We start from the raw sequence: 57,090 nt of genomic DNA on the forward strand, positions 1-57,090 counted from the left end.
CCGCCCGGGGACGACCAAATTGCTGAAAGCGGCCGGGATCACCTCAGCCCAGCTCGATGCCGCCTCGGCGCCCTTGGCGCTCAATGTCAGCGTCCGGATCGTCGCGGAAACGGTTCACGAAGATTTTGCCTCCCCCAATGTCGTGGGAATGATCGAGGGAAGTGACCCCGAGCTGAAGGATGAATATGTGGTGCTCACCGCCCATCTGGATCATATCGGGGAGCTCCGCACGATTGCCGGGGCGGTGCAGGATGGCATCAACAATGGGGCGATGGATAATGCGTCGGGCATAGCGACCCTCCTCGAAGAGGCGCGGAAATTCTCCGCCGATAAGGAGCGGCCGCGTCGGTCCATTCTTTTCCTCGCATTGACCGCTGAAGAGAAAGGACTTTTGGGGTCGGAATATTTTGCCAACGCCCCGACCATTCCGCGGGAAGCCATGGTGGCGAATGTCAATCTCGACATGCCGATCCTGCTGCATGACTTCACTGACGTGATCGCTTTTGGGGCTGCCCATTCAAGCCTCAAACAGGTGGCCGAGGAAGCCGGCGCCTCGATGTCGATTACATTGACCCCCGATCCGGTGCCCGAGATGGTGCTTTTTGTCCGCTCGGATCATTATAATTTCGTGCGGATCGGTGTGCCGTCGATCTTCCTCTTCCTTGGCTTTGAAAATGGCGGCAAGGAGAGCTTCGAAAAATTTATGGCATATCATTACCATCAGCCATCGGACGAGTCTGACCTGCCGATTCTGTATAATGTCGCTGCCCGTTTTGCGGAGCTGAATTACCGAATCGCTAAGCAAATCGCCAATGCGGACGAGGCGCCGACCTGGAACGAAGGCGACTTTTTCGGTGACCATTTCAGCGGCGACGAGTAAGATCATTAGATAGATCAACGGATTATGCCGCTCCCTCGCGCGAGGCGAGGGAACGGCTTGACCCCGATGACCCATCGCTCAACATCTACGCCATGCTCGTCAATCTTCATGTCCAGGATATCGTTCTGATCGCGCAGCTTCGACTGTCCATCGGGGCGGGGCTAACGGCGCTGACGGGGGAGACGGGGGCGGGCAAGTCAATCCTGCTCGATAGTCTGGGCCTTGCCACCGGCGGCAAAGCGGATCGCTCCCTGGTCCGTCATGGCGCCGAGCGAGGCATCGTCGCGGCGACCTTCGATGTCGATCGCCGCCATGAGGTCTGGGCGGCGCTTGAGGAGGGGGGATTGTCGACAGAGGACGACACGATCACTCTGCGCCGTATTCAGTATGCCGACGGCAAGTCTCGCGCTTTCATTAACGATCAGCCCTGCTCGGTGGGACTCCTTCGGGCCGTGGGGGGGCGATTGATCGAAATCCACGGGCAACATCAGGCGCTTGGGTTTTTGGACGAGCGCGCCCATCGGCAATTGCTCGATCATTTCGGCGGCCATGAAGAGGCGCTGCGGGCGGTTCAATCGGCGGATGCGGCCCACCGGGCCGCGATAGCCAGCCTCGATGCGGCGATGTCGGCGGATCGACGACTGCATGAGGAAGCGGATTACCTTCGCCATATGGCCGAGGAATTGTCCGCTCTCGCGCCTCAAGCGGGAGAGGAGGCCCAATTGGCTGAACGCCGGGCAGTGCTGATGGCCGCCGAAAAGATCGGGGCCGACCTCGATGAGGCCGCGCATTTGCTCGAAGAAGATGGTCCAACGCGGCGATTGTCGACGGCGGCGGCCCAGCTTGAACGCGCTGCCGCCAGGCTCACCGAAGAGGGGGGAGCTCTCCTGCAAGCGGCGGTTGGCCGTATCGACGCCGCCCTTGCCGAGTTCGAGGCGGCAAGGGACGCCGTCAATCTGGCGGCCGGTCATTTTGCCGGCGACCCCGAGGAACTGAACGCCATCGAGGAGCGTCTTTTTGCCTTGCGTGCCGCGGCGCGGAAATATCAGCGACCCACGGACGCGCTCGTTCCCCTGCTGAACGAAGTGAGGGCTGCGTTGCGCGACCACCAGGAAAGTGAGGGGCGGCGAGACGACCTCGAAGTCGAGGTCAGAAAGACCAAAGCGCAATATGATGTGGCGACCGCTGCCTTGACGGCGGCCCGGCGACGGGCGGCCCGACGGCTTGAAAGTGACATGGCGAAAGAGCTCCGCCCCCTGAAGCTCGACCGTACCCGGTTCGTCGTTGAGCTCTCCGCCACAGAGGCAGGCCCCACCGGGACAGATCGGGTGCGCTTTATGGTGTCGACCAATCCCGGCCAACCGCCGGGGCCGCTTGGGTCGATCGCCTCAGGAGGGGAATTATCCCGCTTTGTCCTGGCGCTCAAAGCGGTGCTTGTGGCGCGGGAGGGGCGAACCGTGATCATATTCGATGAAGTCGATGCCGGCGTGGGTGGTGCCGTTGCCGACGCTGTCGGCGAACGCCTGGCCGGGATTGCGTCGGCCTCCCAGGTGCTTGTCGTCACCCACAGTCCCCAGGTCGCGGCGCGGGGCGCCGCCCATTTCCAGGTGTCAAAGACCGGCAAGCACGTTGTGGAGACCACTGTCCGTCATCTGACCGCCGAGGAACGGGTGGAGGAGATCGCGCGGATGCTGTCAGGCGCGAAGATCACCGACGCCGCTCGTGAGGCCGCCAAAGCGCTTCTCAGCGCGTCGGGGAAAAAGCCCAAAAAGAAGCGCGCGGCGTGACCGATCCAACGCTGCCCGAAGAATTGTCCGAGGCTGAGGCTGCGGATGAACTCGCCCGACTGGCGCATGAAATGGCGGCTGCCGACATCGCCTATGAGAACGCCGATCCGGTGATGACCGACGCCGCCTATGACGCCCTTCGCCGCCGCAATGAGGCGATCGAGGCACGGTTTCCGCATTTGCGTCGGGCGGACAGCCCCTCGCTCAGGGTCGGGACCGCCCCCAGCGGCAGATTTGCCAAGGTGCGCCATGCGCTCCCAATGTTGAGTCTGGATAATGCGTTTGCGGATGAAGATGTCGATGAATTTGTTACGCGAGTTCGACGATTTTTGCGGCTTGGCGAGGAAGAACCCTTAAGGCTGACGGCTGAGCCCAAAATTGACGGTCTGTCCGCTAATCTTCGGTATGAGGAGGGAAAGTTCGTTCTTGGGACGACGCGCGGGGACGGAACGGTCGGGGAGGATATTACCCGCAATCTTGCGACGATTGAGAATATTCCCGCCCGTCTTGAGGGGGCTCCATCGATTCTCGAGGTCAGAGGCGAGGTATATTTGGGTAAAGAGGCCTTCGCAGCGATGAATGACGCCTTTGCGGCCAGGGGCGAAAAGGTGTTTGCCAATCCCCGCAATGCGGCTGCCGGGTCCTTGCGTCAAAAGGATCCGTCGATCACCGCCGATCGCCCTTTACGATTTTTCGCCTATGCATGGGGGGAGGTGTCCTCTCCCCTCGGCGAGACCCAGACCGAGGCGGTGAAGCGTCTTTCCGACCTTGGTTTTTGCACCAATGAATTGATGGGCACCTTTGCGACGGCCAAGGAGGCCATCGCGCATTATCGTCATATCGAAACGCTGCGCGCCGCGCTCGATTACGATGTCGATGGGGTCGTCTACAAGGTTGATCGCCTCGATTGGCAAGAACGGCTTGGCGCCGTCAGCCGCTCACCGCGATGGGCAATCGCCCACAAATTCAGTGCGGAGAAGGCTGAAACGGTTCTCGAGCGAATCGATATTCAGGTTGGTCGGACAGGCGCCCTGACCCCTACGGCACGTCTACGTCCGGTGACCGTCGGCGGCGTTGTCGTCTCGAATGCGACCTTGCACAATGAAGACGAGATTGCCCGGCTCGATGTCCGGGAGGGGGATTCGGTTTGTGTCCAGCGGGCAGGGGATGTCATCCCCCAAATTCTCTCGGTTCTGACGGAAAAGCGACCGAAGGAGGCACAGCCCTATCGGTTTCCCACCCATTGTCCCGTCTGTGGCTCTGAAGCCGTGCGTGAACTGAACGAAAAAACGGGTGAACGGGATGTCGTGCGCCGCTGTACGGGCGGCCTTATCTGTCCGGCGCAGGGGATCGAGCGACTCAAGCATTTCGTAAGTCGGAAAGCGATGGATATCGACGGGCTTGGCGCCCGACAGATTGAGGATTTTTATGGGCGGCATATGATTGCCGAGCCCGCGGACATCTTCACGCTGCCGGCGCGTTATCATCAGGGCACGTTCGATGTGATCGGCACCTCGGATTTGAACAGCTATAAACGCCTGGCCCCCACCGCGACAAAGCCGGCAAGGTGGACCAAGGAGATCACGAACCGAAAATCTCTCGACAATCTGTTCGCCGCCATCGAGGCCGCGCGATCACGGCCCCTTGGCCGGGTCATCTTCGCCCTCGGGATTCGGCATATCGGAGAGATGAACGGGCGCCTGATCGCGCAAGGGGTGGAGACCCTCTCTGGCTTTTGCCGGCTTGGCGACCGTCTGGCGAAGGGGGACGAGGCCGCCCGTCAGGAGATGCTCGCGATCGATGGGATTGGCGACACGGTCACGGATGCCCTGGCGGCCTTTTTCCATGAGCCCCGCAACCGCGAAGCCCTGGACCGGCTGGCTGCGGAGATCAGCCCCGCCGCGCCGCCCAAACCCGCGCAAGACAGCCGTTTCAGCGGCAAGACGGTGGTGTTTACCGGCAAGCTTGAGCGCATGAGCCGGGACGAGGCGAAGGCGCGGGCGACGAGCCTTGGGGCAAAAGTGTCAGGGTCGATCTCCGCCAAGACCGATTATCTCGTGGCCGGGCCGGGGGCGGGGTCGAAACTGACCAAAGCGAAGGACCTTGGCGTCGACATCCTTACCGAAGATGAGTGGCTTGAGTTCATTTCGGACGAAGCCGTTTCAGTTCAATTGGAGTGATGAGCCGTCTTCTGTACTTCTGATCGCACCTCTTTACGTGGATCGGTGCCCATTTCGCTTGTGAATGCGCCGGCGACAGCGGGGTAGCATGCGGCGCGAGGTCTCTGTAAGAGCAGAAAAACGTCAAGTGTAAGAGCGGCGGTGCCGCAATTAGGGGAGGCACCTCATGGCCAAATACGATCTGAACAACAAAGTGGTCCTGATTACCGGCGCAACGGGGGGCATCGGCGCCGCCACAGCGCGGGAGCTTGCCAATAAGGGGGCTAATCTCGTTCTGGTCGATCTGGATGAGGAAAAGCTCAAGGCGCTCGCCGCCGAGTTTCAGCAGGGCCAGGCCCTCGTCGCGCCCGGGGACGTGACCGACGCGGCCCGGATGAAGGAAATCGTCGACGAAGCCGTTGCTACCTATGGTAAACTTGATGTCGCTCTCGCCAATGCGGGCATCGCCGGCAATCCGCCCTCAACGTCGCTGACCGCCTCGCGAGAAGAGGTCGAGAAGGTGATGGAGGTGAACATAATGGGTGTGTGGCGCACCGTTCATCCGTGCCTTGAGGAAATTGTCAAGAATAACGGCTATGTGATGATCACCGCCTCTGTTTATTCCTTCTTCAACGGTGTCGCCAATCTTCCCTATGCGACGTCAAAGGCGGCGGTGGAGATGATGTCCCGCTCCTTACGTGCGGAGCTCGCCGGGTCCGGCGCAAAGGCCGGGGCGCTCTATCCGGGCTGGGTCAAGACACCGATTATCGAGCAGGCGTTCGGCGGCAACGAGATTGCAACGAACATGATCAAAGGCGCCTTGCCGGCCTTTATGCGGACCCCCATTCCCGCCGAACGCCTGGCGAAGGCGGCGGTCAAGGGGATGGAGAAACGGGCGACACGGACGATCGAGCCGAAGTTCTGGGCGATGTTCTCCGCCTTCCGCGGTCTCTTCCAAAACGGCACCGATCTCCTTCTCGATGTGCATAAAAAGAATCACGGGCAATTGCGCAAACTCGATGATTGGAATCGGGAGCGCCTGGCCAAGCAAAACTCATGATCTCGAGCGCCACATGATGGGGGCGGTGGGGTCTGTGCGACCCCATTGACTTTAGGGCGGGCGCGCCCACCCTCCCAAATAGGAGGAATGCGCCAATGAGAAGAAGACAGGACCGCCCCCACCCCCAGGACCGCGACACTTTTTGGCTCGAAACGGCGTCGGTGCTCGACTGGATCACGATGCCGACGAAAGCGAGCGATGTGTCGTGGAAGGCAGAAGACTTCCGCATCAAATGGTTCGAGGATGGTGTTCTCAATGCTTGTGCTGAATGTCTTGACCGGCATTTAGCGACGCGCGGTAAGAAGACCGCATTCATTTGGGAAGGGGACGATCCCGAAATCTCTGAGACGATCACCTATGAGGAGGTCTTCGACCACGTTTGCCGGATGGCGAATGTCCTCAAGGCGCGGGGTGTCGACAAGGGAGACCGTGTCGTCCTTTATATGCCGATGGTGCCGGAGGCCGCCTATGCGATGTTGGCCTGCGCCCGGATCGGGGCGATCCATTCGGTGGTGTTCGGCGGGTTCAGTCCCGAGGCCCTTGCCAGCCGGATCAATGATTGCGGCGCCACAGCTGTTATCACTGCCGATGAGGGGCGCCGGGGGGGCAAGACGATCCCCCTCAAGGCCAATGTCGACCGAGCCTTGGAAAAGGCCGAAGGTGTCCGGCTTGTCCTCACCGTGAAAGTGACCGGGGGCGAGACTTCCATGGTGTCCGGTCGGGATCTGTGGTGGCATGAAATGCGCGATGAGGTCACCGCCGATTGTCCCGCTGAGCCCATGGCCGCCGAAGACCCGCTATTCATTCTCTATACGTCGGGGTCGACCGGCAAGCCGAAGGGCGTCATCCACAGTACAGGGGGCTATCTTGTCTATGTCGCCTATACATTCGGTCTCGTCTTCGATATCGATCCGGATAAGGATATCTATTGGTGTACGGCGGATGTCGGCTGGATCACGGGCCACAGTTATATGGTCTATGGTCCGCTCGCTCGCGGTGCGACATCGCTCTTGTTCGAGGGCGTTCCCACCTATCCCGATCCCGGCCGATTGTGGTCGGTGACGGAGAAACATAACGTCACCATTCTTTATACCGCGCCGACAGCGATCAGGGCATTGATGAAAGAGGGGGATGGCTTCGTCAAAGCCCATGATCGGTCGAGTTTAAGATTGCTGGGATCCGTGGGCGAACCTATCAATCCAGAGGCCTGGCGCTGGTATCATGATGTCGTGGGGGAGGGGCGGTGCCCGATCGTCGATACCTGGTGGCAGACCGAGACGGGCGGGATCATGATTACCCCGCTCCCCGATGAGCCGATGGATAAGCCCGGCTGGGCGACCGCCCCTCTGCCGGGTATCGAATTGAGCCTCGTCGACCAGGAAGGCCATCGCCTTGAGGGGGACGCGGAGGGACTGCTCCTCATCACCGCGGGCTGGCCGGGCCAGGCGCGGGGCGTCTACGGCGATCCGCAACGGTTCATCGATACCTATTTCTCTGCTTATCCCGGCACTTACTTTACCGGCGATGGGGCCCATCGGGACGCCGAAGGCGACTATCGCATCACAGGGCGGGTCGATGATGTGCTGAATGTCTCTGGCCACCGGATGGGCACGGCAGAGATTGAAAGCGCTCTTGTGGCGCATCCTGCCGTGGCTGAGGCGGCTGTCGTTGGCTATCCCCACGATGTTAAAGGCCAGGGGATTCACTGTTACGTGATCCTTCAGAGTGACGTTCAGGAGACCGACGATTTGCCCCAGACCCTACGGCAGCATGTGCGGCAGGATATCGGCCCGGTGGCAACGCCTGATCGTGTACAGATCGCTCCTGGCCTGCCAAAGACCCGCTCAGGGAAAATCATGCGGCGTATCTTGCGGAAGATTGCGGAGGGGCACCCCGACCAACTTGGCGACACCTCGACCCTGGCCGAGCCGGAGATCGTCGACACGCTTGTCGCTGACGCCCAACGCTTCACCAAAGGGGCGTAGCGTTCTCAATAATGAAAGGTGAGCTGGCCGTACCCAAATAGGGTGCGGTCGCCCTCAGGGCCACCTTCGACGGTGTCCAGGAACTCGCCGAAGAGGAAGGCTGAGGTCCCGACCTCCAGCCTGACATTTCCGGGGACGAGCCAGTACCGAACCCGCGTATCAAGCGTATGCCCCATAAAGGCGCCTGCGCTGCCGCTCTGATCGCGATAGCCCGCGATAACGAAGCTATCTGTATCCGATGCCAAAAACGCCGCTGAATAGTGGAGCCGCATATCGGTGCGGGGGCTGGGTTTTGCCGAAAAGCGGACCCCCGGGGCGGACAGATTGGCGGGGGTCAGGGGGCCGTGCAGCGATGTGTTGTTCAAATCGCCACGCCTCCCATTGAACAGACGCTCATATTGTCCGTAGTCATCGTCGCCGGGGGTCTCGTCGCCGGAAGCGTAATAATATTGCACGGCGAGGTGCGGCGACCAGGGCGCATCGAAGGTATAGCCGAGACGAGCCAAGCCAAAACTTGCGCGCGTATCTAGATCTTCCGTGTCGGTCGGGTCCGTCGTGGCCCGCCTTTTGCCCAGCCGAACGGCGCCTTCAAGGTCGAGGTCCCACTGCCCCCGGACCGGCGCTTTCAGCAACCGTGCCCCCGGCGTGACATAATGGCGGTTGGCCGTTGGCGTCCCGTCCGTATCGGTTTCGTCGAACCCATAAAGATAGACTTCCCCCCATAGGTCATCGACGATTGTCGGGGCGATATCCGCGCGCCGGTAATGGAGCGCCCAGAAGCGGCGGTTCCACTGCTCCTGATCGGCGACAATGGTATTATCCCTAAGGCCTTCGCGGTCTGTTGGGCGACGGTCGACCAGGGCGGCGAGGACAGCGTGAAATTCGTCCCCCGACGGAGTGGTCGATACCCAATGCACGCCGGTATAGGGCCGAATGACATTGGCGAAGTCGAAGCGGGCGATCTGCCGCCGCGATCCAATGGCGATGGTCTGTCGGCCGAGCGTCACTTCGGTTTCGGATTGGGGGCCAAGGATCCTTGGTCCTTCTACTTTGGCATAGAGCTGGAGCAGATCGAGGGCATTCACAAACCCTACGGAGAGGGGGGTGCCGCGATCGTCCAGATAGGTTCGACTGTCCTGAAGCTCGCCCCCAAAGCGCACCAGCCCTAAATCGATCGAGCCTTTCAGCAGGGTGCGGATGGCCAGAAGCTGATCGCTCCCCGTGCGTCCCTGCCGGAATTGGCCGTCGAGACTTTCATAGCGAAAGCGGGTCTCGCCCTCGATCTGAACCGCCTCGCCACCCCCCAGGGCGTCCGCCAAGCGCACTGGCTCGGCCTGGGCGGCACCAAGAAGCCCCCCGCCCGCACAGAGTCCCCCCGACAAGAGCGCCGACCATTGCGATCGCTTTGTCATATTGTTGCCCTCAAGGTGTTAGGATAGAAAACCATGATGGAAATTTCTCATGCCGTCGCAGCGCTTGGCGCCCTCGCTCAGCAAACCCGCCTGCGGGTATTCCGCCTGTTGATTACCGAGGGGGCCAAGGGGCTGCCTGCGACCGAAATTGCCGCGCGCCTGGGGGTTCGCCGCAACCTGATGTCGGCTCATCTCAGGGCGCTTCACCAGGCGGGCCTGTCGATCTCCCGCCGGGAAGGGCGGCAGATTTACCACGCCGTCGACGTGGCGGCCGTCCGGCATCTGTTGACGTTCCTCGTCCAAGATTGTTGTCAGGGGAATGCCGACCAATGTGCCTCGCTCCTCAATGACATCTTGCCGCTGACCGGCTGTAAGGGCGAAGCGTCAATGGGTCAAGAATTGTTGAACTAAAAGGGCGTGGCCCTCCCTTGATGGGGCGTCGGGTAAAACGGCCCTTCGGACGGGATCTGGCGGGATTGTGAGGGGGATGGGCACACCGTCCAGAAACCCTTGACGCTTACAGCCTTGACGCGGGCGCGCGGTCGGGGTCCATCTATTGCAAGGGCGAATGCAGCCACCTTAGCGAAGAGGAGATACGTGTGCGGGTAGCGATGATCGGGACCGGCTATGTTGGGCTTGTGTCGGGGGCCTGTTTCTCCGACTTCGGGCATACCGTGGTGTGCGTTGATAAAAACGCCTCCAAGATCGAGCGGCTCGAGCGCGGGGAAATCCCGATCTATGAGCCTGGCCTCGAAAAGCTCGTCGCCAAAAATGTGGATGCGGGACGGCTGAGCTTTACGCAAAGCCTGGCCGATGCCGTGCCGGAAGCGGACGCCGTGTTCATTGCGGTCGGCACCCCCTCCCGCCGCGGCGATGGCCATGCGGATTTGTCCTATGTCTATGCGGCGACAGAGGAAATTGCGGCAGCCATCAACGGCTATACGGTTGTCGTCACTAAATCCACGGTCCCCGTCGGGACGGGCAGCGAGGTCGAGGCGATCATCAAAAAGGTGCGCCCTGACTTTTTGCCGGGTACCCATTTTTCCGTCGCATCGAACCCTGAATTCCTGCGGGAAGGGGCGGCGATCGACGACTTCAAACGGCCCGATCGGGTCGTGGTCGGCGCTGAGGATGATAAAGCGCGAGAAGTGATGTCCGAGCTCTATCGGCCCTTGTTCATCAATGAGACACCCATCGTGTTCACCAATAGGACGACCTCTGAGCTCATCAAATACGCCGCCAACGCGTTTCTGGCGACCAAGATCACCTTTATCAACGAAATTGCCGATCTCTGCGAAAAAGTCGGGGCGAATGTCCAGCAGGTCGCCAAAGGCATCGGTCTTGATGGACGGATCGGGAAAAAATTCCTCCATGCGGGGCCGGGCTATGGCGGCTCGTGCTTTCCGAAGGATACGCTTGCGCTGGTCCGAACGGCCCAGGACCACGACAGCCCGGTGCGGATCGTCGAAGCGGTGGTCGATATCAATAAAAAACGCAAAGAGGGGATGGTCGACCGTGTGGCCGCTGCTCTCGGCGGCTCGCTTTCGGGCAAGACCGTCGCGGTCCTCGGCCTTACCTTCAAGCCGAATACGGACGATATGCGTGACAGCCCAAGCCTTGACCTTGTGCCCGGCCTGATCGCTGCCGGCGCGACTGTCAGGGCCCATGACCCCGAGGGAATGGGGGAGGCCAAGCATCTTCTTCCTGAAGCCGTCAATTATTGTGACGGCCCCTATCACGCCAGCGAAGGAGCTGACGCAGTGGTCATTCTGACCGAGTGGGAGAGCTATCGCGCCCTCGATCTCGACCGCGTCAAAGGCTTGCTCAACCAGCCTGTCTTTGTCGATCTGAGGAATGTGTACGATTCCGCGACAATGACGGCGAAGGGGTTTGTCTACAGTTCGATCGGCCGTCCCTGATCCCCCGGGCCTGATCCCCCGGGACGCCCTTGATCTGTGCACCACCGGTCAAGGGCGATGGCGCCCGCTGTCGCCGATTTGCCGGGGGCGCATAGCCCTCGACGGGCTTTGCTGCCGGGGGGGGCGGCCCGTTATGCCTTTTGTCCCCACCCCCCAATAGGAAAAGGGCGGCTGGCCGCTCTTTTTCGATCTTCATGGCATGTTGAGCGATGGGGCGCGCCGCTGAAGCGGCTACGACCAAAGTCGCTCTAGCGCAAAGCGCGTATCTGACGGAGTCTCTCCCCTGTCAAAATGCGTCCATAAGGGGCGCATACGGATGGGAGGATCGATCATGAGTGACGTCCAAAAAAAACCAAGACTGACGTCTGACGAAGCCAAGGCCTATTGGTCATCGGCGCTCCGTTTGACGGTCGGTCTCCTCGCGGTGTGGTTCGCCGTCTCCTACGGGGCCGGCGTTATTTTCCGGGAGTTCTTAGATCAATTTTCAATCGGCGGCGCACCGCTGGGGTTTTGGTTTGCCCAGCAAGGCGCGATCTATGTCTTCGTCGCCCTCATCTTTATCTACTGCTTTGCCATGAACCGGCTTGAGCGGCGCTATGGGCTGGGAGGCTAAGTCATGGATCAAACAGTCTGGACCTGGTTCTTCGTCCTTCTTTCCTTTTCTGCCTATTTAGGGATCGCAATCTGGTCCCGTGCGGGCAGTACGAATGATTTTTACGTCGCGGGGCATGACGTTCATCCGACAGTCAACGGCATGGCCACGGCTGCGGATTGGATGTCCGCCGCTTCGTTTTTGTCGATGGCCGGCCTCATCGCCTTTATGGGCTATGGGGGGTCGGTTTATCTCATGGGGTGGACCGGCGGCTATGTGCTGTTGGCGCTTCTCTTGGCCCCGTATTTGAGGGAATTCGGCAAATTTACCGTCCCCGACTTTGTCGGTGATCGGTACTATTCCACCTTCGCCCGCGTGGTGGCGGTGATTTGCGCCTTGTTCGTCTCTTTCACCTATATTGCAGGACAGATGAAAGGAGTCGGCGTTGCTTTCTCCGGCTTCCTCGGTGTGCCCTTTGAATGGGGGATTATCATCGGGATGGTGATCGTCTTTTTCTATGCGACCTTAGGCGGGATGAAGGGGGTGACCTATACCCAGGTGGTCCAGTATTGCGTGATGATCTTCGCCTATACCGTGCCGGCGATCTTCATCTCTCTGATCATTACGGGACATGTCCTTCCACAGGTGGGTTTCGTATCGAATGTTCGGGGAGAGGACGTCTCGATGCTGGCCAAGCTCAACACGACCCTTACCGATCTTGGCTTTAGGGAATATACAAGCACGGACAAATCAATGCTTGATGTGATCGCCATTACCGGTGCCTTGATGTTCGGGACGGCGGGCTTACCTCATGTCATCATCCGCTTTTTCACCGTGAAGAATGCCAAGGCGGCGCGGTATTCGGCGGGCTGGGCCCTTGTCTTCATTGCCCTGCTTTACACCACGGCGCCAGCGGTTGCCTCCTTTGCCAGGCTGAACTTTATCGACCAAGTCAATGGCGCCACCTATATTACCGACGATGTCGATTACGCCACCGAAGCGGCAGCGATCACGGCGGCTGGGGGCAAGCCCGTTCCGGCCTGGTACAAGGATTGGGAAAAGAGCGGTTACTTGCCCTTTGAGGACAAGAATGGCGACGGGGTGATGCAATATCGTGGGCCGAACAGCCCCGATGGGATCGAGAATGAGGTCAATCCCAATCGCGATATCTTCGTCCTCGCCAATCCGCAGATCGCGGCCCTGCCGGGCTGGGTGATCGGGCTGGTGGTGGCCGGTGGCCTCGCAGCGGCGCTCTCGACGGCCGCGGGGCTTCTGATGGTCATCTCCTCGGCGATCAGCCATGATCTTTGCCGGCGAACCTTGTTCCCAATGATGACCGACAAGACGGAGCTGCGCGTCGCGCGGGCTTCGGCGGCGGCGGCTGTCGTCGCGGCGGGATTGCTGGGGCTGTTTGCGACCTCTCTCCCCTTTGTGGCGCAGGTGGTGGCCTTTGCCTTCGGTCTGGCGGCGGCGTCCTTGTTCCCGATCATCTTTCTCGGGATCTTCTGGTCACGGATGAATAAGGAGGGGGCTGTGTTCGCGATGCTCTCCGGGCTGATCAGTACCTTCTGGTACATCGTCTACTTTAAGTTCGGCGGTGGCACCCCTGATCAGTATCTGTTCGGCGTGTCGCCCGAGGGGATCGGCTTTGTGTTCATGTTCATGAGCCTGGCGATCGGGATTGGGGTCTCGTTGATCACGGCCGCCCCGCCGCAGGATATCGTCGACCTTGTCGAGGATATCCGTATCCCCGGCACCCGCGAGCCGCATGGCATTGCCGATAAGGGGATGCAGCCTGACCGCGACTATGGGGAGGAGGGGCTCGCCCCCATCCCCGCCGAATAAGGCGCATCGACGTTTGGCGGACAAGGCCTCCACGACCTCCGCCAGACGTTCGCTGACCCCCGGCGCGCCCACGCCGGGGGTTTTCGTGTTCGGTCCCGACCTTTGGCGAACTTGTCTTGGGCAGGGAATATCCGTCACTGTGGCGGGAAAGGAGGCGGCGATATGCCGGTTTGGCTGATCCTTGGGGTCACTTTACTCTATGCCAGCGGGCTTTTGGCGGTGGCGTGGCGTCGGGATCGCCAGAGTGACGCGGGATCGCCGGCACAGCGGTCGACCGTCTATGCCCTGGCCCTTGGGGTCTATTGTACGTCTTGGACGTATTTCGGCGCCGTCGGCACCGCGACCTCCAGCGGCTGGGAATATCTGCCGATCTATCTAGGCCCGATCCTGGTCTTCTTGTTCCTGCCCGTCATCTTGCGGCGCATTTCCGAGGTCGCGCAAAAAGAGAGCATCACGTCGCTCTCTGACTTTCTTGCGGCGCGCTATGGCAAGAGCCGCGGTGTCGGGGTGCTCGTGACGCTGGCGGCGACGGCTGGCAGTCTTCCCTATATCGCCCTCCAATTGAAATCGGTGGGGATGAGTTTCGAAGCGCTGGCGCAAGGGTCGCAAGCGTCGGAGGCCTCCGGCGAGACCATCCTGATCGCCGCCGTCGCCCTTGCTCTGTTCGCCATTCTGCTTGGCACGCGCCAGTCCGATACGACACGGTATAATCCCGGCTTGATGTGGCTTCTGGCGGTCGAAAGTATGATCAAGCTGATTGCTCTGGTTGCCGTTGCCATTCTCTCTCTTTGGGCCCTTCCGCAGATCGCCCCCGCTCAAGCCGCTGCGGCCGCCGCCCCCTTTACCGCCACCGATGTCTCGGCACGGTTGATCACGATCACCCTTCTCTCCATGGCGGCAATCATCTGCCTGCCGCGTCAATTCCATGTCGCCATTATCGAACGTCAATCTGAGACCGATCTGGGCCGGGCGCGCTGGCTTTTCCCGCTATATCTGGCCCTGACCTCCGTCGTGGTGGTCCCCATCTCGATCGCCGGGACCGGGCTACTGCCGGCAGGCGTTCCCGCCGATCTCTACGTTCTAAGCCTACCGCTCTTTCTGGATGCGCCGGCCCTCGCCCTTTTTGTGTTCCTTGGGGGGCTGTCGGCGGCCGCAGGCATGGTCATCGTCTCTGTCATTGCCCTCTCGACGATGGTCACCAACGATGTGCTGGTCCCCGGATTGATGCGGGTCGGGCGGTTATCGAGCGTCTCTGGGAATTCGGGCACCCGGCTTGTGACCCTCAGGCGGTGGGTGATCGGGATCATCCTGGCCCTGGCCTATGGCTATACCCGGGTATCCGGCAGCGAAGCCCTGGCCCAGATCGGGCTTCTCTCCTTTGCCGCCGCCGCCCAATTCGCCCCAGCGCTGATCGGGGCGGTCTTTTGGCCCGCCGGGAAGGCAGCAGGTGCCCTGGCGAGCATTGGGCTCGGTATGGCCATTTGGGTCTATTGCCTCTTCCTGCCCTCGATCATCGGTGTCGAAACCATCCAGGCGGTCATGCCCGCCATGCTCGACCCCTACGGATTATTCGGCAGTCAGATCGATGATCCCCTGACCCATGGCGTGCTTTGGAGCCTTCTGGCGAATCTTCTGTGTTATATAGGGGTGTCCTTACGCCGGCCCGAACGGTTGCGAGACCGTATCCAATCGACCGCGTTTACCGGCGACCGAACGGTACGCTTGCCAGAGCAGGTGCCTGTGGCCCGGCAGGCGGAGGGGATCAGCCCAAATGGCCTTAAAACTCTGGCTGCGCGGTTCCTTTCGGGGGAAGCGGTCGATCACGCCTTTGCCCGCTTCGGGCAGGAGACAGGCGTCCTTACCGACGGCAATGGTCCCGCCGATTGGCGCTTGGTCCAACGGACAGAGCGGCTACTTGCCAGTGCGCTTGGCGCCTCCTCGGCCCGCGTGGTCATGGCCTCGGCCATCGGAGGGGGGGATGTGGCGTTCCGCGACCTTCTCGACATCCTCGATCATCGGACCCAGGCGGAACGATTCGATCGTCACATGCTGCAGGCCATGTTGGAGAATGTCAGCCAGGGGATCAGCGTGGTCGATGGCAGGCAGCGGTTGGTCGCCTGGAACTCCGCCTATGTCGAGCTTTTTCGTTATCCGCAGGATCTCCTCAGGATTGGGATCCCGATCGGGAAATTGATCGAGCACAATATCGCCAGGGGCTGGGTGGAGGATGGAAATCCCGCCCAGGAGATCCAACGGCGCCTTCAGCATATGCAACAAGGTCGGCCGCACTATTTCGAGCGATCCATGGAGGGGGGGCGGTATCTCCGCATTGTCGGCAACCCCATGCCCGGGGGCGGCTATGTCACGACCTTCACGGACATCACCGAGGATAAGCGCCGCGAGCAGGCTCTTATCGAAGCGAATGAAACCCTCGAAGAACGCGTCCAAGAGAGGACCTTCGAGCTGGAACGCATGGCCGAAGACCGCGACGCGGCCATGAAGGATGCGGAGGCCGCCAATGCGTCGAAAACCCGCTTTCTTGCGGCGGCAAGCCACGATCTTCTCCAACCGCTTAACGCCGCCCGACTGTTCCTCGGCGCGATCACCGCCCCGGATCCGCGCAACCATGAGCTTGTTGTGAAGACGGACCGAGCTATTCAATCGGCAGACGGATTGCTGAAGGGCCTCCTCGATATTTCCCGCCTCGACCAGGGGAATATCGTTGCCCAGCCCGTCAGCCTCCCCCTTAACCTCCTGTTTGAAGACCTTGTCGAAGAGGCGATTCCGATGGCGACTCAGGCAGGATTGCGGATCAGGATGGTGCCAACCCGCCATGCCGTATACGCCGACCCCCATTTCCTGGAGAGCATACTGCGCAATTTCATTTCGAATGCCCGTCGCTATACGGTGAAGGGCGGGGTCCTGATCGGCGCACGGGCGCGGGGAGACAGGGTCCGAATTGAGGTATGGGATACAGGGCCCGGTATCCCCGCCGACAAATTGCCGGCCCTGTTCGACGAATTTCGGTGTTTTGCGGATACGGATAATGCCGGGATCAGAGGGGCTGGCCTTGGCCTATCCGTCGCCAAACGCATGGGGGATTTGATGGGGGCCGAGATGACCGTTCGATCGACGGTCGGCAAAGGCAGCCTGTTCGCTGTCACCCTGCCCATGGCGGCGCCGCAGCCAAATCGCCTTAGGAACGCCACATCGCCCGCCCCCGTCGATCCGGGTGAGGCCATTCGCGGGCTGAACGTTTTGTGCGTCGATGACGAAAAATCGATCCGTGAAGGCATGGCGGCCTTGTTGGAAAGTTTTGGCTGCACCGTCTATCTTGCCGAAAATCCCGATCAGGCCATGGACCTCGTGACGGCAAAGCGGCCGGTGGTTGTCATCGCCGATCAGCGCCTCGGCACTCAACTGGAGGGGGCTGACCTACTCGCTGCTCTGAAGGAACAAGAGGGGGGCATGGTCTGTGCACTGCTGACGGCGAGTTCGGCGCCGGAGGTGTCGGAGAAAGCGGCGAGTATGGGCATCCCGATTTTTCGCAAACCGGTCGACCCGGCAGCCCTGAGGTCGTTTCTTGAGCGCGCCGTGATGGCGCGGCCAGAAGCAGCCGAATAGGGCGCTAGAGCCGTTTCAGGTCAATCGACGTCGTGAAACGTCTCAAGGCCCTTGTTTTATCGAGATATCTTCCCGCGAACCGGTGCCCATTTCGTTTGCAAAGACCCTAGAGCGCGACGGCCTCGCGATAGAGTAATAGCGCCTGGGTCCGGTTCGTGGCGCCGAGCTTTCGCATGATCGCGGTCATGTGCGCCTTCACCGTGGCGTCGGAGATCCCCATCTCGTAAGCGATTTGCTTGTTGAGAAGGCCAGCGGCGAGACCATTCAGCACCCGCCGCTGGGCCGGCGTCAGCTGGGCCAGGTTGCGGGCCGCCGCGGAGACATCATCCGCTGCCTGCGTCGCGGTGGGATACCATTCCTGTCCCTCCAGAAGGAGGGTGAGGGCCTCTGTCAATTGAGGAAGCGGCAGGCTCTTGGGCAGATAGGCGGAAGCCCCCAGGGTTTTGGCGGTGGCGAACGCTTCCGCCGTCTCTGTGGCTGACACGACCGCCACGCGCGCCGTTCTTGCGGCACTGAGGAGCCGGGTCAGACCGTCGAACCCTTCTGTATCGCTCATATTGAGATCAAGCAGGATCAGGTCCGTTTGCTCGCTCTCGCTGGTTGGGCCGATGATCGAGAAGGCTTCGGCCAACGATCCTGCCTGGATGGCGGTCACATTGTCGTGCCCGGTTCGTTCGAGGGCGAACTGCAGGGCATCGCGAAAGAGCGGATGGTCGTCGACGATCAGCACGCGTCGAGGCTGCGTCATGATTACCTCCCATCAGGTGACGTCTTACGCGTCACTCTTTTTCGATTTTTCTAATGCGCCCGGCGTCAGAGTCGAGGGCACTAAGACTTTGGTCGTACGCCCATTCGCCAATTTCGTCAGGCGGCCTCCCAGCGGATACTTCCTAAAAAATATGAGAAAAACAGGGACAAAGGGAACACAGGTGAAAAGCATTCTCACAGCACTGCTTGCTTCTGCCGCCATTACGCCATCATTGGCGTTTGCGCAGCAGGATACCGAAGATCTCAAGGCGCGGATCACCGCACTCGAAGCGATGGTTGAGGATATGAAGGCCGCCCTTGCGGCCCAGACCCCTGCGCCGACCCGTCCCGCCGTCGAAACGCTCGCCTCCGCCCCTCGCGGCGCGACCCCCCCGCCCGCGCCGGGCCCGCAGGTCCGGGTTGGCGGTTTCGTCGATCTCGATGCCCATGTGTCGATGCTGAGCGACGGGGCGTTTGCGTCCTCATCGATCGCCCGTGACTTCTATATCCCCGGTGCCACGCCGATTGGAGGGGACGATCAGACGGTCACGGATCTCACGGCGGAGGCCTCTCGCCTCTTCGTTGAGGGCCAACAGACCGTCGGAGAGCGGGAGGTCAAAGGCTATGTCGAAATGGACTTCCTTGGGTCTTTCCAGGGCAATGAGCGGGTGTCCAATTCCTATAGTCCGCGCCTGCGCCGCGCGTTTGTCAGTTCAGGTCCCTGGCTTGTCGGCCAAGAATGGACCACCTTCCAAAACACAAGCGCGATCCCGGAAAGCGCCAGCTTTCTGGTTCTGTCCGACGGGATGGCGTTCGTCCGCCAACCTCAAATTCGCTATACCGCCGGCAAGCTTCAGATTGCCCTTGAAAATGGTGATACGACGATCACGGATATCGGGGGGGGACGGATCGAAGCGGACAGCAATGCGCTGCCGGACATTATCGTGCGCTATAACGAAAAGGGCGCCTTTGGGAATATCTCGATCGCGGCGATCGGCCGCCAGTTGAGGGCTGATCTGCCGGGGTTTGAGGAGGACGATATCGGGTATGGCTTAAGCGTCTCGGGGCGTCTCAACGCCGGGGCGAAGGACGATATCCGCTTCAACCTCTTCGGGGGCGAGGGGCTTGGCCGATATGTCGGCCTCAACGCCGTCAACGGTGCGGCCATCGATCCGGTGACCGGCGAGATCGAGGCGATCTCATCCTATGGCGGCTTGTTCGCCTGGCGACACCCCTTTGCGGGATCGGGCCGGATCAATCTTGGTGTTTCCGGTCTGTGGGCGGATCATCCCCCTTATATCGCGGGGAGCGCGACAAAGTCGGTCCAGTCGGCCTACGGCGCGCTGTTATGGGACGTCGCCGACAAGACGACGGTGGGCACGGAGTTGCTCTTCGGTATGCGCGAAAACGAAGCCGGTGACGATGGCACGATTACGCGTCTTACCTTTTCCACAAAATACGCATTCTGATCGCTGAAAGGACAGACCCGCATGGCTCATCTTGCTGAACAGACCGTTGCACCGGCTGAACGGGTCCATCCCGTTCCCGCCGATTTCGCCCAGAAGACCAATCTCGATCCTGCCGGCTATTTGGCGATGCGGCAGGAGGCGGAGACCGACCCGGTCGCGTTCTGGGCGCGGGAGGGGCAGCGACTTGACTGGATAGAGCCCTACACAAAGGTCAAAGACACATCCTTCGACCTACAGGATTTTCGGATCAAATGGTACGAAGACGGCGTTTTGAACGTCGCGGCCAATTGCCTTGACCGGCATTTGAAAACCAGAGGTGACAAACCCGCTATTATCTGGGAGGCGGACGACCCATCGAAAAGCCGTACCCTGACCTATCGCGACTTGTTCGAAGAGGTGTGCCGGTTTGCCAATGTGTTGAAAGACCTTGGGGTCGAACGGGGGGACCGGGTTACCCTCTACCTTCCCATGATCCCCGAAGCGGCGGTGGCAATGTTGGCCTGTGCGCGCATCGGGGCGATCCATTCGGTCGTCTTCGCCGGCTTCTCGCCGGAGGCGCTGGCGGGGCGTTTGATCGATTGTGGCAGCCAGGTGATCGTTACCGCCGACGGGGGCGTGCGCGGCGGCAAGTCCGTTCCGCTAAAAGCCAATGTTGATCGGGCGTGTGAGCAAGAGGGGGTGGATGTCCATTCCGTGTTGGTTATCCGCCGCACCGACGATCCAGTGAAAATGGTGGAGGGGCGAGACCATTGGCTGGAGGATTGTGCCGCCCTTGTCTCCGCCGAATGTCCCGCTGTGCCTATGGGAGCGGAGGATCCGCTCTTCATTCTTTATACGTCCGGGTCGACTGGGAAACCGAAAGGCGTCCTACATACGTCGGGAGGATATCTCGTTTGGGCCGCCATGACCCATGAATACGCCTTCGACCTCAAGGAAGATGACGTCTATTGGTGTTCGGCCGATATAGGATGGGTTACGGGCCATAGTTACATCGTTTACGGACCCTTGGCCAATGGCGCGACGACGGTCATGTTCGAAGGGGTGCCGACCTGGCCGGATGCCAGCCGATTTTGGCAAGTGGTCGATAAGCATCAGGTTTCGACCTTCTACACCGCCCCCACGGCGATCCGTGCCTTGATGCGCGAAGGTGACGCGCCCGTGCAGGCGACCTCTCGCAAGAGCTTGCGGCTTTTGGGAACCGTGGGGGAGCCGATCAACCCCGAAGCGTGGGAGTGGTATTATCGCACGGTCGGGGAAGCGCGATGCCCCATTGTCGATACGTGGTGGCAGACGGAAACCGGCGGGACGATGATGATGCCCATTCCTGGGACCACGGATCAAAAACCCGGTGCGGCGAGCCATCCCTTTTTCGGGGTCACCCCAGCATTGCTCGATGCGGAGGGCAGGGAACTGACCGGCGCTGCCGAAGGAAATCTCGTCATTCGCGACAGCTGGCCCGGCCAAATGCGGACGGTCTACGGCGACCATCAACGGTTCATCGATACCTATTTCTCCGCCTACCCTGGGAATTACTTTACCGGCGATGGCTGTCGTCGGGATGCCGATGGTTTTTATTGGATCACGGGCCGGGTGGATGACGTCTTGAACGTGTCCGGCCATCGGATGGGGACGGCGGAAATCGAGAGTGCCCTGGTGGCCCATCCCGCCGTCGCCGAAGCGGCCGTGGTGGGGTATCCCCACGACCTCAAGGGGCAGGGGATCTATGCCTATGTGACGCTGAAGGCGGGGCAGGAGGGCGATGACGATCTCCGTCGTGGTTTGATCCGCCATGTGAGGGCGGAGATCGGCCCCATCGCCATCCTCGATAAGGTCCAGTTCGCCCCCGGATTACCTAAAACCCGGTCGGGAAAAATCATGCGCCGGATCCTTCGGAAGATCGCGGAAAACAGCATCGATAGTTTGGGCGATACCTCAACCCTGGCGGACCCTGGTGTTGTCGATGAATTGATCGCTCATCGCTGTTCTGACATTGTCGCCTAAAAGGGCCCCTCGTCCTCTCTCCCATTCCCTTCGCTTGGCGCGGGGGGGAGGGGAGAGACCTCGGCATCGCCGCTGCACGGCACCGGCGGGTGTTGGGGCGCGTCTCACATCATCGGGAAGAGGAGGGAGGCCAAATTCTCCTGGAGGAGGCCATCATCGTCGGCAGACAGAAATTCTTTTAACAGCGTATCTGTCAGCGCATTGGCGATCCCGATGGTGGCGCCGAAGGCAAATAATTTGAGCTGATCGTCGGGGATGGTGGCAAACTGACCGGCAGCTTTTATCCGCCACAAAGGTTTTGCGGCGACATCGACAAAGGCGGCGAGGGCGAGACGCAGATCCTCATCCGCGAATCGGCTGACATCGGGGTTCATCATCACTGACCAGCGGGCAGGGTGGTCGGCCGCCCATTGCCACGCCGCCTTGACCTCTCGCCGTGCCGCTTCCTTTGGGTCGAGATCGCCGGCGGCGGCCTTCACCACCGTTGCCGTCAGGTCAAGGTATGCGTCCTTCACGATGGTCGAGAGCAGGGCGGCCTTTGTCGGAAAATGCCGGGCCGGTGCGGCGTGAGAGACGCCAAGATCCCGCGCTAACCTGCGCAACGACATGCCTTCGACCCCTTCGGCATCGATGACTTCGATCGCGCGGTTGAGCAAGGCGGTGCGCAAATTGCCGTGATGGTACCGGCCTCCTGCTTCCTTGGGATCGGGAGACATCTCACGATCGCTGTCTCCGGGGGGCTGCTCCGTCATCGGGGACCCCCGCACATTTTCGATGTTGACACTGTCATCATTTCGTGAACTTTATACCAATCAGGATTGTGTGCTGGATCGCATAGGGTTGTCCAGCTGCACCCTCAAAACTGAATGAAGCAAAAGACTTCAGCGATCGGGAGATGACGTATGCAATTTGTAGGCGTGAAAGACAATGGCGAGGCGGTCACCTATATTGATCGCAAGCGCTTGGGCTGGCTGAATGTATTTATTGTCCCCGCGGTGGGGCTTGTCCCCCTCACAATCTTTGGGTTCATCGATCACAATCCGTTGTGGCTATTGCTACCGACGCTCATCGTTTTCGGTCTTCTCCCTCTCCTCGATGCCCTCGTGGGGAACGACAGCCACAATCCGCCCGAAGAGGTCGTTCCCGCCATGGCGAAGGACCGCTATTACGATTATGTCCTTTACGCGACGGTCCCGGCCTATTTTGCTGCCTTGGTGATGGAAATGTGGGTCCTTGCGACCTTCGATATCCCCTGGTGGGCTGTCATTGCCCTGTTGTGGGGTATGGGAATCGTTTTGGGGAATACGACGACCATTGGCCATGAACTCGGTCACCGTACAGACAAGCTCAATCGATTTTGGGCCAAGATGGCGCTCTCTGTGTCCGGATACGGACACTTTACCGGAGAACATAATCGGCATCACCATACCTGGGTGTCGACGCCTGAGGATCCGGCGTCCGCCAAGCTGGGGGAGTCGGTCTATCGATTTGCATGTCGCGAATTGCCCGGCGCTTTAATCGGGGGGTTAAAACAGGAAAAGCGTCGTCTCGCCGCGAAGGGCCTGCCCTTTTTCCATTGGCGGAATGATGTGTTGCAGGTCTACGCTGTGACGATCCTGGTCGGTGCCCTTTTGATCGCGTGGCTTGGGTGGATTGTTCTGCCTTTTCTCATTATCCAACATTTCTTGAGCTGGTATGCGCTGACCCAGGTGAACTATCTGGAGCATTACGGCCTCCTGCGGGAGAAGCGGGAAAATGGGCGGTATGAGCCGTGCCAGCCGTGGCATTCCTGGAACTCAAATCACCTGGTGTCGAACGTCATCCTGAACCATCTCCAGCGCCATTCCGATCACCACGCCCATCCGGCGAGGCCATATCAAGCCTTGCGGGATTTCGATAATGTCCCGAGTTTGCCGACCGGCTATCCTGGTGCGCTCTTTCTCGTGGCCTTTCCGCCGCTGTGGTTTCGTATCATGGATCCCAAAGTCATGGCTTGGGCGGGGAATGATCCGCGGAAAGTCCATCTGAGCGAGGCGCGCGCGCGGGCCTATGGGGTGGAGGCGCCGCAACGCGTCCTGACCTGACGGGGCGTGCGCTCTATGGGGGCCTTGATCACCGACGCGTGTTGGGCGGTCAGGCCCCATAATCGGAGGCGCCGCGCGCCCGTGAGATCCAAAATGGCGTGAGCTGGGGAGAGGGGGTGAGCTCTGATCCCCAAAGCCGCGACGGCGGCTCGGGCGGTCAGCCCGCCCCATCGGAGGCGCCGCGCGCCCGTGAGATCAACAATGGCGGGAGCTGGGGAGAGGGGGTGAGCTCTGATCCCCAAAGCCGCGACGGCGGCTCGGGCGGTCAGCCCGCCCCATCGGAGGCGCCGCGCGCCGTGAGATCAACAATGGCGGAGAGTGAGTGACGAAGTTCGAACTCGGAGCCATGCGCTCAAGTAGGCGAAGCCGGTAGCGCAAGATGGAAACTGGCGGACGGAGAGGGAGTAAGTTCGAACTCCAGTACCCAAGGACGCGACCGCGTCCCGGCCGGTCAGGCCGCCCCCGCGGAGCGCCTTCGGCGCGTGAGCGAAAAAGTGCTGGCGGGGAAGGAGGGATTCGAACCCCCGGGACCGTGAAGCCCAACGGTTTTCAAGACCGCCGCATTCGACCACTCTGCCACTTCCCCAATATAGTCTCCCTCTATGGAGTCGCTCGCTCTTCGGAACAAGGGGGCGGCGCTCTCTGGTTCATTTGTCGATGCCGTCTGACCAGTCGACCTCGGTCACTGCCGTGCGAACCAGAGCAAGACTTAGGTGTTTTTGCGAGCGGGGCACGCCCATCACTCAAAGCGGTTGCCTATCTCGCCGGATAAAGCGCCTTTCCTTCTCAGAAACGCGCCCTTCAGCGTAGGCATGCAGGTCTATGGTGAGGCAACGGTTTCCTGCGGTGAAGAATCCCCGAGGCCGCTGCCTATTTGATCGCTTCATAGCGCGACAAAGCCTGCTTTCGGCGGTCGCTATGGTCGACGATGGGGTCAGGATAGGTCTCGCCGAGAACGATACCGGCATCCTTCAAAATAGCGGTAGACGCCTTACGGGGCTCATGGATGAATCTCGTCGGAAGATCCCTCAATTCCGGCACATAGCGGCGAATATAGGCGCCATCCGGGTCGAACTTTTCACTTTGAGTCGTGGGATTGAAGATTCGGAAGAAGGGGGCGGCGTCCGCGCCGCATCCGGCGATCCACTGCCATGAGGCGGTGTTGTTCGCGGGGTCCGCATCGACAAGGCAGTCCCAGAACCACCTCATCCCATCCCGCCAATCGAGCAGCAGGTCCTTCACAAGGAAACTCCCAACGATCATCCGCACCCGATTATGCATCCAGCCTTCAGTCCATAATTGCCGCATGCCCGCATCGACGATGGGGTACCCCGTTCGTCCTCGCTGCCAGGCGTTGAGGGCCTTCTTGTCTGTGTCCCACTCGAAATCGGTGAACTTTTCCATCAGCGGCTGGTCGCGCATGGTGGGATGGTAATAGAGAAGTTGATAGCTGAATTCGCGCCACGCGATTTCTGACAGGAACGACGTTCCCTGATCTTTGGGGATATCGCCTGCCTCCATGGCATCTGAGACACTGTGCCAGAGCACCACAGGGCTGATTTCACCGAAATGAAGGTGAGGGGAAAGCCGAGACGTGCGGTCCTGGTCGGGTCGATTGCGGCAGTCATCATAGGATGCCGCATCCGTGTCGAGCCATGCGCGCAGTCGTGCACGGGCGCCTTTTTCCCCTGGGGTCCAGACGGGCTCAAATCCTTCCGCCCAATTGGGGGACCGGGGCAAGAGGTTCCAATCGTCGAGGCGATCTGTCGACGGAAGAGATGGTGGGGCGTTCAGCTTATCCGTCCTTGGCAGGGCAGCCCTCGGCCCCTCCTTTTGCTGGAGACTTTTCCAATAGGGCGTATAAACTTTATACGGATCGCCGCTTTTTGTTTCGATCTCCCAGGGTTCATAGAGAAGGCGGCCGTTACAGCTTATGCCTTTTATCCCCATATCCTGAAGGGCGGATTTGATCTCCGTATCAGGATCGGTTTGCCATTTCATGTAGCGGCGGTTCCAGAAGACGTGGCTTGCCTTGATCTCTTTTGCGAGAGCAGGGACAATCTCGGTCTCCTTACCGCGCCTGAGGATGAGGGCACCCCCCCGGGTCTCAAGATCCTCCTTAAAGGCGCAAAGCGAATGATGCAGCCACCATCGCTGGGCGGCCCCCATGGCAAAATCGCCGGCGGTGGCGTCGTCCAGTACATAGAGACAGAGGACGGGGGCGCCGGATGCCGCCGCCTCGCGCATGGCGGGGTTGTCGTCGAAGCGCAGATCTTCGCGTAGCCACAGGATGACGGGATCGGTCATAGACGGCTCTCCTCAAGCGAGGAGGTAGCCGCCAGGTCGTCGGCGTCCAGCCCCGGGAACCGCTCTCTGACTTATTGCTGTTGTTGTTGCTGAGACTGCGACGATGAGCTGGTAATCGCCACCGAGGCCTTCAATGTCTCGTTGGATTGTCCGTTGATAAGGCCCTTGATCGGGGCGGCATCATCCGCATCGAGGCCACAAACGAGGCGAATATGTGCAGCCGTCGGACAGGTCTCATTCGATATATCAAACCCGACCCACCCCAGATCCGGGACGAAGCTTTCCGCCCAGCCATGGGTCTCGCTCAAATCCTCGTCCTGCCCCGCGTAATAATAGCCCGCGATATAGCGACTAGGGATGCCCAGATGGCGAGCCGCGGCGATGAAGACATGGGCATGATCCTGACACACCCCTGTGCCCTGCGCTAAAGCTTCGGCCGCGCTGGTCGCCATGCTTGTTGACTTGGACGTGTAGGCAACCGCTTCCCTGACCGCCGCGGAAAGCGCGTGCAGGGTCTCAAGAACGGTGTCGCCTTTGATGTCATCGGCAAGGGCCTCCACCGCGCTGTCCGCTGTGGTCAGGGGGGTTCGCCGAAGGAAGACGCCGCGCGGCATCCGCTCTTTCAGGCCTTTGATCACCCCCGCATCTTCCTCGCGGTTGATGACCCCCGTGGCGATGATCGACACCTCATTAGTGGGGCCATCATGGGCCCACAGCGCCTCGGGGATAGCGCAGGCATTTCGGTAACTCGGCTCAATCGCCGTTTCGTTGACGGTCACCTGCCAGGTGCCGATCTCTTGCGTGGCGTAGGAGGTTGGGAACAAACGCAACCGCATTGCCGCCCGCCCGCCGGGCGGTACATAAGTATAGATCGTTTGATGCCGGACGATCAGACGTGTCACGAGAAACCGTATCCTTCGGCGATTTGCACATGCAAGGAAAAGACCGATTGCAGAACATCCTCAAGAAACTCGTGCAGGCCGTCCGCGAAGATTTCATCCATCGTCGCCTTCGCCAGGCGAGACCGTAGCGCCGCCGCTGTGTCGTGACAGGGGTGACGTTGATCATAGAGGGTGGCCAGCCGATCGAGGGCGCCCCCGACCTCGTCCATGGCAAACGCAATCGACCGCGGAAAGGCGCGGTTGAGCACCAGAAGATCGGCAATATTCCAGGGCGTATAATCGCTGGCATAGATGTGGTAATACGCTCGCATGGCGGATGAGGCCAGCAATAGGCTTGTCCACTGATAAATATCGCGTCCACCGCCGGCCACGTCCCGTTCGGGTAAAAGCGCGCGATATTTGACCTCAAGGAGGCGCAGGGTCATGGCCGCCCGTTCAAGGGCACTCCCCAGGCGGACGAATTCATACCGGTCATCGCGCAGCATGGTGGTTTCAAGGGTGCCGCGGAACGTGGCGGTCCGTTGTTGGCACCAATCGAGCCAATCGAACAGGCCGGCCGAAACGTCGGCCACTTTAACATGGTCGAGGCGCCGCCAGCGATCGTTCAACGCCTCCCACATCGCGGTGGTCATGGCAGCCCGCTCCGCCCGGCCATTATTTCGTGCCAGCGTAATGCAGGAGCGAACCGAAATGCCGTTTTCTCCATCGAGCAGCAAGTGCTCAAGAGCTTCGGCCTGGTCGGGCATATCCTCCCGCTCGGGATCGGACGGTACCCCCGCCGCCCGGAGCACCGATTGCCAATCGCCCCGTTCAGAGGCCCCGGGCAACATTGTCATCCGGGCGCCCATATCGAGCAGGCGGGCGGTGGCGCCACATCGCTCGACGTAGCGGCCGACCCAGTAGAGATTTCCAGCGGTCCGGCTCAGCATCAGGAGGGGTCCTTCGCTAACACCCACGTATCTTTCACCCCGCCCCCTTGCGAGGAATTGACCACAAGGGAGCCTTCGCGGAGGGCGACACGGGTGAGCCCCCCAGGCGTCAGCCGCACATTCTTGCCGACAAGACAGAAGGGGCGGAGATCGACATGTCGTGGCTTGATTTCCCCCCCGATCAATGTGGGGGCGGTCGAGAGGTCGAGGGTCGGTTGGGCGATAAAGGCAGCCGGGTCCTTTTCGATCCGCTGAGCATAAAGCTTTCTCTCGCTCGCGGTGGACCGGGGGCCGATCAACATCCCATATCCGCCCGACCCGGCCACTTCTTTGACGACCAAGCTATCGAGGTGATCGAGGGTATAGGCGAGGTCGTCCGGGTTCGAGAGTTTATAGGTCTCGACATTCGGAATGAGCGGCTTTTCCCCAAGGTAGAAATCGATCATGTCAGGGACATAGGTATAGATCGCTTTATCATCTGCGACCCCGGCGCCCGGGGCGGAGCAAATAGTGACCCCACCGGACAAATACGCGTTCATCAGCCCCGGCACGCCCAGAACGCTTTCTTTGTTGAAGATCAGGGGATCGAGAAACGCATCGTCGATCCGGCGATAGATCACATCGATCACGTCAAGGCCGCGTGTTGTGCGTCGCCAGACGCGTCCCTCATGAACCTCAAGATCGCGCGCCTCGACAAGCTCGGCGCCCATCAGATCAGCGAGGAAGGAATGTTCGTAATACGCTGAATTGAACGGCCCTGGCGTCAGGACGGCGATCGCCGGGCGGCTATTGGTACAGGCCGGGGGCGCCACTTCTTCGAGGGTGCGGCGGAGATCATGGGGATAGGTATCGACCGACCTGACCTTTCCGTCCCCGAACAGCTCGGGAAACATCCGCATGGTGATTTCCCGGTTCTCCAGCATATAGGAGACGCCCGAAGGCGTGCGGCAATTGTCTTCGAGGACGGAAAAGGCGGCTTCTCCCGTCCGGACCAGATCGACACCGACGACATGGCTATAAACCCGTCCGGGGGGATCGAAGCCCACCATTTCGGGCAGATAGGCGCTGTTCTCGATCACCAATCGCTCTGGGATGATCCCGGCGCGCAGGATCTCCCGCCGATGATAGATATCGTAGAGAAAGGCATTGAGCGCCTTGGCGCGCTGCTTGATGGCCTCAGCCAGACGATCCCATTCACTGGCGCCTAGAACCCTGGGGATCAAGTCAAAGGGGATAAGCCGCTCTGGGTCTCCTCCCTCCCCATAGACGGCGAAGGTAATTCCAATGCGGCGGAAAATCGCCTCCGCTTCTTCGGCGCGCACGGATAGAAGATCGAGGCCAATATCATCGAGCCACTTCGCGACGAGATGATAGGGCGCCCGAACCTCGCCGTTATTTCGCATTTCGTCGAACAGACAAAACTCCCGAATTCTGACTACCCTCATCATCTAGGGCGCTAAGGCCGTAAAGGACAGTGGCCGTTTCTACTCTCTTTATATGCGCCGCACAATTTTCACGGCGCACTTTATCCAGATATCCAGCCTCAGGGGTAGCCCTGACCGGGCGGAGCGGACAACCCAATCAGTTGCATGGTGATCGCTTGGATCACCATTACCCCAAGCCAATGGCCGCCATCGATGATAGTCAAGCGCCAAGGACGCCCCTGAAAACGGTGATTGACGAGCGTCGTTGGCAGTACAAAACCGCCCCAAATGATCAGGGGGGTCATCGTCGTCATGACCCACAGGGGCGCCTGGTCCGGCATCAGGATAAGCGCACCCGCCAATATCGCGGCCAGCCAGGCTTCGGCGGCGAAGGTGACGATCAATATTCGGGGGTCGGCGCTTGGCGTGCCTTCCACGGCGGCGGCGCGCCGCCATGACGTGGCGAAGCCCTGGTACCACACGGCCCCGAACGCAAATCCAAGGCCTGCGGCGATGAGGATAGGTACGGCATTGAGCCAGATATAGATCATTCGCTGATGCTCCGTTCCATTCGGCCTAAAGCTAGACCGACAAGGGCGGGTTGTCTTGCGGGCGAGGGCGGCTTTCCTCATCTAAGGGAAAGATCAAGAGGAGACTGCCATGACCGGCCATGCCGCACAGTCAGAGGTGACCATCACCGCTCCCGGCGGCGATGTGCGTGTGGGAAACCATCTTCCGCTCATGCTGTTTGCCGGGCCCTGTGCGATGGAAAGCCGCGCCCACGCCCTCGAAGTGGCGGGCGCCATCAAGGAGATCACGGATCGGCTGGGGATCGGGTTTGTCTATAAATCCAGTTTCGACAAGGCCAACCGGACGTCATTGTCAGCGCGCCGCGGAATCGGCATGGCCGAAGCCCTTCCTATTTTTGCCGAAGTGAAGGAGCGCCTCGGGGTCCCGGTGCTGACCGATATTCACGAACGGGCCCAATGCGCGCCGGTCGCCGAAGTGGTCGATGTTCTTCAGATTCCGGCCTTTTTGTGTCGGCAAACGGATCTGTTGGTCGCCGCCGCCGAAACGGGGCGGGTGATCAAGGTGAAAAAGGGCCAGTTCCTCGCCCCCTGGGATATGACCAATGTCGTCGCCAAGATTACCGGCAGCGGAAATTCCCGCGTCCTGGTGACGGAGCGAGGGGCCAGTTTCGGCTACAATACGTTGGTAACGGATTTCCGGGGCCTCAAGACGATGGCGGAGGAGACAGGGGCGCCGATCATCTTCGACGCGACCCACTCCGTTCAGCAGCCCGGCGGCCAGGGGGGAAGTTCCGGCGGACAGCGGGAAATGGTGCCAACCCTTGCCCGCGCCGCCGCCGCGGTGGGCGTGGCCGGCCTGTTCGCGGAAACCCATCCTGATCCTGACAGTGCGCCTTCGGATGGCCCAAACATGATCCCGCTCAGCCGCCTTGAGATCTTCTTGCGAGAGTTGCAGGACCTCGACCGGATCGCCAAGGGCCGCGCCGCCCTCCACAGCTTCGCGCCGGACGAAGGGGCTTAGTCCCCAATCTCGGCGCTGGCCGCACTATCGACCGCGGCATCGGTAAGGCCGTCTCGGCGAGACGCCGCGGCGACGAAAGAGGCCAGGTCATTTGCCCCGGTTTTTTCCGGACGAACGAAGCAATCGCCGTTCTGGGCCCGGATGGATGAACACACACTGTCCGCTGCCAGCTTTGACCCAAGGGGAGGGGTGGTGACCTGGTAAAGAGTTTTCCCCTTGGCCGCATCGTAGCTGTAGGACACCTTGCCGATCGCGACGGGTTTCGTCCCCAATGAGTGACCTGACACGATTAGTTTCTGAGGGGCCGCTTTGTTCGGTGCGCAGGCGGCACTTACAGGATCGGGCATTGACCGAGCATTGCGGTTAGGTGCGCTGGGAACGCAGCTCGCAGAGGTCAGCTTGGCATAGGGACGCCCAAAATGGCGGCTCGCATTGGCGAAATTGCTGTAGGCGCCGAGTTGGACGACATAGGCCTCCTTGTCGTCGTCGGTCGCCCCTTCGGATAAGATAAGGGGCGCCTCATTCGCCGTAAGCGCCTCGGCGAGGATCGCCACCGACGCTGCCCCCTTTCTGTCCTCGGCGGTCGCTTCTTCGGAATAGTCGATATCCCCCGCCCTTGCCATCACCATGGCAGCCGCCATTTCCGGGACCATCATCGGTGCGGTTTCGACCAAAAGCTTCTTTTCTCCGGGGGGGGAAGGAGCAGGGGATCCGATCGCTTCCGGCCCGTCCTCCGCCTTCATCTCTTCGGCGATCTCCCCTAAAATCCGCCGCAGCGCCAGCATTTCAGGAAAGTCCTCGTAAGGCGCATCAAGGGCCGCGGCCAAGGCGTCTGGTCCGGCTGTTTGGAAATAGCCGCGCGCCTCCTGGGCTGTGCCGGGGTCGAGTAGAGTGGCCCGCAGCCAGGCCAGATCCGCCGTGTCTTGGTCTGGGGCCGCAGCGCTTGGGGGAGGGACGGTCGACCCTTGCGATGGGGCGCCGCCCGTCTGGACAGGGGCCTCGGCAAATCTCTGCTTCAGAAGCCGATTGTATCGAAGGACCATGTCGTGGGTCCACCAGACGATGGGATGGGCGAGCGGCTCGACCATCACGGCCGGCAGGGGCACAGCATCGTGCATCTGGTCGGCGGCAATTTCATATTGTCCCGTCAGGTCGCGCCACGTCCACAGATCATGCGCCGCCGCATCGAACTGGCGGAATCCTGCGCCGGGGAAGGGATTGTGTTGAGCGACCTTTTCGGCGGCGCGCTTGATCATCGCCGATAGGGTTGGGGCGAATTGGAAATCCGGTTGACAGCCTTCTTCAGCCGTCCCTGTGCAGATGGTTCCGGCTTCGTGCCATTCCGGCGGCGCCTCACCGGGGAAATAGACCTGGTCGAACACCAGGCTGCCCATTGCCGCGCCGGTATAGGTCATGTCCGACAGATCGGAGCGATCGGCAATCAAGATCGCCCCGGGATCGAAGCGCAATTGCGCGCCGTTTAATGTGCTTCCCGATAGCATGAGGATCGCGTCAGAGCCGATTTCAATTGTCGAATTATCGAGCAGTGTCCCCTCAAAGCTGACCGTCTCCCGCTCTGGGATGGTGATCCGGGCGTTCCTGGCATCGGACAAAAGGAACCGGGCATTATTCATCGAGGAGGGACGCAAGGTGGCGGAGGATAGATTGAGGAGGATCCCCTCAAGACCTGCCATATTCGTATTCGTGAAGCGTGTTTCGACGAGATCGATTGTCCGCACGCGCAGATTGGACAAATCAAGGGTGTGGGTGATCTCATCGCCACCGACCTCAGCAAGGAAGGCGACAGCACTCGACTGCCCCATCTCGCCGAATATCCCCCGCGCATGGGAGATGACCTCTTTTTGGAGTTGTACCGATTTGAGGAACTTCTCCTGCTCGCTTGGGGCGTTACGTTCCCCCTGCAACAAGGCAAGCCCGGCAAAGAGCGCGCCGAGCACCGCCGCCGCGCCCACGCAAAATCCCCCCGCTGCGCGCCATGGGATCTCTTGTGGGACGTCTTGGCCTGCAGTCATTGGTGCCTCCCTATGGGGCGTCTGGGGCCGGCCATTCGGGGGGAAGGGGTTGGGGGCTGGGCGTTTGGGGGTGCCGATCTGGGCGTCCGGCACGCCGTCATTTTTGGCGGGAATGGGCGTGGTGTCCCCCTCCGCCAAATTATCGACCTGACCGTCAAGTCGCGGCCCGGATGCACCGGGCGTGCCCCCCTTCGGCGTATCGTCGGCGGTAGGTCCGCTCTGTGGTTTGGACGGGTGTGTCACGCGCGCTCTCTCTCTCCCTAATCCTTAGCAATGTTCGTTGCCGCACCACAACTCCAGCGCGTGGAAGAATCTGCAACGGGGCACCGGGAGAGGGCCCTCATCGTTCCTTCGGCGGCATAATTTCCCGCTGATAGGGAACTCCTGCCTTTCCTAATTTGTTCTGCTCCCATGGCTTATTCCGGTTTCTTCCACGCCCGCCCAGGTCCCCCCCAAACGCTATTGCTGGTGGAGGACGATCCTTTGCTCGCGGCGGCCGTCATCCAGTATGCGGAGGAAGAGGGATATGCCGTCGACGGTCCCTACACCCGTAGCAGCGAGGCAGAGGCGGCCATTGCCGCCCATTCTCCGACCGCGGCGCTCATCGATTATCGTCTCGCGGACGGCGACCGGGGGGACGCTGTCGCCCGCCTGCTTCACCGCCAGGCGATTCCGTTCGCCCTTGTGACCGCGAGCGAAGATCATGAGGTTAAAGGTCTGTGCACCCAATATGGCTGCCAGATGGTCCGCAAGCCGGTCGATGATCGCGTCCTCGACGAGACCTTTGATTTTCTGATGACGGGGCCTGCCGCCCATCAGGCGATGACGGGCGATTAGACCCTTTTCGAGCGAAGCGGGAAGCGGTCGCCTAAAGAAAATGTGATAAAACAACCATTTAGTGGCGCTTCACGACACCGATTGACCTGACGCATAGAGGCGGAAACAGTTAATCGGATATAGTCAAGGGCGGAGACATGCCGGAGCGGCAGTCATCTTCAGTCAACCAACTTTATTACAATTTTCCAAACTTATATGCGGTAGGCCCAAAAGAACGCTTCCCTTCGTAGTGAGCTTTTTGGGTGCATTCTGAAGAAATCGATCGCCTCGCCGCTTTAGACCGATTGTGCCTCCTCTCGGGGAAGGCTCATCCGGTCTTGGACGAGATCACAGCGCTCGCCGCAGAACTGAGCGAGTGGCCGATTGCCGCCATCTCTCTCGTCGATCTCAATCGGCAGGTCTTTGTGTCAAAAGTCGGCACTACGGTAGAGCAGACGAGCCGCTCGGCGTCATTCTGTACTCATACGATCAAGAATAAATCGCCTCTGGTCGTGGAGAACGCCCTTAGTGACCCAAATTTCGCGACCAACCCATTGGTCGTCGGCCCCCCCCATATCCGCGCCTATGCCGGATTTCCGCTGACCCAATCGCAGGGCTGGGCTGTGGGCACCCTCTGTGTCATCCATAACGAGCCGGCGAGCCTTTCCGCCGACACCCGCCGTCACCTCACCCGCCTCGCGGTGATGACGATCGAGGTGCTCAAGCGGGAGGAGGTGACGGCGCCTGGCCTTCGGGGCCTCCAGCAATCGATCACCGCCGAGCGCCATCGCTTCATTCAGGGCGGTGCCGTAAAAAAAGGCCAATCCTCGGGCAGATCAGCTTAGCCCTAGGACAGCGCCTTATCCGGTTGAGTGACCGCCAAGCGATGTCCCCCGAGCGGGGGGAGAGGTCGCCTCAATCGCGCTGAACGCTGTCTTGATCACGTAACGATGCGGGACCCCCTTTGGAACACGCCAGCTATCCCCCGGCGTCAGATGGAGCGTGTCATTGCCGGATTTGAGCTCGGCCTCACCGGAAATGACATAGCCCAAGGTTTCATAGTCGCTGGCGTGGTCATCGGCTTTTTCCACGGGGCCTTCGTTCCACACTCGTAGGGCGACCCCCTCTCCTTCAACGGCGAGGGCCTGTCCCTGAGGTCCGGGGACCGCGTCTTCTGCGTTCAGCTTTGTGATTCCGGCCATCAATCGCTCCTTATTCCTATCGGATCTTGCCTTCATCAACGCCTTGAAAGCACGGAGCGTTGCAGAAAAAGCTGTGCGGAGCGGCCAAAGCAAGCCAGATCGTAGCTATGGATATGGCAAATTTCGCAAAAGTCATCGTCCCGGCGGGTCTGTTGCTCGGCAGCGTTCTGATGGGCTGTAGTCCTGCGCCGGAAAGACCGGAAACCGACCCGCCCGCAGAAGATCAAGAGGAGGGGCCTCGGCTCAATCCTTCCCTGCCAGAGTCTCCAAAGAGCGATCAGGCCAAGGATTCCGAAAAGGGGGAAGGCGATCATGAGGCCGTGAGCCTGTCGGAGGTGACCGGGGCGCCGAGCGATTACCCGGCCCCTGCCATCGCTGACAGTGAAATTCGATGCATGGCGCTCGCGCTGTATCACGAAGCCCGCGCCGAGCCCGATGCGGGCCTGTGGGCGGTGGGGCACGTCATCCTCAACCGGATGGAGGCAGCGCGCTATCCCGACACCGCTTGCGGGGTCACCAAGGATGGCGGCAGCGACCCCCCCTGCCAATTTTCTTGGTGGTGCGACAGTCTCCCGGACACGCCGAGAGAAGCTGACGCATGGGAGAATGCCCGCGTGCTCGCCCGTAAATTGCTGCTTGGGGAAATAGAAGATCCCACGAATGGCGCGACCAGCTTCCACGCCAAACGGGTCTCCCCCTATTGGGCGGAGAAGATGACGCGGACGGTGACCTTGGGAAACCACCATTTCTACAGGATACGCCGCAACTAAGCCGGGGCGGTCTGGCCTCGCTGCGAAGCGATGATCGCAAAAGGGGTAAGATTGGTGGGCGGACGGCCTAAGTCGCCACCGCCATGATCGCCGAAGACGGGGGGCAGCCGGGCGTTGTCGTGAAATTCCCTGCCCGAGCGACTGAGCCTTTCCAAGACCCAAGGGCTTCTTCCCCTCGGGCGCCAAACGCCCTATCCAGCGCGACATGGCGAAACGACCGACGAAAACCCCCGACCGTCCGGCTGGCCCGGAGACCATCATCGAAGAGCCCATGGGCGAAGCGTTGTCGCGACGCTATCTTGCCTATGCATTGTCCACAATTACAGCGCGGGCGTTGCCGGATATCCGCGACGGCTTGAAACCCGTCCATCGCCGGATTCTCTACGCCATGCGCCAGATGCGTCTTGGATCGGGCGGTAGCTATCGCAAGTCGGCAAAGGTCGCCGGCCAGGTGATGGGGGATTACCACCCCCATGGTGACCAGGCGATCTATGATGCGATGGTTCGCCTGGTGCAGGATTTTTCCGTCCGTATTCCGCTCATCGATGGGCAGGGCAATTTCGGGAATATCGACGGCGATAATGCAGCGGCAATGCGGTATACAGAATGTCGTCTGACCGAAGCGGCGGAGTTACTGCTTGAGGGCATCGACAACGATACGGTAGACTTCCGAGAGACCTATGACGGCGAGGGGAGAGAGCCAGTTGTCCTGCCCGCCGCCTTTCCGCATCTGCTCGCCAATGGGTCAAGCGGCATTGCGGTGGGGATGGCCACGAATATCCCGCCCCACAATGTTGCTGAACTGATCGATGCGTGCCTCCATCTGATCAAGACGCCGAATGCCCGAACCGAGACCTTGCTGAATTATGTCAAGGGCCCCGACTTACCCACCGGCGGTGTTTGCATCGAGAGCAAGGATGATCTGGCCGAGGCATATGCCACCGGTCGGGGCGGCTTTCGTATCCGCGCACGATGGGAGACCGAAGACCTTGGCCGTGGACGCTATCAGATCGTCGTGACGGAAATTCCGTATCAGGTCCAAAAATCCAAATTGGTCGAACGCATCGCCGATTTGATCCAAACCAAAAAGCTGCCGGTCTTGACCGATGTCAGGGACGAAAGTGCAGAGGACATCCGGCTGGTGCTGGAGCCTAAAGCAGGGTCCCTTGACCCCGAGACCGTCATGGCGGCGATCTTTAAGTTGACCGACCTTGAAACCAGGCTGAGCCTTAATCTCAACGTCATTGGCGCTGATGGCGCCCCCGGCGTGTTCGGTCTGCGCGACTGTCTTCAGGCGTTTCTCGATCACCGGCGCGACGTATTGCTGCGGGGAACCCGGTATCGCCTCGATAAGATCGCGCACCGGCTCGAGATCCTTGACGGATTTTTGATTGCGTATCTCAATCTCGATGAGGTCATTCGGATTATTCGTTACGAGGACGATCCGAAAGCCGAACTGATGGCGACCTTCGACCTGTCCGAGATCCAGACCGAAGCGATCCTCAATATGCGTCTTCGGTCCTTGCGGAAGCTTGAGGAAATGGAGCTGAAGCGAGAACACAAGGATCTCAAGGCCGAGCAAAAGGATCTCCAGGCTCTCCTCAAATCGGAGGATATCCAGTGGGAGCGTATTGCCGGTCAGCTCAAGGAAACGCGAAAGTCTTTCGACCCCCGGTCGGATCTGGGACGACGGCGGACGGCCCTCAGCGATGCGCCGATTACAGAGGAGGTCGACCTCGACGAATTGATCGAGAAAGAGCCGGTCACGGTCGTGATTTCCGAGAAAGGCTGGGTGCGTGCGCTGAAAGGGCATGTCGAGGACAAGGCGAGCATCAAATATAAAGATGGCGATCAGGGCCGCTTCGTCTTACCCGCAATGACGACGGATAAGGTGATCCTTGTATCAACCAATGGGCGGTTCTTTGCCCTCGACGTCAAGGATCTGCCTGGGGGGCGGGGCCATGGCGAACCCTTTCGGTTGATGGTCGACCTCACCAATGAGCATGATCTGATCGACGTTTTTCTCTACCAGGGTGATCGCACCCTGCTTCTGGCGAGTAGCGCCGGTCACGGATTATTCGTCCCCGAAGAAGACGTGCTGGCGACAACGCGTAAGGGCAAACAGGTGCTGAATGTCGCGGCGGGGGCGGAGGCACAAGTCTGCCGCCTTCTGACAGCGGCACCAGGGCCGAATGATTACCTCGCGACCATCGGCAGCAATCGCAAATTGCTGATCTTCCCGGCGGGCGATGTCCCGGTGATGGTCAAGGGGAAGGGGGTTGTTCTCCAAAAAATCACCAACGGGACCCTTGTGGATGCGAAATGCTTCTCCCCTGAAGAGGGGCTGACCTGGACGGATCGGGCCGGCCGCCAGCAATCAGCGGAGGAGTGGAAGGAATGGGTCGGCAAACGCGCCCAGGCAGGCAAGCTGCCGCCGAAAGGGTTTCCGCGCGCTAATCGCTTCGGATGAGGAGGGGGGCTCAAGCTCCACCGCATGTGAGGCGGCGGCTTCTCCGTCCTTGGGCGGCCTATCCCAAGGCGCCTAGCAGGCTCGCCAACGCGATGGCCGCGGCGGTGAGAAGCAGGGCAAGACCAAGGGCGCCCCATATCGTCCAGGCCACCAGTCCCGCGAGGCTATAGGTCACGACAAGAAAGATCGGCATGGCTGCGGTCCAGCGCCCTCCGATGCGCGGTACACCGAACAGGTAGAGACTCCATACGAGCAAGAGGACGCCGCTCACGGCGAAATAGACGGCGGCGAGCTCAGACCACCAGGGGTCGGCGTCCCAGACCAACCGCGCAAAGGTGAGCGGCAGCACGAAGAGGGTGGTCGGCACGAAAATCCACGACAGGAGAGATTGGGTCCAATTTCGCCCTCCCTTGTCGATTTCTTCCGAAAAATGTCGGTTCTCGCGGTCATAGGTCATCCACTCACTCCTGAGAGACCCGTCACGTATAAGGGGCCATTTCGGGGCGGGGCCTCATCAACGCGTTGCCAGTCTTGGCTTGGCTGTTTGTGGTCTCGGCCTCAGCGCATATTGCCCCGCAAACACGCTCATAAGAACGACGACCATGCCGATACTTTGCATCATACTCAACGTTTCATGGAGAAATAGCCAACCAAGCAACGTCGCACTCATCGGACTGAGCAGCCCCAATAGTGAAACCGCCGTAGGGTGAAGTTTGCGAATACCCCGTAGCCAGATGATGTAGGTCGTCGCGGCCCCGATCAGTCCCAGATAGGCGAGACCTAAGACATTCGTGACGTTAAAGCTCGACCAGTCTGTTGGGGCAAGAGGGACAAAGGGCAGTAATAATAAGCCGCCTGCTGTCAATTGCCAAGCCGTGAAAGTCAGGGTGGAAACTTGTGGCTGCCATTTACGGCTCAGCACAACACCGAATGCCATCGATGTTGACCCGGCAATCCCGGCGACAATCCCCCCCATATCGAGACTAGCGTCAGGCGTTAGGACGAGAAGGGCAACCCCTAAAGACCCTGCTGCGACCGCGAGCAGGGAAAGCGCTTTGATGGGGGACCCAAGCAGGACACGAGAGGCCAAGATAACCACAAACGGTTGTAAAGCGCCCATCACGGCGGCGACCCCGCCCGGCAATCGGTAGGCGGCAAAGAAAAGCAATGACCAGAAGACCGCGAAATTGAGGGCCCCCAACACAAACATTTTCCAGATCCAATGACCATGGGGAAGCTCGCGAACCAAACTTAGAAGAAGAAGGCCGGCCGGTAGGGCCCGCAGGACTGAAACCGTGAGCGGATCAAGGTTCGGCAAGAACTGTGTCGTGACGATGTAGCTGCTGCCCCAGATAAGCGGGGCCAGTGCCGTGATGGAAAGATCAATGGGGCGAGACATGAGGGGTCCAATTTATCTTGATGTCGAGATAAGCGCATATAGCTTGACCTCAAGATAAATGTCAATTCATTGTCCCCGCATGTTCGATATTGAAGAGATCAGAGCGCAATGGGCCAAACAACGGCCGGACATCGACACGAGGCCCATGGGACTGATCGGTCGGCTTGTCCGATTGACCGCTCTTTATAGTGACGAAATGATCAAGAACTTTGCGAAGCATGGGCTGAGCGCAGCCAGCTTTGACGTCTTGGCCACGCTGTTGAGATCGGGACCGCCGCATTCGCTCTCCCCCAACCAATTGCTCTCAACCATGATGGTGACGTCGGGAACGATGACAAACCGGATTGATCAACTGGTAAAGGACGGCTTGGTTGCCCGTATCCCCAACCCAGATGACAAGCGCAGCGTCCATGTCCAACTGACAGAAGACGGGATTAAGAAAATCGATGCCGCTGTGACCGATCACGTTATCGTGCAGAGACGACTCGTCGAGGGATTGTCTCAAGCAGATCAAGCCACGTTGAACAGGATATTGGACAAAGGGCTTTCCTCATTCGATCGCTAGAGCCTTTTCAAGCGACGTGGGAACCGTTCGCGTAAAGAAGAGACGATAGCCCAAAGATCTAGAGGCGTTTCACGGCGCTAATTGACCTGAAACGGCTCTAATAAGCTGCAGACATCCGCCACCCATCCTCTCGTCCCCCCTCCGCGCCGCCGCCTTTCCCCGGACGACTTGGCCTGTCAGCGCCCCTCGGATAGATCTCGCCCATCGTCATCAGCGAGGGGAGAATTGGGCGATGGATGGCAATCGGATGTTCGGGGGGCGCGCGCTTTTTCTCCTTGCCGCCTGTGGCCTTTGGGGGTGTGCCTCTTCGGCGCCGACCCTGCCGCCGGAGGCATTCGGCGGCCGCCCTGAGATCGCGGCGAGCGAAAGCCCGGATTGGGAGAATTGGGGCCCCGATGAGAACCGCCGACGCCGCCTTGAGTCAGCGGAGGGCGAGCGGCTGTCCACGGCCGCCTTGCGGGCGGAGCTGAGGGGCGGCGTACTGCGCGGCTGTTATCCGAGCGGTACCGCGTTCGCGGAGCGGCTCGCCTTGGATGGGACGTTCACCGACGAGCTCGCGGGGGGGCGGGTTCTCGGCACCTATTCGCTGGAGGATGACATGCTCTGCTTTGACTATGAGGAGGCGGATGCCGGCGGCTGCTACGCTGTCTTCCGGCGGGAAGAGACACTGAATTTTTTCAACATTCAGAATGGCCGTAAAGTCGCGACGACGGCGTGTGAGTGAGCTGGAGCGGTGAAACTTCGCCTCTCGGCCTCGCCTTGGCGGAATTTGTGCTAAATCATAGGGATGTCGTGTTTTCAAAGGTCGAGTATGGCGTCCCTATCTCCTCAATCCGCTCTTATCATCTTGGGCGCGTCAATGGCCTTGAGTACCGCGGCCGTGGCGCAGGGGGTGACCCCGAACCCTTCGGCGGATCCCCGCAATGCGGTGGGCCTGGGCATTGGGGCGGTGATGGAGGCTTATCGCGACCTCGACGAAGATACCCGCATCCTGCCGACCCCTGTTCTGCGCCTTGATGGGCGGCGGTTCAGCGTCTCGGGCACCTCGGCCAGCTACAGCCTCTTGAAAGGGGAGAAATGGGAGGCGGCGGCGACTCTCGATTATCGCTTCCAAGGCTATGATGCGGAGGACAGTCCGATCTTCCAGGGGATGGATGACCGTGACAGTACCCTCGAGGGCGGGGGCTGGTATAGCTACAAGATTGGGCCGGCGATCCTCACCGCCTACGCCCTCACCGACCTGTTTGACCGCCATGGCGGGTATGAATTGCGCGGGGTCGCCGCCTATAAGGTCGTTGACAACCGGGCCACGAAAGTGACGCCCTATCTCGGTCTCTCCTTCCAGTCGGAGGATCTGGCGAATTATTATTATGGGGTGGAGGCCGATGAGGCCGCTACGCTCGTCATTGACGGTGAGAGTGTCACCCGCGCCCAATATGTCCCGGGGGAGACCCTGACCCCCTTTGTCGGAATCACCGCGCGTCAAGCCCTGTCGCGCAAATGGGCGATCGCGGCCACCGGCCGATACGAGTTTTTACCCGACGAGGTGGTCGACAGTCCCTTGACCGATGCGGATAGTCGCGCCTTCTTCGCCCTTGCCCTGGCGCGCCTCTTCTAACTTGCGGTCCGGGGCAAGTTGCGGCATCGCCGCCGCTCAGCCCATTGCAGAGTGGTTCTATGGCCCGGATCCTGGTGACTTCAGCGCTGCCGTATATCAACGGCGTCAAACATCTTGGCAATCTGGTGGGGTCGATGCTGCCGGCGGATGTCTATGCCCGGTTCATGAGGGCGCGCGGGCACAATGTCGCCTTTCTCTGCGCCACCGATGAACACGGCACCCCGGCGGAATTGGCGGCGCGCAAGGCCGGTCAGCCCGTGGCTGAATATTGCGCGGCGCAGCACGAAACCCAGGCTTCTCTCGCTGCCGCCTTTGGTCTCAGCTTCGACCATTTCGGTCGGTCGTCGAGCCCGACAAATCACGAGCTGACCCGCCATTTCGCCGACCGTCTCGAGGCGGAGGGATATCTTGAGGAACGGGTCAGCCAGCAAGTCTATTCCAACGCGGATGCCCGCTTTCTGCCCGATCGCTATGTCGAAGGGACCTGTCCCAATTGCGGCTTCGAAAAGGCGCGGGGGGATCAGTGCGATAATTGCGGAAAGCTCCTCGACCCCACCGATCTCATCGATCCCTATTCCGCTATCTCCGGCTCAAAGGATGTCGAGATGCGGGATACCCGCCACCTTTATCTTTTACAGTCAAAACTTGAGGGCGAGGTGCGGGCTTGGGTCGATACGCATAAGGACTGGCCCCTCCTGACCCGATCGATTGCCTATAAATGGATCGACGAGGGGTTGCGCGATCGGTCGATCACGCGCGATCTCGACTGGGGTATTCCCGTCCGGCGCGACGGCTTTGAGGGCAAAGTCTTCTACGTTTGGTTCGATGCGCCCATTGAATATATCGCCGCGACCAAAGAATGGGACCCTGAGGGCTGGGAAAGCTGGTGGCGAACCGATCAGGGGGCGGACGAGGTCACTTATGTCCAGTTCATGGGCAAGGATAATGTCGCATTCCATACGGTCTTCTTTCCGTGCACGCTGATCGGATCCCGGGAGCCCTGGAAGCGTGTCGACCATCTGAAGAGCCTGAACTGGCTCACCTGGTATGGGGGAAAGTTCTCAACGTCCGAAGGCCGCGGGATCTTCATGGATCAGGCAATCGACCTCATGCCAGCGGATACGTGGCGGTGGTATTTGATGGCCAATGCGCCGGAGTCCGACGACACCGCTTTTACGCTCCAATCCTTTGCCGGCGCCGTGAACAAGGACCTTGCCGATGTCCTTGGGAACCTCGTCAATCGGGTGACACGCTTCACGGCGTCAAAGTTTGAGGGACAGGTTCCGCCGGGGGGCGAGCCGGGGGAGGCCGAACAGACGCTCTATCGTGAGGTTGACGACCGTTGTGCCGCGCTCACCGGCGCCCTTGAGGCGATGGAGTTTCGGAAGGCCTTTGCTGCCTTGCGCGGTCTTTGGGCGGCGGGGAACGAGTATTTGCAGGTCACCGCGCCCTGGACGGCGTTCAAGACCGACCCCGACGCGGCGGCCGTCAGCGTCAGGACTGCCCTCAATCTTATTATGTTGATTGCGGAGGTCTCCGCCCCGGTCATCCCCGAGACCGCCGACAAAATCCTCGGCATTTTCGGCCGCCAGGGGGAAGAGCCGCCGGCGTGGCCGACGGGACCGGCGGCGCAATTATTGACCCGCGTTCAGCCAGGGACGCCCGTCCCCGCGCCTGAGGTGTTGTTCAAGAAAATCGAGGACGAACAATTGGCCGAATGGGCGGTACGCTTCGGTGCGCCATCGGCTGGGGAGACGGGGGAGACGGCGGAGACGGCGGGCGACTGAGTGTGGCCCCACCGGGGTGGGGGGATCAGGCGCCGGTCCGAAAATGCATGACGTCGCCATCCTGGACGACATACTCCTTGCCTTCGATGCGCTGTTTTCCCGCATCCTTGGCCCCTTGCTCTCCCCCCGCCGCAACGTAATCGTCGAAGGAAATTGTCTCGGCTCGGATAAAGGTTCTCGCAAAATCGGTATGGATGACCCCGGCGGCATCGGGCGCCTTGGTGCCTTGCCGAATCGTCCAGGCACGCGCCTCTTTCGGGCCGGCGGTGAAGTAGGTTTGCAGCCCTAACAGCTCATATCCGGTTCGGATCAGTCGGTTGAGGCCGGGCTCTTCAAGCCCGAGCTCTTCGAGATATTCCTGGGTCTCCGCCTCATCCAGGGTGGCGAGTTCCGCTTCGATCTTGGCACTGATGACCACGCTGGCCGCCCCGGCTTCCGCCGCCCGGGCCTTGACCTGGTCTGCGTAGGCATTGCCGCTGGCGGCGCTCTCTTCATCGACATTGGCGACGAAAAGGACAGGCTTTTGGGTCAGCAATTGCAGCCCCATCCATGCCTTTTCGCTCCCCTTTGGCACTTCGGCCATGCGCGCGGGGCGTCCCTCCTGCAATTCGGCGAGGGCGAGGTCCAGCAGGGGCAAGGTATCCTTGGCGATCTTGTCACCGCCGGTGGCTTTTTTCGCGAGGCTGGACCGGCGTTTTTCGAGGCTTTCAAGATCGGCGAGCATGAGTTCGGTTTCGACGATTTCGAAATCAGCAATCGGATCGACCCGTCCCTCGACATGGGTGATATCGTCGTCTTCGAAACACCGCAGGACATAGACCACCACATCGACCTCGCGAATATTAGCGAGGAATTGATTGCCCAGCCCTTCACCCTGGCTGGCGCCTTTCACCAATCCGGCAATGTCGACGAATTGGATACGGGCGGGAATGATTTCGGCCGAGCCCGCGATCTCGGCCAGCTTGGCGATCCGTGGCTCGGGCACCGCGACATCCCCGACATTGGGCTCAATCGTGCAGAAGGGATAATTCGCCGCCTGCGCGGCCGCCGTCTTAGTCAGCGCATTGAACAAAGTTGATTTGCCGACATTCGGCAAGCCCACGATACCGCACTGGAAGCCCATGGTGCATCCCTTCTTTCCTTGAGGGGACGGGGCATAGCGCTCCGTCGTGAGGGATAGAAGGGCCTCTCCCTATTTAGTCTCCCTTGAGGGATTTGAGGGCATCGAAGGGGGAGGCCGGCGCCGAGGGCCGGTTACGAGATGTCGGCGGCGTCGCAGCGGGGGGAGGGTCATCTCCCTCACGCGGTTTTGGGGCAGCGGGGGGCTGCATCACGGCGGACTGAAACCGTCCCACCGCCGCCTCGTCCCGCGGCATGAGCAGCGGCAGCGACCTGGCCATCCGCTCGAGCAGATCATCGTAATAGTCGGTTCGCTCCGCCTTCGAAAAATTGCCCAGGACATAAGGCATCACCTTGTCCTTATGCCCCGGATGGCCAATGCCGATCCGCACCCGCCAGAAGTCAGGCCCGAGATGGGCGGCGATCGACCGCAGCCCATTATTTCCTGCAAGGCCGCCGCCTTTTTTCACGCGCACCTTACCGGGGGCCAGGTCGATCTCGTCGTGAAAAACGATGATGTCGTCGAGCGGGATTTTGTAAAATTGGCTCGCCGCAAGAACCGCGGTGCCGCTATCATTGTAATATGTGTCGGGCCGCAAGGTGAAGGCGCGGCAGGAGCCGACCCGGCCTTCGGCGAGCGCGCCGCGGAACTTGCTCCGTTCGGGGCCGAAATCATGGGCGCCGTGGATCTCCTCCACCGCGTGAAACCCCGCATTGTGACGGTTTTGGGCGTATTGGGCGCCCGGATTACCAAGGCCGATGAGCAAGATCATCTCATGGGCCTAGCCGAGGATGGACGCGTCAGAAAGTGTTTCCGCCCGACCGTCAAGCGTCTCTCATTGCCGACAATTGCCCCCGATGAGCCGAATAGACCGGCGATCCATATTGGGGCGGCGCCTGCCGTCATCTGTGACCGGCGACCGGCGGCTTGCGGTCATCCTTCAAGCGGGGACACCGCGGACACGGTCGCCGTCAGAAGATCACTCTTCGGCTTTTTGCTCGATAACCTCGGTTTCCGTCACCTCGTCGGCGTCGTCCCCTGCGGCTTTCAGGGCCGACGGCGCGGCGATGGTCGCGACGGTGAAGTCCCGATCGGTGATGGTGGGGGTGACGCCGTCGGGAAGTTTGACGGCGGAGATATGGATCGTATCCCCCACATCGGCACCGGCGAGATCGGCTTCGAGGGCCTCCGGAATATTCGTGGCGGAGGCGACGACTTCGACTTCGTGCCGCACGATGTTGAGGACCCCGCCTTTCTTCAGTCCAGGGCAGGTTTCTTCATTGAGGAACCGCATCGGGACGTTGACGGTGACCTTGGTACGGGCATCCACCCGCATCAGATCGACATGCCGGGGCAGGTCCTTCACCGGGTCGACCTGAATATCCCGGCCGATCACCTGTTGTTCGCCGCCCTCTAGCTTGATCTTCGCCAGCACATCGATGAGCCGGCCGGTCTGATACGCTTTCAAGACTTGGTTGTAGCGAAGCTTGATATTGAGCGGTTCTTCGTCGCCACCATAGAGGACGGCGGGGACCCAGCCATCGCGGCGGACGGCACGGCTGCCCCCGGTTCCCGCCCGCTGACGGCGTTCGCAATCGAAAACAAAAGCGTCTGACATAGCTCCATTCCTTTCATTCCGCCCGCAAACCACTGGCCCTCGGACGAAGAGACCGCGTTGCCAGAGCGGGCAATACGCGGACCCGGGTTTCCTGAAGCCGCGCTGCTAGCGGTGCCGGACGCGGCGGGCAAGCGAAAACGAAAATACCGGACGGTGCGAAGCGCCTCAGACCTTCTCGGCCAGACTGATCGCGGCGCGGCAGCCAAATCCGATGACCCGTTTCATCACGCTGTAGCCAAAGGTTTCCTCGGCACCCGCATCAAGGGCGGTATCGCGGTGGCCGATCTCATCGATGCGAAAGGCCTCGACAGTTTCCTGGAGCGTGGCGTCGAGACCGTCGAGCTCGTCGATTTGCGCCCCGTAATGCCGCTCGATCTCGGTTTCGACGGCACTGGTACAGGCCATTGCGGCCTTCTCTCCCATCAGGGCTGTGACCGCGCCCAGGGTAAAGCCCGCGGCGTTCCAAACGGGGGAGAACAGGGTCGGCCTGATATTCTCCTCGGTCAGATAGCGGTCGAAGGTCGCCAAATGATGGGCTTCGCCGTCTTCCATATGAGCCAAGGTCGCCTTGAGCTGTGCCTTGCCCTTTACCTTCTCGAACACCGCCCGTTGGCCGCGATAGATATTGACCGCTCCATATTCGCCGGCATGGTCGACCCGCAGCATTTCAGCGCGCCGCCGAGTCTTGGGCCCGGGGGAAGGGGGCGCCTTCCGCTCTTCCAGGGCCTCAGCGGTATCGGTCGGGGCGGGCAGGGGGGGGGCTTCGGTCATAAGCTCTTATAGGTCCTTCCGACGGGGCGCGGCCAGCCTTCCGACCGAGAGCAAGGTGAGACCCAAGAGCGCGGCGGAGATAAGGGCATTGTACCCGGCCATGGAGAGCCCTGCGAGCCGCCAGGCCGCCACCTCACAGGGCGGCCCCTCCGGGCCTGCCGTGGCGAGACTGCTGAGAAGCGCATCGGGATCCACCTCGACAAGCACGCGGCCGCCCGCGCCGCAGGCGGCCGGACCGTCCCAATAGTCCCACTCCACCCCGGCATGAAATCCCGCAAGGAGGGTCGACCAGAGATACACCCCCGCCAGCGCGATCATCAAAGGCCCACGGGCAGGGCGCGGGCCGAGAACAAAGGCGGCAACGGTCGTGCCCGCGATGCAGAGAGCCACCCAATGCACTTCCCGCTGATCGAGACACAGAAGACAGGGGGGATATCCGCCGACCCGCTCGAACAAATGGGCGCCTGCCAAGAGGCCGCCACTGACAAGGGCGGCGAGGCCCGCGACCAGAAGGGGGGAAAGCAGAGGGACCTTCATCGCCGTTTCTAGTTCACCGCCACGGGGGGGGAGCCCCGACCGAGGATCATCTCCTTGATGATATCGAGCGCTTCCGCCCCGAAATAGAAAAACCCGAAGATCAGGAGGGCCACCCAGGCGAGCCCCAAGAGTAAGCCAACGATCACCAACAGGCCGTCACGTTCGATCAACCCGATACTGGCAATGGCAACCCCGATCCCCGGTGCCGTATTCGTACTGGGAAGCGGGACGAGGATCGACGCGCAGGGGATCAGCATCAGGGCGCCGACAACCCGCACGGCGGCGCCGTCGGTCAAGGTTGAGAATCTGGGCCGTGCAAACCGCTCCACCCACCCCAAATATCGGGCCGTCCGCTGCACGACGCCGCGCATGGACTGGATATCGATCCGCCGGTCACGAAGGCCATCGGGCAACCACGGTGCCTCTCTCCCGGCGGCCAATTGGGCGGCCAGGGCGAGCATGGGCAGGGCAACGATCTGAGGGATTCCCCACAGAAACGGAATGCAGCAGGGGAGGGCGAAGAACAATAAGAGGAGGCCGAAGGCGCGTTCGTCGAGGCGGTCGAGCAAGGTCGAAAGCGTGGCTTCGCCCTCTGGATGCGCCGCCCCTTCCTTGCCCTCCTTTAGGGGGGTGTCCGTGGATCGCTGATGCCGGGCAAGGTCATCCAATGTCGCCAAGAGAAGAGCGGTCACCGTGGTCGGTTGGTCCGCGGCCTTTTCCTGCGTCTCGGCGCCTGGTCCCTGCATCGCCTGCTCCTGTTGAGAAATAAGGCGCTACCGGGATGGACAGGACGGCGCAAGCGGCTAAACGTCGACGGCTCGCTGCGGGTGTGGCGGAATTGGTAGACGCAGGGGATTCAAAATCCCCCGGTGGCAACACCTTGCCGGTTCGAGTCCGGCCACCCGTACCATTCTTGATCTCAAGGCGCGGGGCGCCTCCGATGGGGCGGCCTCTGGCCAGAACGTGGTCGCGTGCTTTGGCGTTTTGTTATTCGCCGCTTCGTTCAAGTCCTGTCCTCTCATCCGCCCCATTTTTGATTGGCCTACCGCTTCGCTACTTGAGGCCCTGCGGTTCTAGGTCAGTCCTCTCACCTGCCCCATTTAGTTTGGCTATCGCGTCGCTATTTGAGGCCGTGCGGTTCGGGGGTCGCCTCGGCAAGGCGGGGGGGCGGGCTTCACCGAGCCTGTCGCGGCTTTTTCTCTCCGCCGCGCCGCCTACATCTGTAGGGCTGGAAGAGGACCGTCCCATGGCCGATGACAAAGATGCCGCTTATGAAATCGACGAGGATACCCTGCGTGCGCTCATCCGGGACACGGTGGGGGGCTTGGGGGAAGTGGCGCCCGATACCCTGCCTCACCGCGTGCGGGAGCGGCTGAAGGGTCAATTGGCGGCGCATCCCGATATCGATCGTATCCTTCGGGATATTCTCAAAGAGACCTGAACCACAAGGGGAGGGGGTCTCGCCACCATCCTGTTACAAAGTTCACATTTTGGCGATTTGGCGTTTTCGCCACGCCACAAGTGCGCTTTAATGAATTGGCAAGGTTTTGCATCCGCTGCAGGGCGGATGATTCGGGGATGGGGTTAATGCGTGATCATGGGCCCATGGGGCCTATCGTTCTCATGGCTATGGTGATCGGCGGTATCGCGGTCTTGACCGTCGCCGGTGGGGGCCTCTGGTCGATGGCATCGGGGTCAGGAGGCGCCGATGCTGTACGGGCCGAGGATCTTCCCCTTCCCGCCGCCTCCAGCAGATCCGCGCAGCTGTCCCTCGATCTTACCTCACCACTGTGGGAGTGGGGGGCGGCGCCGCGCGTTCGCCCTGACCCTGTACGTCTGACCTTTGGGGCGTCACGCGACGCCGCCGTCTCTCCGTCGTTGGCGCTCTCCACTGAGCGGTCTGTCCCCGCGCCAGGGCCCATCCTGGAACCGGTTGTGCGACCGCGATTGAAACCGATCTATCGGGGCGACGATATACCCGTGGTCAAGGCCATCGACCGGCGCGCCGCCCAACTCGCCCCGAGCGATGTGCTGGCCTTTGCGTCCGGCGACGATTTTACCGGCGGACGCGAGGCGCTGTTTGCGCAATATCAGCAGGATAAAGCGGAGGAGCGGCGCGAGCGGGGGTATATGACCCTCGCGCTCAATCGCGGCGAAACCCTGAGCCAGACCTTAGAGAGCCTCGGCGGCGACCCCGATGATATCGACGCTCTTCTCACCGCCGTGGCTGAGGTTGCCGATCCCAAACGGATAGAGGCGGGGACCGCCATTGATTACGCTCTTGAACCTGTCCTGCGTCAGGGGCTCGACGCGCAGCCGCAAACGGCGCCGATCTATGACGTCAAATTGACCCGGCTCAGATGGCGGCCCGATGACAATCACCTTGTAACCGCGTGGCGGCGGTCGGACGGGTCCTATACAGCGCGACATGAAAAGATTGATTTCGCCCGGCGCTATGCGGCGGCGGCCGGGGTGATCTCTCACTCCCTCTTCACCGCTGGCAGCCGGGCGTCCGTCCCGAACGAGGTCATGCAGCGCTTTGCGAACCTCTATCTCTACGATGTCGATTTTGCGCGAGACATCTATCGCGGCGACCGCTTCGAGGTGGTCTATGAAGTCTTCTACGATGACCATGGCCAGTATGTCGGGTCGGGGGAAATCGTGTTTGCGGCGATGACCTGGCGGGGGGGCAGCGGACAGCGCGCCTTTTATCGGTTCGAGGCCGCCGGAGACGAGGATCTCCCTTATTACGACTCAAAGGGGGAGAGCGGGGCGCGCCTGCTCATGAAAACCCCCATCGAAGGGGCGCGGGTGACCTCGAGTTTCGGACGTCGTCGGCATCCGGTTCTTGGATATACCAAGACCCATAAAGGGGTCGATTTCGGGGCCCCTTCCGGTACCCCGATCATGGCGGCCGGGGATGGGGTGATCGAGCGGGCGGCAATGACCGGCAGCTTTGGCAATTATGTGAAAATCAAGCATCAAAAGGGGTTTGCGACCGCCTACGCCCATCTCAAAGGGTATGGCCCCGGGATCAAGACAGGGGCGCGGGTACGGCAGGGCGACATTATCGGCTATGTCGGGACTACCGGTCGATCGACGGGGCCTCATCTCCATTATGAGGTCCTGAAAGACGGGCAAGTGCAGAATCCGATGACCCTCAAAGTGACCGAAGGCCGGCGGTTGGAAGCCGCGCTGCAGGGCGATTTCGACAAGCGTCGCGATTTCGTCGATACGATCCGTGTGCGGCCCCTCACCGTCGCCTCCGCGAACTAGGGCCGTTTCACTTCAACCCGGTCATGAACCGTCTCTAGATCGTTTTTATCGCCTTCTCTTTATGCGAACCGGTGCCCACTTCGCTTGAAACGCTCTAGCCTCTTACCGCAACGCTTCTGTAACCCTCTTTCGCGAGACCCGTAATACCTCCTTTGGGTGTCGCCCCGGAGGTCCATCTACAGGGAGCCGCCATGACCGCGATAGAAGCCGAAGCCCTCCGCGTCAGTTCACTGATGTCCTCTCGCCTTTGTCACGACCTCGCCGGGGTCGTCGGGGCCATTAGCGCCGGTCTGGAGATGTCCGAAGACGAGGATCCGGAGATGGCGTCCCACGCCAAGCAAGTGGTGACCGAAAGTACCGATAAGGCGCTCGCCATCGTGAAGCTCGCACGCCTTGCCTACGGCTCGAGCGGCGGGTTTGAGGGCGATCTCGACATGAATGAGGCCCGCGAAGCGGCAAAGGGATTTTTCGCTCATGCCGAAGCGGAACTGGTTTGGGACCTTGAAGAGTATGCCGTCCCGAAATGGCAGGGCCGGGCAATGCTCAACGTCCTTATCGTGATGGAGCGCGCCGTGCCGCGCTCCCCCTCGACCGTGCGCCTGTCGAGGGTGAACGGCCATTTGACGGCGTCGGCCACAGGCAAAAAGGTCAAGGCGAAAGACCCATTGCTGGGGGCGTTTTCTGGCCAGTCGGATGACCTTGAGCCAAAGGAAATGCCCGCTTATCTGGCCTATCTGCTGGCCCAATCGGGGGGCGCGCGGTTCGACACGCACTTCGTTCTCGACGAAGAGCTGACCGTCACCCTTGTGGCGGACTAGAGAGGCGCGCCTGCAACGCGGTCATCAAAAGGCGAAGGGCGGTCCGTACCGTCTCGCGCCGGACATTGTGACGGTCCCTGCCGGCGAAGACCCGACGATGAACGATCGTTCCCCGGCGGTCGCTCACTCCAAAAAAGACAAGCCCCACGGGTTTCTCCGGCGACCCGCCGCCGGGACCCGCAATCCCTGTGACGGAGAGGGTCAGATCGGCCCCGGAAACCGATCGCGCGCCTCGCGCCATCGCCAAGGCCACGGGGGCGGAGACCGCGCCGTGCTGGGCGATAAGAGCGGCCGGTACGCCCAGGCACTGCACCTTGGCGTCGTTCGAATAGGTCACGAAACCGTGGGTAAAGACCGCCGAGGCACCGGCTATTTCCGTGAGGGCCCCGGCGATCAGCCCCCCGGTGCATGATTCCGCCGTCGCGATCTGGGTCTCTGTCTCAATGCCGAGAGCAATCAGCCGAGCGGCGAGATGCTGAAGACCGCGATCGGTCATGAGTCGCGCTCGACACTGAGGGTCACCACCGCCTGACAGGCAATGCCTTCCCGCCGCCCGGTAAAGCCAAGCCCCTCCGTCGTGGTGGCCTTCACCGAAATTCGGTCGCCCTCCAAGGAGAGAATATCAGCGATCCGTTCCCGCATGGCGTCGCGATGGGGCCCGATCTTCGGCGCTTCGGCGATGATGGTGAGATCCACATGCACGAGCGTTGCCCCCGCGGCCGCGACCTTCGCCATGGCGGCTTTTGCAAACAAGTCAGAGGGAGCGCCCCGCCATTTTTCGTCCGATGGCGGAAAGAACGTCCCAATATCCCCCAAGGCAAGTCCGCCAAAGATCGCATCGCAAAGGGCATGCAGGACGACATCCGCGTCGGAATGCCCTTTGAGCTTTGCGCTATGGGGGATCGTCACCCCGCCCAAGATCACCGCGTCCCCGGGTTCGAAGGCGTGAACATCGAAGCCAAATCCCGTGCGGGTCTCGCGGGTCGCCGCGATCAAACTCTCTGCCAAGGCAAAGTCTTCCTTATACGTGATTTTGAAATTTCTGGGGTCGTCGGGGATAAGGGCGACATGGATATTCTCCGCCTCCAGCAGCGCGGCATCGTCCGTCGCGGCATCCGGTTCGGCCGAGCGGTGGGCGTTCAAGATGGTCTCAAAGCGAAACCCTTGCGGTGTCGCCGCCCGCCACAATCCGTCTCTGGGGACGGTGGCGTCGATGCCCCCTGCCGTCGACTGACGTTTGAGGGTGTCGGCCACCGGCAGGGCCGCTATCGCCCCCTCGGCGTGATCGAGAGTCTCAAGCAGGGCCGTCAGTGTCTTGTGGCTGATAAACGGACGGGCGGCATCGTGGATCAGCACTTTTTGCGGGGCTTTCGCCGCTAAGGCTTCAAGGCCCGCCCGCACGGAGGCTTGACGGCTCCTCCCCCCCGTCACCGGCGGCAACAATTTCGGCACCCCGGCCGAGGCGTCGGCATAGGCCGCAAGGTCGGGCTCGCCGATCACGCAGAGGACGGCATCGATCTGCGGATGGGCGGCGATGGCCTCCAATGTCCGGCGAAGGATCGGCCGCCCGCCAAGGCAGGCATATTGTTTGGGAATATCGGTTTGCGCCCTGACGCCGCGTCCCCCGGCGACCACAATGGCTATTGTCTCATGTGTGCTCACCTCTTCCCTCTGCCAGAGGTCACCGCCCTTCGCCAGTGGGCCTTACGGAACAAATGTCAGGGAAAGGCTTTGTGACGGTACCCTCCGCGCCTATCTAGAAGGGGAGAGTGCAGGTCTTCAGGGGGAGTGATGCACGACGCCATCGAACGGGATACGGGCATTCTTGCCTTTATGATCGGCCTGATCCTCGCAGCCGGCCTTGCGGCTTTGTTGTTTTTGAGCGGTCAAAGCCTCGGGGGGCATCTTTGTGATGGCGTGTGCAGCGTGGCGACGCCGCTACGGGATGTCTTATCCGGCGATCTCCCAGGGGGCCACTCCTGGGGCCAAGGGCGCCTTACCTGGGTGGCGCTACCGGCCATCGGGCTCACGCTGCTTCTTGGGCTGGCGATCACATGGCGGCCCCGTGCCTATCTGTCGGCCTTTCTGTTCAGCGTCCTTCTCTTTTTGCTCGGCATGATCATGTCCGGCGTCTCTCCGGCCGCCCTTGACCCCAGGCTGGACCGCCAGGGGAAGGTCAGTGGGCAAGGGGAGGAGACCCAGCCCCCGCGGCCCCCCGCCGCGCCGCCGACCCCAAACGCGACCCCGGATCTGACGCCCTCGATTGTGACAACTGAAGCCCCGCCCGCCTGCGAGACCGGCAGTTTCTGGTCCGGCGATGAGTGCCTCAGCTGCTTTGTCGAGATTACCCAGCCGAAACCGGCGGCGGTGATCCTCTCTCCCTTACCCTTTGGCTCGGCATGGGAATATGCCGATGACAGTCACTTCGTTTCGTTGAGCGCCCCCGACGCCGAGCGTCCTCTCACTGACCTCGTGATTGAGGGCCAGGTCGCCTATGGCGGGCAGGCGGCCTGTGCGAGCCGGGCACTCTTGGTGATTGGGTCGGCCTCGAGTGATGGACCGGACGCCCGAAATATCGCCCGGGCAGCCCGTCGCGCCATCCGCCTCGGGGAAGAGGTGACGGCGCATTGCGCAGGATCCGTGCAATTGTTCAGCGCCACTATTGGGCAATCCGAAGCGGAAAAAGATACGGAAATAGATCGCGCGTTGACCGTCATCGCCATCGACACCCCCGATGGACAGCCTATTTCCGCGGAGATGATCGAGACTGAATTGAGTTACGCGATGGCTGATGGCAGCTTGGAGAGCCCGCTCCTGGCGCGGCTGTCGTATTTTCCAAGGGCTGAATGGCAATGGATGCAAGGGGCGAACGGTCCGCTGAGCCTCACCCCCCGCGCGCGACCTTTGGAAAAGGTCAAGCAGCGACGCGCTGGGGCGCCCGCTCAGTGTGGAGCAACCCCGCAATTGTGATCATTCATTCGGACGGGCGTTCAGATCGCTCGGTTTTTTTCCTTAAGGTCATCCGCCGGGGGCAGGCATGAGCGAGTCCCGTGGGCGGGTGGATAAGCGCAACCTGACCGAGGGGCCCGTCTGGCAGGCGTTGAGTTCCCTCGCCCTGCCGATGATCCTCGGCATTGTCGCGGTCATGTCGATCGAAATTGCCGATACCTATTTCGTCGGTCAGCTCGGCACGCTGCCCCTGGCCGCCATCAGCTTCACCTTTCCTGTCACCTTTTCCATGACCAGTCTCGCGATCGGCCTTGGGGCGGGGACGGCCAGCCTCGTTTCCCGGTCGATCGGGGCGGGGGATCGCGAGGCGGCGGCGCGACTTTCGACGGACGCGCTCTTCCTCGGATTGCTCTTGGTGTTGATTATCTCCGCCCTCGGTCTGTGGCTCAATCGCCCCCTCTATCGCCTCTTAGGGGCCGAGGGGGAGGTCTTGGACATGGCCACGGACTATATGCGGATCTGGTTTTTCTCCATGCCGCTCCTCGTTGTGCCGATGATCGCCAATGCCATCATTCGCGCGTCGGGGGATGCTTTCTGGCCCAGCCTCATTATGGTGGTCTCGGCGGTGGTGAATATAGCCGTCACCCCCGTTTTCGTGTTCGGTCTTGGGGCGATCCCGCGTCTTGAAATCGAAGGCGCGGCATGGGGGACGGCGGTGGCCCGTTTGGTCACCCTCGCGCTCAGTCTCTTCATCGTGATTTATCGTGAAAAGCTCGTCGTGCCGTCGCTTCCCTCACCAGGGCAGATCAAGAAAAGTTGGGGCCGGGTGATCAAAATTGGCCTGCCCGCCGCGATCGGGAATGCAACGAACCCTATCGGGATCGCGGTGACGACGGCTATCCTCGCCGGCTTTGGGGCGGCGGTGGTGGCCGGTTTCGGTACGTCGGTCCGTATTCAAAGCTTTTCGTGTATCCCGATGCTGGCATTGTCCGCATCGATCGGCCCCTTGGCCGGCCAGAATTGGGGCGCGGGGCGAAAGGACCGGGTGATTGAGGGCCTCACCTTGAGTTACAAATTGGCCTTTGCCTGGTCGGCGATCCTGGGCTTGCTTTTTTTGCTCATCGCGCCGGCGGTGGTATCTCTTTTCACGGATGATCCCACGGTCAAGGAAGAAGCGGTCCTCTATTTACGGATCATCCCCTTCACGCTCTGGGGGTATGGCGTCACCATTGTGGCTGCGGGGGCTTATAATGCCCTGGGGAAGGCCACCACCGGGCTCGGCTATTACGTGATCAGAACCGCGGTCTTTTATGTTCCCTTGTCCTATGGCGCGTCCTTACTCGCCGGATCCCGGGAAGTGTATGTCGGAATCGCCCTCGCCAATGTGCTGGCGGGGCTCGTGATCGGCTGGTTGTCCCTACGGTGGCTGTCCCGCCACAATCCTGAGACCGGGTGATCCTGCGCTCAGCCGATGGGTTTGGGGAGATGCTGATCGATCAGGATCGCGTTGCCGTCGGGATCGGTGAGGGTGACATGCCCAATCCCCGTGCCGTCCGGATCGGTGGTCTCGATCAGGGTCACGCCTTGCGCCTCTAATGCCGCCTGGAGGTCGCGAATATCGGTGAAATTGTCGAGCACCTGCTGATCGTTGGTCAAACCGGGATTAAAGGTCAGGATATTGCCCTCGAACATCCCTTCAAAGAGGCCGATGATCGTGGTGCCGTTGATCATGATGGCGTATTTCTCGTCGCCCCCGGTCCGTTCGAATCCTAGCTTTGCGTAGAACGCCTCGGAGGTCTTGAGATCCTTCACCGCAAGGCTCACCGAAAATGCGCCAAGGTCCATATCACGCTCCCGAATAGTCACTTTCTCCTCTGGCCTACCGATCGATGACGGGGGGCGACAACGGCGAGGTGCAGTTCGGCATTGGGGGGAACGGATGCCGGGGCGAGGCATTCTTATCCCATAAGGCCAAATTCAGCCGCGATGACGGAGGTTCAGACCGATGGTTGCCCGCCCAATCGAGCCCCCTGTCCAAGCCGGTAGGGGCGAGACCAGCAGAAAGAAAGATGGCTGGCGGCGTCGCCTGAAAGAGCGGATCGATCGCCGGCTAAAGGCGGGACAGGCCTTGCCGACGGCGGCGGTGATGGGCGTGTTCGAAGCCTCAATCGTGCCGGCGCCGATGGAGCCGCTGTTTCTTCCCATGATGGCCCATCGAAGGGCGCGGCCCTTCGCCATTGCAGGGGCTTTGACCTTAGGGAATATTATCGGGGCCCTGTTGATCTACGCCGTGGGGGTCTGGGCTAATCAGGCCCTGGTCGGTCAGATCGCCGCTTGGTTCGGCGGCGAGGCGGCATTGGAGCGCGGGCTCGATATCCTCAAGACCAGCGGTTTCTTCTGGTTGTTGGCGGTCGCCGTCACGCCTTTCCCCTTCCAAATCGGGCTGCTGGCGGCGGGGGCCGCTGGTATTGCGGTCCCTGTCGTGGTCGCCGCCGTCGCTATTGGGCGGGGGGCGCGCTTCCTGTTCTATGCCCTCTTGGTCAAGGCCATCGGCCATCGCGCGCGGGCGTGGCTGGAGCGACATGAAATGGGATTGTTTCTGGCGGGGATTGCGATGTTCGGCATCCTGATCCTGGCCGCTATCGTCGCGGGCTAAGCGCCCTT

Annotated in this window: 50 protein-coding genes and 2 tRNA genes (1 of these 52 cut by a window edge); 30 read left to right on the forward strand and 22 right to left on the reverse strand. The window is 60.9% G+C overall.

The window, feature by feature from the left end; all coding sequences use genetic code 11:
- From PB2503_RS08585 to acs (PB2503_RS08605), 5 genes are all read left to right on the forward strand, one after another.
- Positions 1-880: the 3' portion of a M28 family peptidase gene (locus PB2503_RS08585; protein WP_013300853.1), read on the forward strand. 743 nt of this gene lie to the left of the window's left edge; only the last 880 of its 1,623 coding nucleotides appear in the window; its start codon lies off the left edge, out of view; the stop codon is at positions 878-880.
- Between the two features lie 92 nt (positions 881-972).
- Positions 973-2,667 carry a DNA repair protein RecN gene (gene recN / locus PB2503_RS08590; RefSeq protein WP_013300854.1) on the forward strand — a complete coding sequence of 565 codons (1,695 nt, stop codon included), beginning with the start codon at positions 973-975 and terminating at the stop codon, positions 2,665-2,667.
- On the forward strand, positions 2,664-4,847 hold the full coding sequence (gene ligA, locus PB2503_RS08595) for an NAD-dependent DNA ligase LigA (protein WP_013300855.1): 2,184 nt from the start codon (positions 2,664-2,666) through the stop codon (positions 4,845-4,847). The genes recN and ligA overlap by 4 nt, the downstream gene beginning before the upstream one ends.
- A 166-nt stretch (positions 4,848-5,013) precedes the next feature.
- The gene (locus tag PB2503_RS08600; RefSeq protein ID WP_013300856.1) at positions 5,014-5,886 is read left to right on the forward strand and encodes an SDR family NAD(P)-dependent oxidoreductase; all 873 of its coding nucleotides are present in this window, start codon (positions 5,014-5,016) and stop codon (positions 5,884-5,886) included.
- A 95-nt stretch (positions 5,887-5,981) separates the two neighbouring features.
- Entirely contained in the window at positions 5,982-7,871 is a 1,890-nt protein-coding gene (gene acs, locus PB2503_RS08605; RefSeq protein ID WP_013300857.1) for an acetate--CoA ligase, read from the forward strand.
- Positions 7,872-7,876: 5 nt separating this feature from the next.
- On the opposite strand, the gene PB2503_RS08610 is transcribed toward acs (PB2503_RS08605), so the two are convergent.
- Entirely contained in the window at positions 7,877-9,283 is a 1,407-nt protein-coding gene (locus PB2503_RS08610) for an alginate export family protein (protein WP_013300858.1), read from the reverse strand.
- A gap of 33 nt (positions 9,284-9,316) precedes the next feature.
- Here PB2503_RS08610 and PB2503_RS08615 point away from each other — a divergent pair, with 33 nt between their 5' ends.
- The 5 genes from PB2503_RS08615 to PB2503_RS08635 all read left to right on the forward strand — a co-directional run bounded on the left by PB2503_RS08615 (position 9,317) and on the right by PB2503_RS08635 (position 17,263).
- The gene (locus tag PB2503_RS08615; protein WP_238525764.1) at positions 9,317-9,694 is read left to right on the forward strand and encodes an ArsR/SmtB family transcription factor; all 378 of its coding nucleotides are present in this window, start codon (positions 9,317-9,319) and stop codon (positions 9,692-9,694) included.
- Between the two features lie 188 nt (positions 9,695-9,882).
- Positions 9,883-11,202: a UDP-glucose dehydrogenase family protein gene (locus tag PB2503_RS08620; protein WP_013300860.1), complete on the forward strand. Its 1,320-nt coding sequence runs from the start codon at positions 9,883-9,885 to the stop codon at positions 11,200-11,202.
- A 331-nt stretch (positions 11,203-11,533) separates the two neighbouring features.
- On the forward strand, positions 11,534-11,815 hold the full coding sequence (locus tag PB2503_RS08625) for a DUF4212 domain-containing protein (RefSeq protein WP_041535509.1): 282 nt from the start codon (positions 11,534-11,536) through the stop codon (positions 11,813-11,815).
- 3 nt (positions 11,816-11,818) lie between these two features.
- Positions 11,819-13,639, forward strand: coding sequence for a sodium:solute symporter family protein (locus PB2503_RS08630; RefSeq protein ID WP_013300862.1), 1,821 nt, complete (start codon positions 11,819-11,821; stop codon positions 13,637-13,639).
- 162 nt (positions 13,640-13,801) lie between these two features.
- Positions 13,802-17,263: a PAS domain-containing hybrid sensor histidine kinase/response regulator gene (locus PB2503_RS08635; protein ID WP_013300863.1), complete on the forward strand. Its 3,462-nt coding sequence runs from the start codon at positions 13,802-13,804 to the stop codon at positions 17,261-17,263.
- 106 nt (positions 17,264-17,369) lie between these two features.
- On the opposite strand, the gene PB2503_RS08640 is transcribed toward PB2503_RS08635, so the two are convergent.
- Positions 17,370-18,011 carry a response regulator gene (locus tag PB2503_RS08640; protein WP_013300864.1) on the reverse strand — a complete coding sequence of 214 codons (642 nt, stop codon included), beginning with the start codon at positions 18,009-18,011 and terminating at the stop codon, positions 17,370-17,372.
- A gap of 181 nt (positions 18,012-18,192) precedes the next feature.
- Between PB2503_RS08640 and PB2503_RS08645 the strand changes: the two genes are divergently transcribed.
- Together PB2503_RS08645 and acs (PB2503_RS08650) are read left to right on the forward strand one after the other, a co-directional pair.
- On the forward strand, positions 18,193-19,479 hold the full coding sequence (locus tag PB2503_RS08645; protein ID WP_013300865.1) for a DcaP family trimeric outer membrane transporter: 1,287 nt from the start codon (positions 18,193-18,195) through the stop codon (positions 19,477-19,479).
- A gap of 21 nt (positions 19,480-19,500) precedes the next feature.
- Positions 19,501-21,480: an acetate--CoA ligase gene (gene acs / locus PB2503_RS08650; protein ID WP_013300866.1), complete on the forward strand. Its 1,980-nt coding sequence runs from the start codon at positions 19,501-19,503 to the stop codon at positions 21,478-21,480.
- Between the two features lie 104 nt (positions 21,481-21,584).
- Here acs (PB2503_RS08650) and PB2503_RS14015 read toward each other — a convergent pair whose 3' ends face one another.
- A complete protein-coding gene (locus PB2503_RS14015; RefSeq protein ID WP_013300867.1) occupies positions 21,585-22,232 on the reverse strand; it encodes a TetR/AcrR family transcriptional regulator in 648 nt (215 codons plus the stop codon).
- Between the two features lie 150 nt (positions 22,233-22,382).
- On the opposite strand from PB2503_RS14015, the gene PB2503_RS08660 reads away from it, so the two are divergent.
- A complete protein-coding gene (locus tag PB2503_RS08660; protein ID WP_013300868.1) occupies positions 22,383-23,564 on the forward strand; it encodes an alkane 1-monooxygenase in 1,182 nt (393 codons plus the stop codon).
- Positions 23,565-23,680: 116 nt separating this feature from the next.
- Entirely contained in the window at positions 23,681-23,890 is a 210-nt protein-coding gene (locus PB2503_RS14570) for a hypothetical protein (protein ID WP_148235238.1), read from the forward strand.
- Positions 23,891-24,062: 172 nt separating this feature from the next.
- Here PB2503_RS14570 and PB2503_RS08665 read toward each other — a convergent pair.
- The 6 genes from PB2503_RS08665 to PB2503_RS14020 all read right to left on the reverse strand — a co-directional run bounded on the left by PB2503_RS08665 (position 24,063) and on the right by PB2503_RS14020 (position 29,677).
- Positions 24,063-24,150 (reverse strand) — tRNA-Ser (locus PB2503_RS08665).
- 284 nt (positions 24,151-24,434) lie between these two features.
- Positions 24,435-25,871, reverse strand: coding sequence for a cryptochrome/photolyase family protein (locus tag PB2503_RS08670; protein ID WP_013300869.1), 1,437 nt, complete (start codon positions 25,869-25,871; stop codon positions 24,435-24,437).
- A 71-nt stretch (positions 25,872-25,942) separates the two neighbouring features.
- On the reverse strand, positions 25,943-26,773 hold the full coding sequence (locus PB2503_RS08675; RefSeq protein ID WP_013300870.1) for a transglutaminase family protein: 831 nt from the start codon (positions 26,771-26,773) through the stop codon (positions 25,943-25,945).
- Positions 26,770-27,702, reverse strand: coding sequence for an alpha-E domain-containing protein (locus tag PB2503_RS08680; protein ID WP_013300871.1), 933 nt, complete (start codon positions 27,700-27,702; stop codon positions 26,770-26,772). The genes PB2503_RS08675 and PB2503_RS08680 overlap by 4 nt, the downstream gene beginning before the upstream one ends.
- On the reverse strand, positions 27,702-29,150 hold the full coding sequence (locus tag PB2503_RS08685; protein WP_013300872.1) for a circularly permuted type 2 ATP-grasp protein: 1,449 nt from the start codon (positions 29,148-29,150) through the stop codon (positions 27,702-27,704). The genes PB2503_RS08680 and PB2503_RS08685 overlap by 1 nt, the downstream gene beginning before the upstream one ends.
- 95 nt (positions 29,151-29,245) lie before the next feature.
- Positions 29,246-29,677: a DUF1761 domain-containing protein gene (locus PB2503_RS14020; protein WP_013300873.1), complete on the reverse strand. Its 432-nt coding sequence runs from the start codon at positions 29,675-29,677 to the stop codon at positions 29,246-29,248.
- 109 nt (positions 29,678-29,786) lie between these two features.
- On the opposite strand from PB2503_RS14020, the gene kdsA reads away from it, so the two are divergent.
- The gene (kdsA, locus tag PB2503_RS08695; protein ID WP_013300874.1) at positions 29,787-30,677 is read left to right on the forward strand and encodes a 3-deoxy-8-phosphooctulonate synthase; all 891 of its coding nucleotides are present in this window, start codon (positions 29,787-29,789) and stop codon (positions 30,675-30,677) included.
- On the opposite strand, the gene PB2503_RS08700 is transcribed toward kdsA, so the two are convergent.
- Positions 30,674-32,710 (reverse strand): pentapeptide repeat-containing protein, encoded by a 2,037-nt coding sequence (locus PB2503_RS08700; RefSeq protein ID WP_148235239.1) that lies wholly within the window; start codon positions 32,708-32,710, stop codon positions 30,674-30,676. The genes kdsA and PB2503_RS08700 overlap by 4 nt on opposite strands.
- A 411-nt stretch (positions 32,711-33,121) precedes the next feature.
- Here PB2503_RS08700 and PB2503_RS14025 point away from each other — a divergent pair, with 411 nt between their 5' ends.
- Together PB2503_RS14025 and PB2503_RS08710 are read left to right on the forward strand one after the other, a co-directional pair.
- Positions 33,122-33,547: a response regulator gene (locus tag PB2503_RS14025; RefSeq protein ID WP_013300876.1), complete on the forward strand. Its 426-nt coding sequence runs from the start codon at positions 33,122-33,124 to the stop codon at positions 33,545-33,547.
- A gap of 317 nt (positions 33,548-33,864) precedes the next feature.
- A complete protein-coding gene (locus tag PB2503_RS08710) occupies positions 33,865-34,371 on the forward strand; it encodes a GAF domain-containing protein (protein ID WP_158305836.1) in 507 nt (168 codons plus the stop codon).
- A gap of 15 nt (positions 34,372-34,386) precedes the next feature.
- On the opposite strand, the gene PB2503_RS08715 is transcribed toward PB2503_RS08710, so the two are convergent.
- Positions 34,387-34,728 (reverse strand): cupin domain-containing protein, encoded by a 342-nt coding sequence (locus PB2503_RS08715; RefSeq protein WP_013300878.1) that lies wholly within the window; start codon positions 34,726-34,728, stop codon positions 34,387-34,389.
- A 113-nt stretch (positions 34,729-34,841) separates the two neighbouring features.
- Here PB2503_RS08715 and PB2503_RS14030 point away from each other — a divergent pair, with 113 nt between their 5' ends.
- Both PB2503_RS14030 and parC read left to right on the forward strand, forming a co-directional pair.
- The gene (locus tag PB2503_RS14030; protein ID WP_158305837.1) at positions 34,842-35,498 is read left to right on the forward strand and encodes a cell wall hydrolase; all 657 of its coding nucleotides are present in this window, start codon (positions 34,842-34,844) and stop codon (positions 35,496-35,498) included.
- A 205-nt stretch (positions 35,499-35,703) separates the two neighbouring features.
- Positions 35,704-37,968: a DNA topoisomerase IV subunit A gene (gene parC, locus PB2503_RS08725; protein ID WP_013300880.1), complete on the forward strand. Its 2,265-nt coding sequence runs from the start codon at positions 35,704-35,706 to the stop codon at positions 37,966-37,968.
- 58 nt (positions 37,969-38,026) lie between these two features.
- On the opposite strand, the gene PB2503_RS08730 is transcribed toward parC, so the two are convergent.
- Complete coding sequence (locus PB2503_RS08730) at positions 38,027-38,425, reverse strand: hypothetical protein (RefSeq protein WP_013300881.1); 399 nt, start codon at positions 38,423-38,425, stop codon at positions 38,027-38,029.
- Between the two features lie 57 nt (positions 38,426-38,482).
- Entirely contained in the window at positions 38,483-39,367 is an 885-nt protein-coding gene (locus PB2503_RS08735) for an EamA family transporter (RefSeq protein ID WP_013300882.1), read from the reverse strand.
- 79 nt (positions 39,368-39,446) lie between these two features.
- Between PB2503_RS08735 and PB2503_RS08740 the strand changes: the two genes are divergently transcribed.
- From PB2503_RS08740 to metG, 4 genes are all read left to right on the forward strand, one after another.
- Entirely contained in the window at positions 39,447-39,932 is a 486-nt protein-coding gene (locus PB2503_RS08740) for a MarR family winged helix-turn-helix transcriptional regulator (protein WP_013300883.1), read from the forward strand.
- Positions 39,933-40,164: 232 nt separating this feature from the next.
- Positions 40,165-40,656 (forward strand): hypothetical protein, encoded by a 492-nt coding sequence (locus tag PB2503_RS08745; protein ID WP_013300884.1) that lies wholly within the window; start codon positions 40,165-40,167, stop codon positions 40,654-40,656.
- A 135-nt stretch (positions 40,657-40,791) separates the two neighbouring features.
- The gene (locus PB2503_RS08750) at positions 40,792-41,550 is read left to right on the forward strand and encodes a MipA/OmpV family protein (RefSeq protein WP_158305838.1); all 759 of its coding nucleotides are present in this window, start codon (positions 40,792-40,794) and stop codon (positions 41,548-41,550) included.
- Between the two features lie 59 nt (positions 41,551-41,609).
- Complete coding sequence (gene metG / locus PB2503_RS08755; RefSeq protein WP_013300886.1) at positions 41,610-43,337, forward strand: methionine--tRNA ligase; 1,728 nt, start codon at positions 41,610-41,612, stop codon at positions 43,335-43,337.
- A gap of 25 nt (positions 43,338-43,362) precedes the next feature.
- Here the strand turns inward: metG and ychF are convergent, their stop codons facing one another.
- From ychF to PB2503_RS08785, 6 genes are all read right to left on the reverse strand, one after another.
- Positions 43,363-44,460, reverse strand: a complete 1,098-nt coding sequence (gene ychF, locus PB2503_RS08760) for a redox-regulated ATPase YchF (protein WP_013300887.1) — start codon at positions 44,458-44,460, stop codon at positions 43,363-43,365.
- Between the two features lie 73 nt (positions 44,461-44,533).
- A complete protein-coding gene (gene pth, locus PB2503_RS08765) occupies positions 44,534-45,229 on the reverse strand; it encodes an aminoacyl-tRNA hydrolase (RefSeq protein ID WP_013300888.1) in 696 nt (231 codons plus the stop codon).
- A gap of 207 nt (positions 45,230-45,436) precedes the next feature.
- Positions 45,437-46,075 carry a 50S ribosomal protein L25/general stress protein Ctc gene (locus PB2503_RS08770; RefSeq protein ID WP_013300889.1) on the reverse strand — a complete coding sequence of 213 codons (639 nt, stop codon included), beginning with the start codon at positions 46,073-46,075 and terminating at the stop codon, positions 45,437-45,439.
- A 165-nt stretch (positions 46,076-46,240) separates the two neighbouring features.
- Positions 46,241-46,846, reverse strand: coding sequence for a demethoxyubiquinone hydroxylase family protein (locus tag PB2503_RS08775; RefSeq protein ID WP_013300890.1), 606 nt, complete (start codon positions 46,844-46,846; stop codon positions 46,241-46,243).
- Between the two features lie 6 nt (positions 46,847-46,852).
- Complete coding sequence (locus PB2503_RS08780; protein WP_013300891.1) at positions 46,853-47,383, reverse strand: disulfide bond formation protein B; 531 nt, start codon at positions 47,381-47,383, stop codon at positions 46,853-46,855.
- Positions 47,384-47,391: 8 nt separating this feature from the next.
- Positions 47,392-48,129 (reverse strand): exopolysaccharide biosynthesis protein, encoded by a 738-nt coding sequence (locus PB2503_RS08785; protein ID WP_013300892.1) that lies wholly within the window; start codon positions 48,127-48,129, stop codon positions 47,392-47,394.
- A gap of 77 nt (positions 48,130-48,206) precedes the next feature.
- On the opposite strand from PB2503_RS08785, the gene PB2503_RS08790 reads away from it, so the two are divergent.
- The 4 genes from PB2503_RS08790 (at position 48,207) to PB2503_RS08805 (ending at position 51,477) form a co-directional block, all read left to right on the forward strand.
- Positions 48,207-48,293: transfer RNA gene (locus PB2503_RS08790), tRNA-Leu, on the forward strand.
- 336 nt (positions 48,294-48,629) lie between these two features.
- A complete protein-coding gene (locus PB2503_RS08795; RefSeq protein ID WP_013300893.1) occupies positions 48,630-48,824 on the forward strand; it encodes a hypothetical protein in 195 nt (64 codons plus the stop codon).
- 146 nt (positions 48,825-48,970) lie between these two features.
- On the forward strand, positions 48,971-50,659 hold the full coding sequence (locus tag PB2503_RS08800) for a M23 family metallopeptidase (RefSeq protein WP_013300894.1): 1,689 nt from the start codon (positions 48,971-48,973) through the stop codon (positions 50,657-50,659).
- A gap of 191 nt (positions 50,660-50,850) precedes the next feature.
- A complete protein-coding gene (locus PB2503_RS08805) occupies positions 50,851-51,477 on the forward strand; it encodes a histidine phosphotransferase family protein (protein ID WP_013300895.1) in 627 nt (208 codons plus the stop codon).
- Here the strand turns inward: PB2503_RS08805 and PB2503_RS08810 are convergent.
- Positions 51,458-51,973 (reverse strand): CinA family protein, encoded by a 516-nt coding sequence (locus PB2503_RS08810; protein ID WP_013300896.1) that lies wholly within the window; start codon positions 51,971-51,973, stop codon positions 51,458-51,460. The two genes, PB2503_RS08805 and PB2503_RS08810, sit on opposite strands and share 20 nt — an antisense overlap.
- Complete coding sequence (locus PB2503_RS08815; protein WP_041534963.1) at positions 51,970-53,139, reverse strand: bifunctional 2-C-methyl-D-erythritol 4-phosphate cytidylyltransferase/2-C-methyl-D-erythritol 2,4-cyclodiphosphate synthase; 1,170 nt, start codon at positions 53,137-53,139, stop codon at positions 51,970-51,972. The genes PB2503_RS08810 and PB2503_RS08815 overlap by 4 nt, the downstream gene beginning before the upstream one ends.
- Before the next feature lie 129 nt (positions 53,140-53,268).
- Between PB2503_RS08815 and PB2503_RS08820 the strand changes: the two genes are divergently transcribed.
- The gene (locus tag PB2503_RS08820) at positions 53,269-54,447 is read left to right on the forward strand and encodes a hypothetical protein (protein ID WP_013300898.1); all 1,179 of its coding nucleotides are present in this window, start codon (positions 53,269-53,271) and stop codon (positions 54,445-54,447) included.
- Between the two features lie 67 nt (positions 54,448-54,514).
- Entirely contained in the window at positions 54,515-55,882 is a 1,368-nt protein-coding gene (locus tag PB2503_RS08825) for an MATE family efflux transporter (protein WP_013300899.1), read from the forward strand.
- 8 nt (positions 55,883-55,890) lie between these two features.
- Here the strand turns inward: PB2503_RS08825 and PB2503_RS08830 are convergent, their stop codons facing one another.
- A complete protein-coding gene (locus PB2503_RS08830; RefSeq protein WP_013300900.1) occupies positions 55,891-56,271 on the reverse strand; it encodes a VOC family protein in 381 nt (126 codons plus the stop codon).
- 160 nt (positions 56,272-56,431) lie between these two features.
- Here PB2503_RS08830 and PB2503_RS08835 point away from each other — a divergent pair, with 160 nt between their 5' ends.
- A complete protein-coding gene (locus tag PB2503_RS08835; protein WP_013300901.1) occupies positions 56,432-57,082 on the forward strand; it encodes a YqaA family protein in 651 nt (216 codons plus the stop codon).
- The last annotated feature ends 8 nt before the right edge of the window (positions 57,083-57,090 follow it).

It is taken from the genome of Parvularcula bermudensis HTCC2503 (assembly GCF_000152825.2).
In the GTDB taxonomy this organism is placed as follows: domain Bacteria; phylum Pseudomonadota; class Alphaproteobacteria; order Caulobacterales; family Parvularculaceae; genus Parvularcula; species Parvularcula bermudensis.

What these genes read in the sequence shown, in the direction of transcription:
- recN (WP_013300854.1), top strand. Translation starts at nt 973, where the DNA reads ATGCTCGTCAATCTTCATGTCCAGGATATCGTTCTGATCGCGCAGCTT.
- PB2503_RS08600 (WP_013300856.1), top strand. Translation starts at nt 5,014, where the DNA reads ATGGCCAAATACGATCTGAACAACAAAGTGGTCCTGATTACCGGCGCA.
- acs (WP_013300857.1), top strand. Translation starts at nt 5,982, where the DNA reads ATGAGAAGAAGACAGGACCGCCCCCACCCCCAGGACCGCGACACTTTT.
- PB2503_RS08610 (WP_013300858.1), bottom strand. Translation starts at nt 9,283, where the DNA reads ATGACAAAGCGATCGCAATGGTCGGCGCTCTTGTCGGGGGGACTCTGT.
- PB2503_RS08615 (WP_238525764.1), top strand. Translation starts at nt 9,317, where the DNA reads ATGATGGAAATTTCTCATGCCGTCGCAGCGCTTGGCGCCCTCGCTCAG.
- PB2503_RS08625 (WP_041535509.1), top strand. Translation starts at nt 11,534, where the DNA reads ATGAGTGACGTCCAAAAAAAACCAAGACTGACGTCTGACGAAGCCAAG.
- PB2503_RS08630 (WP_013300862.1), top strand. Translation starts at nt 11,819, where the DNA reads ATGGATCAAACAGTCTGGACCTGGTTCTTCGTCCTTCTTTCCTTTTCT.
- PB2503_RS08635 (WP_013300863.1), top strand. Translation starts at nt 13,802, where the DNA reads ATGCCGGTTTGGCTGATCCTTGGGGTCACTTTACTCTATGCCAGCGGG.
- PB2503_RS08640 (WP_013300864.1), bottom strand. Translation starts at nt 18,011, where the DNA reads ATGACGCAGCCTCGACGCGTGCTGATCGTCGACGACCATCCGCTCTTT.
- acs (WP_013300866.1), top strand. Translation starts at nt 19,501, where the DNA reads ATGGCTCATCTTGCTGAACAGACCGTTGCACCGGCTGAACGGGTCCAT.
- PB2503_RS14015 (WP_013300867.1), bottom strand. Translation starts at nt 22,232, where the DNA reads ATGACGGAGCAGCCCCCCGGAGACAGCGATCGTGAGATGTCTCCCGAT.
- PB2503_RS08660 (WP_013300868.1), top strand. Translation starts at nt 22,383, where the DNA reads ATGCAATTTGTAGGCGTGAAAGACAATGGCGAGGCGGTCACCTATATT.
- PB2503_RS08670 (WP_013300869.1), bottom strand. Translation starts at nt 25,871, where the DNA reads ATGACCGATCCCGTCATCCTGTGGCTACGCGAAGATCTGCGCTTCGAC.
- PB2503_RS08680 (WP_013300871.1), bottom strand. Translation starts at nt 27,702, where the DNA reads ATGCTGAGCCGGACCGCTGGAAATCTCTACTGGGTCGGCCGCTACGTC.
- PB2503_RS08685 (WP_013300872.1), bottom strand. Translation starts at nt 29,150, where the DNA reads ATGATGAGGGTAGTCAGAATTCGGGAGTTTTGTCTGTTCGACGAAATG.
- PB2503_RS14020 (WP_013300873.1), bottom strand. Translation starts at nt 29,677, where the DNA reads ATGATCTATATCTGGCTCAATGCCGTACCTATCCTCATCGCCGCAGGC.
- kdsA (WP_013300874.1), top strand. Translation starts at nt 29,787, where the DNA reads ATGACCGGCCATGCCGCACAGTCAGAGGTGACCATCACCGCTCCCGGC.
- PB2503_RS08700 (WP_148235239.1), bottom strand. Translation starts at nt 32,710, where the DNA reads ATGACTGCAGGCCAAGACGTCCCACAAGAGATCCCATGGCGCGCAGCG.
- PB2503_RS14025 (WP_013300876.1), top strand. Translation starts at nt 33,122, where the DNA reads ATGGCTTATTCCGGTTTCTTCCACGCCCGCCCAGGTCCCCCCCAAACG.
- PB2503_RS08715 (WP_013300878.1), bottom strand. Translation starts at nt 34,728, where the DNA reads ATGGCCGGAATCACAAAGCTGAACGCAGAAGACGCGGTCCCCGGACCT.
- PB2503_RS14030 (WP_158305837.1), top strand. Translation starts at nt 34,842, where the DNA reads ATGGCAAATTTCGCAAAAGTCATCGTCCCGGCGGGTCTGTTGCTCGGC.
- parC (WP_013300880.1), top strand. Translation starts at nt 35,704, where the DNA reads ATGGCGAAACGACCGACGAAAACCCCCGACCGTCCGGCTGGCCCGGAG.
- PB2503_RS08730 (WP_013300881.1), bottom strand. Translation starts at nt 38,425, where the DNA reads ATGACCTATGACCGCGAGAACCGACATTTTTCGGAAGAAATCGACAAG.
- PB2503_RS08735 (WP_013300882.1), bottom strand. Translation starts at nt 39,367, where the DNA reads ATGTCTCGCCCCATTGATCTTTCCATCACGGCACTGGCCCCGCTTATC.
- PB2503_RS08740 (WP_013300883.1), top strand. Translation starts at nt 39,447, where the DNA reads ATGTTCGATATTGAAGAGATCAGAGCGCAATGGGCCAAACAACGGCCG.
- PB2503_RS08745 (WP_013300884.1), top strand. Translation starts at nt 40,165, where the DNA reads ATGGATGGCAATCGGATGTTCGGGGGGCGCGCGCTTTTTCTCCTTGCC.
- PB2503_RS08750 (WP_158305838.1), top strand. Translation starts at nt 40,792, where the DNA reads ATGGCCTTGAGTACCGCGGCCGTGGCGCAGGGGGTGACCCCGAACCCT.
- metG (WP_013300886.1), top strand. Translation starts at nt 41,610, where the DNA reads ATGGCCCGGATCCTGGTGACTTCAGCGCTGCCGTATATCAACGGCGTC.
- ychF (WP_013300887.1), bottom strand. Translation starts at nt 44,460, where the DNA reads ATGGGCTTCCAGTGCGGTATCGTGGGCTTGCCGAATGTCGGCAAATCA.
- pth (WP_013300888.1), bottom strand. Translation starts at nt 45,229, where the DNA reads ATGATCTTGCTCATCGGCCTTGGTAATCCGGGCGCCCAATACGCCCAA.
- PB2503_RS08770 (WP_013300889.1), bottom strand. Translation starts at nt 46,075, where the DNA reads ATGTCAGACGCTTTTGTTTTCGATTGCGAACGCCGTCAGCGGGCGGGA.
- PB2503_RS08775 (WP_013300890.1), bottom strand. Translation starts at nt 46,846, where the DNA reads ATGACCGAAGCCCCCCCCCTGCCCGCCCCGACCGATACCGCTGAGGCC.
- PB2503_RS08780 (WP_013300891.1), bottom strand. Translation starts at nt 47,383, where the DNA reads ATGAAGGTCCCTCTGCTTTCCCCCCTTCTGGTCGCGGGCCTCGCCGCC.
- PB2503_RS08785 (WP_013300892.1), bottom strand. Translation starts at nt 48,129, where the DNA reads ATGCAGGGACCAGGCGCCGAGACGCAGGAAAAGGCCGCGGACCAACCG.
- PB2503_RS08795 (WP_013300893.1), top strand. Translation starts at nt 48,630, where the DNA reads ATGGCCGATGACAAAGATGCCGCTTATGAAATCGACGAGGATACCCTG.
- PB2503_RS08800 (WP_013300894.1), top strand. Translation starts at nt 48,971, where the DNA reads ATGCGTGATCATGGGCCCATGGGGCCTATCGTTCTCATGGCTATGGTG.
- PB2503_RS08805 (WP_013300895.1), top strand. Translation starts at nt 50,851, where the DNA reads ATGACCGCGATAGAAGCCGAAGCCCTCCGCGTCAGTTCACTGATGTCC.
- PB2503_RS08810 (WP_013300896.1), bottom strand. Translation starts at nt 51,973, where the DNA reads ATGACCGATCGCGGTCTTCAGCATCTCGCCGCTCGGCTGATTGCTCTC.
- PB2503_RS08820 (WP_013300898.1), top strand. Translation starts at nt 53,269, where the DNA reads ATGCACGACGCCATCGAACGGGATACGGGCATTCTTGCCTTTATGATC.
- PB2503_RS08825 (WP_013300899.1), top strand. Translation starts at nt 54,515, where the DNA reads ATGAGCGAGTCCCGTGGGCGGGTGGATAAGCGCAACCTGACCGAGGGG.
- PB2503_RS08830 (WP_013300900.1), bottom strand. Translation starts at nt 56,271, where the DNA reads ATGGACCTTGGCGCATTTTCGGTGAGCCTTGCGGTGAAGGATCTCAAG.
- PB2503_RS08835 (WP_013300901.1), top strand. Translation starts at nt 56,432, where the DNA reads ATGGTTGCCCGCCCAATCGAGCCCCCTGTCCAAGCCGGTAGGGGCGAG.